57 protein-coding genes (2 of these 57 running past the window's edge) are annotated in these 56,869 nt (G+C 57.7%); 30 read left to right on the forward strand and 27 right to left on the reverse strand.

The genetic code is table 11. The annotated features are described in order from the left end of the window. On the forward strand, positions 1-831 hold the 3' portion of the coding sequence (locus tag GS636_RS10010; protein WP_171669343.1) for a LysR family transcriptional regulator. The gene continues 66 nt to the left of window position 1, outside the view; only the last 831 of its 897 coding nucleotides appear in the window; its start codon lies off the left edge, out of view; the stop codon is at positions 829-831. A gap of 4 nt (positions 832-835) precedes the next feature. On the opposite strand, the gene irrA is transcribed toward GS636_RS10010, so the two are convergent. Further along, a complete protein-coding gene (gene irrA, locus GS636_RS10015; protein ID WP_171187038.1) occupies positions 836-1,252 on the reverse strand; it encodes an iron response transcriptional regulator IrrA in 417 nt (138 codons plus the stop codon). 186 nt (positions 1,253-1,438) lie between these two features. On the opposite strand from irrA, the gene fabA reads away from it, so the two are divergent. The 4 genes from fabA to GS636_RS10035 are packed head-to-tail and all read left to right on the forward strand — an operon-like array spanning position 1,439 to position 4,261. Beyond that, on the forward strand, positions 1,439-1,948 hold the full coding sequence (gene fabA, locus GS636_RS10020; protein WP_093964585.1) for a bifunctional 3-hydroxydecanoyl-ACP dehydratase/trans-2-decenoyl-ACP isomerase: 510 nt from the start codon (positions 1,439-1,441) through the stop codon (positions 1,946-1,948). Between the two features lie 48 nt (positions 1,949-1,996). Beyond that, the gene (fabB, locus tag GS636_RS10025) at positions 1,997-3,226 is read left to right on the forward strand and encodes a beta-ketoacyl-ACP synthase I (RefSeq protein WP_171094362.1); all 1,230 of its coding nucleotides are present in this window, start codon (positions 1,997-1,999) and stop codon (positions 3,224-3,226) included. A gap of 5 nt (positions 3,227-3,231) precedes the next feature. Next, on the forward strand, positions 3,232-4,023 hold the full coding sequence (locus tag GS636_RS10030) for an enoyl-ACP reductase (protein WP_171094364.1): 792 nt from the start codon (positions 3,232-3,234) through the stop codon (positions 4,021-4,023). 58 nt (positions 4,024-4,081) lie between these two features. Then, positions 4,082-4,261 carry a hypothetical protein gene (locus tag GS636_RS10035; protein WP_171669344.1) on the forward strand — a complete coding sequence of 60 codons (180 nt, stop codon included), beginning with the start codon at positions 4,082-4,084 and terminating at the stop codon, positions 4,259-4,261. A gap of 33 nt (positions 4,262-4,294) precedes the next feature. On the opposite strand, the gene GS636_RS10040 is transcribed toward GS636_RS10035, so the two are convergent. After that, positions 4,295-4,723: a peptidylprolyl isomerase gene (locus GS636_RS10040; RefSeq protein WP_171669345.1), complete on the reverse strand. Its 429-nt coding sequence runs from the start codon at positions 4,721-4,723 to the stop codon at positions 4,295-4,297. A gap of 126 nt (positions 4,724-4,849) precedes the next feature. Between GS636_RS10040 and GS636_RS10045 the strand changes: the two genes are divergently transcribed. The 9 genes from GS636_RS10045 (at position 4,850) to GS636_RS10085 (ending at position 13,040) form a co-directional block, all read left to right on the forward strand. Beyond that, complete coding sequence (locus GS636_RS10045; RefSeq protein ID WP_171669346.1) at positions 4,850-5,536, forward strand: haloacid dehalogenase type II; 687 nt, start codon at positions 4,850-4,852, stop codon at positions 5,534-5,536. Continuing rightward, the gene (locus GS636_RS10050; RefSeq protein WP_171669347.1) at positions 5,536-6,366 is read left to right on the forward strand and encodes an alpha/beta fold hydrolase; all 831 of its coding nucleotides are present in this window, start codon (positions 5,536-5,538) and stop codon (positions 6,364-6,366) included. The genes GS636_RS10045 and GS636_RS10050 overlap by 1 nt, the downstream gene beginning before the upstream one ends. Beyond that, positions 6,363-7,337 carry a threonine/serine dehydratase gene (locus tag GS636_RS10055; protein WP_171669348.1) on the forward strand — a complete coding sequence of 325 codons (975 nt, stop codon included), beginning with the start codon at positions 6,363-6,365 and terminating at the stop codon, positions 7,335-7,337. The genes GS636_RS10050 and GS636_RS10055 overlap by 4 nt, the downstream gene beginning before the upstream one ends. Positions 7,338-7,398: 61 nt before the next feature. Next, complete coding sequence (gene pcaD / locus GS636_RS10060) at positions 7,399-8,187, forward strand: 3-oxoadipate enol-lactonase (RefSeq protein WP_171669349.1); 789 nt, start codon at positions 7,399-7,401, stop codon at positions 8,185-8,187. A 12-nt stretch (positions 8,188-8,199) separates the two neighbouring features. After that, on the forward strand, positions 8,200-8,916 hold the full coding sequence (locus GS636_RS10065) for an alpha/beta fold hydrolase (RefSeq protein WP_171669350.1): 717 nt from the start codon (positions 8,200-8,202) through the stop codon (positions 8,914-8,916). A 95-nt stretch (positions 8,917-9,011) separates the two neighbouring features. Further along, positions 9,012-10,211: a TCR/Tet family MFS transporter gene (locus tag GS636_RS10070; protein WP_171669351.1), complete on the forward strand. Its 1,200-nt coding sequence runs from the start codon at positions 9,012-9,014 to the stop codon at positions 10,209-10,211. A gap of 82 nt (positions 10,212-10,293) precedes the next feature. Further along, the gene (locus GS636_RS10075; protein ID WP_171669352.1) at positions 10,294-11,388 is read left to right on the forward strand and encodes a Zn-dependent alcohol dehydrogenase; all 1,095 of its coding nucleotides are present in this window, start codon (positions 10,294-10,296) and stop codon (positions 11,386-11,388) included. A 19-nt stretch (positions 11,389-11,407) separates the two neighbouring features. Beyond that, positions 11,408-12,640, forward strand: coding sequence for a mandelate racemase/muconate lactonizing enzyme family protein (locus tag GS636_RS10080; protein WP_171669353.1), 1,233 nt, complete (start codon positions 11,408-11,410; stop codon positions 12,638-12,640). Positions 12,641-12,752: 112 nt separating this feature from the next. Further along, the gene (locus tag GS636_RS10085; RefSeq protein WP_171187149.1) at positions 12,753-13,040 is read left to right on the forward strand and encodes a helix-turn-helix transcriptional regulator; all 288 of its coding nucleotides are present in this window, start codon (positions 12,753-12,755) and stop codon (positions 13,038-13,040) included. Positions 13,041-13,044: 4 nt separating this feature from the next. Here GS636_RS10085 and GS636_RS10090 read toward each other — a convergent pair whose 3' ends face one another. Continuing rightward, positions 13,045-16,041 carry a cyclic nucleotide-binding domain-containing protein gene (locus GS636_RS10090; protein WP_171669392.1) on the reverse strand — a complete coding sequence of 999 codons (2,997 nt, stop codon included), beginning with the start codon at positions 16,039-16,041 and terminating at the stop codon, positions 13,045-13,047. Positions 16,042-16,286: 245 nt separating this feature from the next. Between GS636_RS10090 and GS636_RS10095 the strand changes: the two genes are divergently transcribed. Continuing rightward, positions 16,287-16,649: a DUF3307 domain-containing protein gene (locus GS636_RS10095; protein WP_171669393.1), complete on the forward strand. Its 363-nt coding sequence runs from the start codon at positions 16,287-16,289 to the stop codon at positions 16,647-16,649. 6 nt (positions 16,650-16,655) lie between these two features. Here the strand turns inward: GS636_RS10095 and GS636_RS10100 are convergent, their stop codons facing one another. The 7 genes from GS636_RS10100 to GS636_RS10130 all read right to left on the reverse strand — a co-directional run bounded on the left by GS636_RS10100 (position 16,656) and on the right by GS636_RS10130 (position 24,627). After that, the gene (locus GS636_RS10100; RefSeq protein WP_171669354.1) at positions 16,656-17,387 is read right to left on the reverse strand and encodes a hypothetical protein; all 732 of its coding nucleotides are present in this window, start codon (positions 17,385-17,387) and stop codon (positions 16,656-16,658) included. Positions 17,388-17,443: 56 nt separating this feature from the next. Beyond that, positions 17,444-18,748 (reverse strand): FAD-binding oxidoreductase, encoded by a 1,305-nt coding sequence (locus GS636_RS10105; protein ID WP_171669355.1) that lies wholly within the window; start codon positions 18,746-18,748, stop codon positions 17,444-17,446. Further along, positions 18,745-19,419 (reverse strand): TetR/AcrR family transcriptional regulator, encoded by a 675-nt coding sequence (locus tag GS636_RS10110; protein ID WP_171669356.1) that lies wholly within the window; start codon positions 19,417-19,419, stop codon positions 18,745-18,747. Before GS636_RS10110 ends, GS636_RS10105 begins: the two co-directional genes overlap by 4 nt. Continuing rightward, the gene (locus GS636_RS10115) at positions 19,420-20,964 is read right to left on the reverse strand and encodes a trimethylamine methyltransferase family protein (RefSeq protein WP_171669357.1); all 1,545 of its coding nucleotides are present in this window, start codon (positions 20,962-20,964) and stop codon (positions 19,420-19,422) included. 2 nt (positions 20,965-20,966) lie between these two features. Beyond that, complete coding sequence (locus GS636_RS10120) at positions 20,967-23,369, reverse strand: FAD-dependent oxidoreductase (protein WP_171669358.1); 2,403 nt, start codon at positions 23,367-23,369, stop codon at positions 20,967-20,969. A gap of 112 nt (positions 23,370-23,481) precedes the next feature. Then, positions 23,482-24,111: a glutathione S-transferase family protein gene (locus GS636_RS10125; protein ID WP_171669359.1), complete on the reverse strand. Its 630-nt coding sequence runs from the start codon at positions 24,109-24,111 to the stop codon at positions 23,482-23,484. 18 nt (positions 24,112-24,129) lie between these two features. Further along, on the reverse strand, positions 24,130-24,627 hold the full coding sequence (locus GS636_RS10130) for a class I SAM-dependent methyltransferase (protein WP_371808717.1): 498 nt from the start codon (positions 24,625-24,627) through the stop codon (positions 24,130-24,132). A 233-nt stretch (positions 24,628-24,860) separates the two neighbouring features. Between GS636_RS10130 and GS636_RS10135 the strand changes: the two genes are divergently transcribed. From GS636_RS10135 to GS636_RS10155, 5 genes are read left to right on the forward strand one after another with little or no spacing between them, the layout of a single operon-like run. Further along, the gene (locus tag GS636_RS10135; protein ID WP_171094399.1) at positions 24,861-26,633 is read left to right on the forward strand and encodes an ABC transporter ATP-binding protein; all 1,773 of its coding nucleotides are present in this window, start codon (positions 24,861-24,863) and stop codon (positions 26,631-26,633) included. Further along, positions 26,626-28,539 carry an ABC transporter substrate-binding protein gene (locus tag GS636_RS10140; protein WP_171669360.1) on the forward strand — a complete coding sequence of 638 codons (1,914 nt, stop codon included), beginning with the start codon at positions 26,626-26,628 and terminating at the stop codon, positions 28,537-28,539. The genes GS636_RS10135 and GS636_RS10140 overlap by 8 nt, the downstream gene beginning before the upstream one ends. Before the next feature lie 14 nt (positions 28,540-28,553). After that, complete coding sequence (locus GS636_RS10145) at positions 28,554-29,582, forward strand: ABC transporter permease (protein ID WP_171094404.1); 1,029 nt, start codon at positions 28,554-28,556, stop codon at positions 29,580-29,582. Beyond that, positions 29,579-30,733 (forward strand): ABC transporter permease, encoded by a 1,155-nt coding sequence (locus tag GS636_RS10150; protein WP_171669361.1) that lies wholly within the window; start codon positions 29,579-29,581, stop codon positions 30,731-30,733. The genes GS636_RS10145 and GS636_RS10150 overlap by 4 nt, the downstream gene beginning before the upstream one ends. Further along, the gene (locus tag GS636_RS10155) at positions 30,730-32,082 is read left to right on the forward strand and encodes a CoA transferase (protein WP_171669362.1); all 1,353 of its coding nucleotides are present in this window, start codon (positions 30,730-30,732) and stop codon (positions 32,080-32,082) included. The genes GS636_RS10150 and GS636_RS10155 overlap by 4 nt, the downstream gene beginning before the upstream one ends. A gap of 85 nt (positions 32,083-32,167) precedes the next feature. Here GS636_RS10155 and GS636_RS10160 read toward each other — a convergent pair whose 3' ends face one another. After that, complete coding sequence (locus GS636_RS10160) at positions 32,168-34,549, reverse strand: mechanosensitive ion channel family protein (protein ID WP_171669363.1); 2,382 nt, start codon at positions 34,547-34,549, stop codon at positions 32,168-32,170. A gap of 391 nt (positions 34,550-34,940) precedes the next feature. Between GS636_RS10160 and GS636_RS10165 the strand changes: the two genes are divergently transcribed. The 7 genes from GS636_RS10165 to GS636_RS10195 are packed head-to-tail and all read left to right on the forward strand — an operon-like array spanning position 34,941 to position 41,434. Further along, positions 34,941-36,155: a glycosyltransferase family protein gene (locus GS636_RS10165; protein WP_171094413.1), complete on the forward strand. Its 1,215-nt coding sequence runs from the start codon at positions 34,941-34,943 to the stop codon at positions 36,153-36,155. Further along, a complete protein-coding gene (locus GS636_RS10170) occupies positions 36,152-37,399 on the forward strand; it encodes a glycosyltransferase (protein ID WP_171669364.1) in 1,248 nt (415 codons plus the stop codon). The genes GS636_RS10165 and GS636_RS10170 overlap by 4 nt, the downstream gene beginning before the upstream one ends. After that, positions 37,399-38,475, forward strand: a complete 1,077-nt coding sequence (locus GS636_RS10175; RefSeq protein ID WP_171669365.1) for a glycosyltransferase family 4 protein — start codon at positions 37,399-37,401, stop codon at positions 38,473-38,475. The genes GS636_RS10170 and GS636_RS10175 overlap by 1 nt, the downstream gene beginning before the upstream one ends. Beyond that, entirely contained in the window at positions 38,472-39,056 is a 585-nt protein-coding gene (locus GS636_RS10180) for a histidine phosphatase family protein (RefSeq protein ID WP_171669366.1), read from the forward strand. Before GS636_RS10175 ends, GS636_RS10180 begins: the two co-directional genes overlap by 4 nt. After that, complete coding sequence (locus GS636_RS10185) at positions 39,053-40,195, forward strand: glycosyltransferase family protein (protein ID WP_171669367.1); 1,143 nt, start codon at positions 39,053-39,055, stop codon at positions 40,193-40,195. The genes GS636_RS10180 and GS636_RS10185 overlap by 4 nt, the downstream gene beginning before the upstream one ends. Further along, on the forward strand, positions 40,192-40,947 hold the full coding sequence (locus GS636_RS10190) for a polysaccharide deacetylase family protein (protein WP_171669368.1): 756 nt from the start codon (positions 40,192-40,194) through the stop codon (positions 40,945-40,947). Before GS636_RS10185 ends, GS636_RS10190 begins: the two co-directional genes overlap by 4 nt. A gap of 10 nt (positions 40,948-40,957) precedes the next feature. Further along, complete coding sequence (locus tag GS636_RS10195; protein WP_171094425.1) at positions 40,958-41,434, forward strand: class I SAM-dependent methyltransferase; 477 nt, start codon at positions 40,958-40,960, stop codon at positions 41,432-41,434. Here GS636_RS10195 and GS636_RS10200 read toward each other — a convergent pair whose 3' ends face one another. Then, a complete protein-coding gene (locus tag GS636_RS10200) occupies positions 41,435-42,577 on the reverse strand; it encodes an alpha-D-ribose 1-methylphosphonate 5-triphosphate diphosphatase (protein ID WP_171669369.1) in 1,143 nt (380 codons plus the stop codon). It lies immediately after the preceding gene. Positions 42,578-42,629: 52 nt separating this feature from the next. On the opposite strand from GS636_RS10200, the gene GS636_RS10205 reads away from it, so the two are divergent. Further along, the gene (locus GS636_RS10205) at positions 42,630-43,313 is read left to right on the forward strand and encodes a DUF1045 domain-containing protein (RefSeq protein ID WP_171187092.1); all 684 of its coding nucleotides are present in this window, start codon (positions 42,630-42,632) and stop codon (positions 43,311-43,313) included. Here GS636_RS10205 and phnN read toward each other — a convergent pair. The 8 genes from phnN to phnG are packed head-to-tail and all read right to left on the reverse strand — an operon-like array spanning position 43,295 to position 48,891. Next, positions 43,295-43,843, reverse strand: coding sequence for a phosphonate metabolism protein/1,5-bisphosphokinase (PRPP-forming) PhnN (gene phnN / locus GS636_RS10210; RefSeq protein WP_171669370.1), 549 nt, complete (start codon positions 43,841-43,843; stop codon positions 43,295-43,297). The genes GS636_RS10205 and phnN overlap by 19 nt on opposite strands. Beyond that, a complete protein-coding gene (gene phnL, locus GS636_RS10215) occupies positions 43,840-44,523 on the reverse strand; it encodes a phosphonate C-P lyase system protein PhnL (protein ID WP_171669371.1) in 684 nt (227 codons plus the stop codon). The genes phnN and phnL overlap by 4 nt, the downstream gene beginning before the upstream one ends. Positions 44,524-44,545: 22 nt before the next feature. Next, entirely contained in the window at positions 44,546-45,316 is a 771-nt protein-coding gene (phnK, locus tag GS636_RS10220; protein WP_171669372.1) for a phosphonate C-P lyase system protein PhnK, read from the reverse strand. Continuing rightward, the gene (locus GS636_RS10225; protein WP_171669373.1) at positions 45,313-46,173 is read right to left on the reverse strand and encodes an alpha-D-ribose 1-methylphosphonate 5-phosphate C-P-lyase PhnJ; all 861 of its coding nucleotides are present in this window, start codon (positions 46,171-46,173) and stop codon (positions 45,313-45,315) included. The genes phnK and GS636_RS10225 overlap by 4 nt, the downstream gene beginning before the upstream one ends. After that, complete coding sequence (locus tag GS636_RS10230; protein ID WP_171669374.1) at positions 46,170-46,766, reverse strand: HAD family phosphatase; 597 nt, start codon at positions 46,764-46,766, stop codon at positions 46,170-46,172. Before GS636_RS10230 ends, GS636_RS10225 begins: the two co-directional genes overlap by 4 nt. Next, the gene (locus GS636_RS10235) at positions 46,763-47,854 is read right to left on the reverse strand and encodes a carbon-phosphorus lyase complex subunit PhnI (RefSeq protein ID WP_171669375.1); all 1,092 of its coding nucleotides are present in this window, start codon (positions 47,852-47,854) and stop codon (positions 46,763-46,765) included. Before GS636_RS10235 ends, GS636_RS10230 begins: the two co-directional genes overlap by 4 nt. A gap of 3 nt (positions 47,855-47,857) precedes the next feature. Further along, the gene (phnH, locus tag GS636_RS10240) at positions 47,858-48,433 is read right to left on the reverse strand and encodes a phosphonate C-P lyase system protein PhnH (protein ID WP_171669376.1); all 576 of its coding nucleotides are present in this window, start codon (positions 48,431-48,433) and stop codon (positions 47,858-47,860) included. After that, a complete protein-coding gene (gene phnG / locus GS636_RS10245; RefSeq protein ID WP_171669377.1) occupies positions 48,433-48,891 on the reverse strand; it encodes a phosphonate C-P lyase system protein PhnG in 459 nt (152 codons plus the stop codon). The genes phnH and phnG overlap by 1 nt, the downstream gene beginning before the upstream one ends. A gap of 103 nt (positions 48,892-48,994) precedes the next feature. Between phnG and phnF the strand changes: the two genes are divergently transcribed. Continuing rightward, positions 48,995-49,705: a phosphonate metabolism transcriptional regulator PhnF gene (phnF, locus tag GS636_RS10250; protein ID WP_171669378.1), complete on the forward strand. Its 711-nt coding sequence runs from the start codon at positions 48,995-48,997 to the stop codon at positions 49,703-49,705. A gap of 44 nt (positions 49,706-49,749) precedes the next feature. Here phnF and GS636_RS10255 read toward each other — a convergent pair whose 3' ends face one another. The 5 genes from GS636_RS10255 to phnC form a co-directional block, all read right to left on the reverse strand. Then, positions 49,750-50,364, reverse strand: a complete 615-nt coding sequence (locus GS636_RS10255) for a chloramphenicol acetyltransferase (RefSeq protein WP_171669379.1) — start codon at positions 50,362-50,364, stop codon at positions 49,750-49,752. 18 nt (positions 50,365-50,382) lie between these two features. After that, positions 50,383-51,750: a phosphonate ABC transporter, permease protein PhnE gene (gene phnE, locus GS636_RS10260; RefSeq protein WP_171669380.1), complete on the reverse strand. Its 1,368-nt coding sequence runs from the start codon at positions 51,748-51,750 to the stop codon at positions 50,383-50,385. After that, positions 51,747-52,628: a phosphonate ABC transporter, permease protein PhnE gene (gene phnE, locus GS636_RS10265; protein ID WP_171669381.1), complete on the reverse strand. Its 882-nt coding sequence runs from the start codon at positions 52,626-52,628 to the stop codon at positions 51,747-51,749. Before phnE (GS636_RS10265) ends, phnE (GS636_RS10260) begins: the two co-directional genes overlap by 4 nt. Before the next feature lie 67 nt (positions 52,629-52,695). Beyond that, positions 52,696-53,598: a phosphonate ABC transporter substrate-binding protein gene (phnD, locus tag GS636_RS10270; RefSeq protein WP_171094452.1), complete on the reverse strand. Its 903-nt coding sequence runs from the start codon at positions 53,596-53,598 to the stop codon at positions 52,696-52,698. 66 nt (positions 53,599-53,664) lie between these two features. Then, positions 53,665-54,486 (reverse strand): phosphonate ABC transporter ATP-binding protein, encoded by an 822-nt coding sequence (gene phnC, locus GS636_RS10275; RefSeq protein ID WP_171094453.1) that lies wholly within the window; start codon positions 54,484-54,486, stop codon positions 53,665-53,667. A gap of 163 nt (positions 54,487-54,649) precedes the next feature. Here phnC and rpe point away from each other — a divergent pair, with 163 nt between their 5' ends. Continuing rightward, complete coding sequence (rpe, locus tag GS636_RS10280; RefSeq protein ID WP_171094455.1) at positions 54,650-55,339, forward strand: ribulose-phosphate 3-epimerase; 690 nt, start codon at positions 54,650-54,652, stop codon at positions 55,337-55,339. Between the two features lie 86 nt (positions 55,340-55,425). Here the strand turns inward: rpe and GS636_RS22900 are convergent, their stop codons facing one another. Both GS636_RS22900 and GS636_RS10285 read right to left on the reverse strand, forming a co-directional pair. Continuing rightward, positions 55,426-55,566, reverse strand: coding sequence for a transferrin-binding protein-like solute binding protein (locus GS636_RS22900; protein WP_371808719.1), 141 nt, complete (start codon positions 55,564-55,566; stop codon positions 55,426-55,428). 238 nt (positions 55,567-55,804) lie between these two features. Next, positions 55,805-56,869: the 3' portion of an amidohydrolase gene (locus GS636_RS10285; protein ID WP_171669382.1), read on the reverse strand. 771 nt of this gene lie beyond the right edge of the window; the window shows 1,065 of its 1,836 coding nt (coding positions 772-1,836); its start codon lies off the right edge, out of view; it ends in the stop codon at positions 55,805-55,807.

Below are 56,869 nucleotides of genomic sequence, written 5' to 3' on the forward strand. Positions count from 1 at the left end.
GCAGCAGCGCAGTATTTGAATGTATCGCAACCGGCCCTGTCCACCGCACTGACACGGGTTGAAGAACATCTTGGGCACCCACTGTTCATTCGCCGCCGGGGTGCGGCCATGGCCCTGACCCCGCAGGGTCGGAGGTTTATTGAACAGGCCGAGGCTTTGCTGAACGCCGCTGCGCGAATCGAAACCTCAGAATCACCCACGCCGGGAATGACGCAATTCACATTGGGCTGCTTCACAGACCTCGCCCCGTTCCTATTGGCCCCTGCCCTGCATCATTTGCGCGTCGCTTTCCCAAATGTCGCGATTTCCTATGTCGCTGCATCCTTCGAAGGGCTTCTTAACGGCTTGATCGACGGCCAGATCGACATTGCGATCACCTACGATTTGACCATGGACGCCGGGTTTACCCGAACAAAGTTGTTTGACAGCAGGCCAAAGGCGTTGATGCCGCTAGATCATCCGCTTGCGTCAACGGATGGCGTTGCCCTGACCGACATCGCAGCGCACCCTCTGATCCTGTCGACCGAAGGGCTTTCGGCTCAGCACATCCTGGGTCTATTTCGCCGCATGGGTCTGCGCCCTACAGTCGCGCACCGGGCAGCGTCGCTGGAAATTCAACGCAGTCTTGCCGCGCATGGCGAGGGAATCGGAATCAGTTACGCCAGCCCGCCCAGCCCTGTAAGTTATGACAACCGGCGATTGGTCGGCATTCCGATCACCGACCCGGACGCCGCCGAATCCGTGGTTATGGCACGACACGGCACAGGCCCGGCTGACCCAACTGTCGATCAGGCCGAACGCGTTTTAAAGGAAGGATTGAAACAGGTTTGACGCCCTATTTCTTGCGCAGCCGGATAACAACGTCGACCGACGCAATCTCAACGCCCTCGGGCGCTTCAGGCAAGCGCTGAATCACAAGCTGGTCCGACGGAGCATCACTCAGGCGGGCTTCGTCTTCCCAATAAAAATGGGGGTGATCGTGGGTATTGGTGTCAAAATAGCTTTTCGAACCGTCCACTGTGATTTCCTGCAGAACACCCGCGTCACAAAAGGCGCGAAGGGTGTTGTAAACCGTAGCCAAAGACACAGCGTCCCCGTTTGCCTTGGCAGACTCAAACAGGCTTTCTGCGGTGACATGGCGATGGCGGCCGTCGCCAACAAGAAGCTCAGCCAGCGCCACACGCTGACGCGTAGGTCGCAAGCCGGCGTTTACCAGCCAACCCGTCGCTATTTCATGGCTCTGAGGTGTCATCGATCCGATACCCATAGTTGCTGGTTTATATATAGGGGCGCATAGTTGGCAATTTCAAATGAAATTCATTCGCAAAGTTAGGTGCGTACACAACATGATGTGGGCCACCACTCTTGCAGGACCTTGCAAACGGGTGATAGACGAGGCCAGATGTAAAGACAGACCCCCGGCAGGAAAGGCGGCAGAATGGCCCAGTTCCCTAGCAGTTTTGACAAAGATGATCTGCTCAAATGCGCCCGCGGCGAATTATTCGGCCCCGGCAACGCGCAGTTGCCTGCCCCGCCGATGCTGATGATGGACCGGATCACCGATATCTCAGGCGATGGCGGTGCGCATGGGAAAGGTCATGTTGTGGCCGAGTTCGACATCACGCCTGACCTTTGGTTCTTTGACTGCCATTTCCCGGGCAACCCGATCATGCCCGGTTGTTTGGGTCTGGACGGCCTTTGGCAGTTGACCGGCTTCAATCTGGGCTGGCGCGGCTGGCAGGGACGCGGCTATGCGCTGGGCGTGGGCGAAGTCAAACTGACCGGAATGGTCCGCCCGGATCGCAAGATGCTGACATATTACGTCGACTTCACCAAAGCTGTTCAAACCCGCCGCCTGACTATGGGTGTGGCGGATGGCCGGGTCGAAGCCGACGGCGAAGTAATTTATCAGGTAAAAGATATGAAGGTTGCACTGTCGGAAAGCTAACCCCAGCTATCGGACACGTCACTGAAAACGAAATACAGGAGTACGCTTATGCGTCGCGTCGTCGTCACCGGTCTGGGGGTCGTCTCCTCCATCGGGAACAATGCCGAAGAGGTTCTGGCCTCGCTCAAAGCAGGCAAATCCGGGATCGAGGCCAACGAGCAGATGGTCGAACATGGTTTTCGCAGCCAGATTGCCGGAACGCTCAAGATCGACGTGACCCAGCATGTGGACAAGCGTACTTTGCGCTTTATGGGCCCGGGCGCCGCTTATGCCCACATCGCCATGAGCCAGGCGATTGCAGACGCTGGCCTCACCGAAGAACAGGTTGTGAACCCACGCACCGGTCTGGTCGCTGGTTCGGGCGGCCCGTCGACCAGTGCGATGCTGACGGCACATCAAACCGTTCTGAAAACTGGTGCAACCAAGCGGATTGGGCCGTTTGCAGTGCCGAAATGCATGTGCTCGACGATTTCGGCAAACCTGGCTACTGCGTTCAAGATCAAGGGCATCAACTATTCGATCACTTCGGCCTGCTCGACGTCTCTGCACTGCATCGGCAATGCGGCGGAACAGATCATGTTGGGCAAGCAGGATGTGATGTTTGCTGGCGGCGGCGAAGAACTGGACTGGACGCTCTCGTGCCTGTTTGACGCGATGGGCGCGATGTCTTCGAAATACAACGACACTCCGGACAAAGCCTCGCGCGCGTTTGATGAAAACCGCGATGGGTTTGTGATTTCAGGCGGCGGCGGCATCGTCGTGCTGGAGGATCTAGAGCACGCGCTGGCGCGTGGCGCAAAGATCTACGCCGAGGTCACCGGATACGCGGCAACTTCGGACGGCCATGACATGGTGGCCCCGTCCGGTGAAGGCGGTGAGCGTGCAATGCGTCTGGCGCTTGGCACTCTGCCCGAAGGCCGCAAAGTGGACTACATCAATGCCCACGGCACCTCGACCCCTGTCGGCGACGTGGGTGAGGTTGAAGCCGTGCGCCGCATCTTTGGCGAAGGTAACGTGCCACCTATTTCGTCAACAAAGTCGATGACTGGCCACGCGCAAGGGGCGGCGGGCGCGCTCGAAGCGATCTTCTGCCTGCTGATGTTGGATCATGATTTCATTACGCCGTCGATCAATGTCGACACGCTTGCCGAGGGCATCCAGCCCGGTGAAATTGCGACCGAAGTGGTTGAAAACGCAGGACTGGACAGTGTCATGACCAACAGCTTCGGCTTTGGCGGCACCAACGGGTCCATGATTCTGTCAAAGTATAACGGGTGAAAGTGATGTCGGATCTTCTTAAGGGTAAACGCGGCCTGATCATGGGCGTGGCCAATGACCGCTCAATCGCGTGGGGCATTGCCAAAGCCATGCACGAGGCGGGCGCAGAACTGGCATTCACCTATCAGGGCGAGGCATTCGGCAAACGGCTCGAGCCTTTGGCCCAAAGCCTTGGCAGCGACTTCATGGTCGACGCAGATGTCACCGATGACGATTCGCTGGATCGTGCATTCGGCGAGCTGGCCCAGCGCTGGCCCACCATCGATTTTGTTGTCCATGCCATCGCATATTCGGACAAGTCCGAGCTGACAGGCCGTTTCCTGAATACCACACGGGCAAATTTCAAACATTCAATGGACGTCTCGGCCTATTCCTTCATCGAAGTGGCGCGCCGCGCCTATCCGATGATGAAGGACAATGGCGGCTCGCTGCTGACCCTAACCTATCAAGGATCAAACCGCGTTGTACCGAATTACAACGTCATGGGGGTTGCCAAGGCGGCTCTGGAATCGGCAACGCGCTATCTGGCCAACGACCTTGGCCCTGACGGGATCCGTGTGAACGCTATTTCTCCGGGACCGATGAGAACCCTTGCCGGTGCAGCCATCGGCGGTGCGCGCAAGACCTATAAGTTTTGCGACCAGAACGCTCCAATGCGTTCTAATGCAACGTTGGAGGCCGTGGGCGGAACTGCGGTTTACCTCACATCTGATGCGGGCGCATGCACGTCGGGTGAAATCATCCGCGTCGATGGTGGTTTCCACGTTCTTGGGATGCCTCAGCCCGAATCCATGTGACCATATCTTTCCCTGCCGCTGCCAAGATTTCACCATCTTTAGGCGGCAGGAATTCGATATGAGCAAGCTAGATCAAATCATTGCGAATAACGCACGTGCGACGCAAACCCGGAAGAAATCCGGTTTTCTCAGCCAACGTGCCAGAGTTCTGCTGCTATCGCTGACATGTCTTTTGGTCGCGTTTGTCTTTTTCACGCAACCGCAGGTGCGCATAGCACTTGAAACACTGATCGGATAATTGCCGGACCGGAATACCGGCCCGAACCATGCGTCAGTTGATTGACACCACCTCGATATCGAAAATCAAATCCTGACCAGCCAGCGGGTGATTGGCGTCCAAAGTTACAGTCGCTTCATTCGCACCGACCACGGTGACTGGTACAGCTTGACCATCCGGTGACTGCATCTGCAATTGCGTTCCAGGCTCAAGCGGGATGTCATCTGGAATGCCTTCGCGAGGAATTTCCTGACGCATCGCAGGGTTGATCGGACCGTATGCATCCACACAGGCAATCTCGACCCGCTTTTTGTCCCCCACGGACAGGCCGGGCATAGCACTGTCTAAGCCGGGAATAATCTGGCCAGATCCGACCACAAACTCCAAAGGATCGCGCCCCTCTGAGCTGTCAAAGGTTTGGCCGTCCAGCAGCGTCCCGGTGTAGTGGATGCGAACCGTGTCGCCTTGTTTGATTTCGGTCATCGTGGCCTCCGGCCGTTTTACAGGATTGAGCGGCCAACCCTAGAGCCTGACACAATGTTGTAAACCCTTGGCTCTTTCACCCTCCTCGTTGTTGTGCCAACCTGCGCGCGATCAGAGGAGGATCACATGCCGATCACCACCTGTGTCTTCGATGCTTACGGAACACTTTTTGACGTTGCAGCCGCTGCCCGCCAGGCTGCCGACGAACCGGGATTTGAAGCCCTCAAGGACAAATGGCCAACAGTCGCGGGGCATTGGCGCCTGAAGCAATTGCAATACACCTGGCTGCGCGCAGTGGCGGATGCCCATGCCGATTTTTGGGATGTCACTCAGGACGGGCTGGATTGGGCGCTGGACGCCGCTGGACTGCAAAGCGACCAGAAACTACGCCAACGTCTGCTTGATCTTTATTGGGAGTTGCAAGCCTACCCCGAAGTTCCCGACATGTTGAAAGCCCTCAAGGCAGGCGGGTTGCAAACGGCGATCCTGTCCAACGGTTCGCCCCCCATGCTGGACGGCGCTGTGCAGTCTGCGGGAATCGGCGATGTGCTGGACGATGTTCTGTCGGTTGAGAGTGTAGGTGTCTTCAAACCCCATGCCCGCGTGTATGATCTGGTCCAGAAACGGTTTGACTGCGCCCGTGACGAGGTGTTGTTCGTCAGCTCAAACGGTTGGGATGCGGCAGGTGCCAGCGGGTACGGTTTCGTCACTGCGTGGGTCAACCGGATCGGTGAACCGATGGACCGCCTGCCCTGGACACCAGCCCATGTGCTGTCCGATTTAACCACAATCCCAAAACTCGCAGGGCTTTGATGTCAAACTTCACAACCACGGACGGCAAGCGCATCTACTTTGAGGAAACGGGCACGGGCACGCCGCTTTTGTGTCTGGCCGGACTGACCCGAAACAGCCGCGACTTTTCGTTTTTTGCCCCTCATGCCGCTGACCTGCGCATGATTGCGATGGATTACAGAGGGCGTGGCCGGTCGGACTATGATCCTGATTTCATGAACTACAACATCTTTCGTGAATCGCATGACGCGATCGAACTGCTGGATGTACTGGGGATCGAGAGGACTTTCGTTCTGGGAACCTCGCGGGGTGGTCTGATCGCCATGGCCCTGGCCGCAAGCCATCCCGAGCGGCTGGCCGGGGTGATCCTGAACGATGTTGGACCTGTCATTGAAACTTCCGGTATTGCCAAGATCATGGCCTATGTGGGCACGCAACCGACTGCGCAAACCTATGATGAGGCCGCTCTGACACTGAAACAGGTAATGGAGCCTCAATTCCCCGGCGTTTCCCTGGAAACCTGGCGGATGCAGGCCGAAATTCAGTACGAAAAACACGAAGATGGGTTGGCGCTACGCTACGATCCGGCACTGCGAAAGGCACTGATCGAACAGGCTGCAAGCGGGGCGACACCTGATCTTTGGATGTTCTTTGAAGCCCTGCGGGACATTCCGACTGGTGTTATCCGGGGGGCGAATTCCGATGTTCTGAGTGCCGACACAGTTGCCGAAATGCACGACCGCCATCCGGGCTTGATCTCAACCGAAGTTCCCGATCGTGGGCATGTTCCGTTTCTGAACGAACCCCAGTCTTTGGATCTCATACAAAAGGTATTGAAGAACGCCGCATGAGCACAATCGAAATGATCGAAGCCGCAGCAGAACGGCTGAACGGACACATCCGAAAGACACCGATCCTGTCTTCTCCATTTCTCGACAATCTCGCCGGACGTCGGGTTTTGGTCAAACCGGAATGTCTGCAACATACCGGCAGCTTCAAGTTTCGCGGGGCCTGGTCCGCGATTTCGGCACTGGAAGAAGCCGAGCGTCAGCGCGGTGTGATTGCGTATTCCTCGGGCAACCACGCACAAGGCGTTGCAATGGCGGCATCAAAGCACGGCATTTCTTCGGTTATCGTTATGCCGTCGGACGCCCCACAGTTGAAGATCGAAAACACCCGCGCGCTTGGGGCCGAAGTTGTTCTGTATGACCGTGCGAATGAAAAGCGAGAAGAAATTGGCGAAGCCATCGCAGCCGAGCGCGGACTGACCCTGATCCGACCTTATGACGAACCGCTGGTTATTGCAGGCCAAGGCACCACCGGCCTTGAAATCGCCGGTCAGGCAGCGGATCTGGGCGTCACTCAGGCAGACGTGCTGGTCTGTTGCGGCGGGGGCGGCCTGACCTCGGGCATCGCTCTGGCCCTGGAAAAACATGCGCCGAACCTGCGCGCGCGCCCTTGTGAGCCAGAGGGGTTCGATGACGTCAAACGCTCGCTTGCCTCAGGGCAGATTGAAAACAACAACGCAGCTTCAGGCAACATCTGCGACGCCATTCTGACACCGCAACCCGGAAACATCACGTTTCCGATTCTCAACCGCCTTTGCGGTCCGGGCTTGTCTGTCACCGAAGAAGAAGCTTTGCGCGCCATGGCGCTTGCCTTCCTGCGTCTCAAGATCGTACTGGAACCCGGCGGCGCGGTTGCCCTGGCCTCGGCCCTGTTCCGGGGCGACCAGATCGAAGGAGACGACGTGATCGTTGTTGCGTCTGGCGGCAATGTTGATCCGGCAGTATTTTCAAAGGCGTTGGAATTCCTGACCTGACAGGGCTGCACAAGATGTGCATGTTGCACCCCAAAAGGTCATGGCGACAAGGAAGCCAGTCATGAAGATCGCTGATCTGGGCGACGTGAAACTGAATTACCGCATCGACGGCCCAACAGACGGTGCGCCATTGGTCTTTGCCAATTCCTTGGGAACCGACCTGCACCTGTGGGATGCGGTCTTGCCGCATTTGCCAAAAGGGCTGCGCATCATCCGATACGACAAACGTGGTCACGGGCAATCCTCGGTGCCGACCGCGCCGTATTCGATGGGCGCATTGATACGCGATGCAGAGGCGTTGTTGGATCACCTACAGGTCCGCGACTGTGTTTTCGTGGGCCTGTCCATAGGCGGGATGATTGCCCAAGGTCTTGCCGTCAAGCGCATGGATCAGGTCCGGGCATTGGTTCTTTCGAATACTGCCGCCAAAATCGCCACTCCTTCGGTGTGGCAGGATCGGATTGAAGCCGTGCGCAAGGGCGGGATCGAAGCATTGGCCGACGCAACGATGGAGCGTTGGTTTTCGCGTGATTTCCGCGCCGCACAACACCACCTTCCTTGGCGCGACATGATGGTGGGCCAGCCGACTGAAGGGTATCTGGGCTGCTGCTCGGCCATTGCAGGCACCGATTTCTATACCCCAACGAGTGGGCTGCGCCTCCCGACCTTGGGCATTGCAGGCAGCGAAGACGGATCAACACCCCCCGATCTGGTGCGAGAGACCGTCGATCTGATCCCGGGGTCCCGGTTCCGACTGATGCGCCGGGCCGGACATTTGCCCTGCGTTGAAAAACCAGCGGAATATGCAGAAATCCTGACTGGTTTTCTGACCGAAATCGGACATATCTGAAGGAGAACGGCAATGGCGTCTTTCCTGTTGGTCCACGGCTCTTGCCACGGCGCATGGTGCTGGCGCGACCTGATCCCCGCGCTTGAAGCTCTGGGGCATTCTGCCAAAGCCATCGACATGCCCAGCCATGGCGCTGACCCCACGCCCGTAGCCGAGGTCACGCTGGACAGTTGCTGCGACGCAGTGCTGCACGCCAGCACTGCCGATACAATCATCGTTGGGCATTCTTGGGGCGGCTACCCGATCAGCGCCGCCGCCGAAGCGCAACCCGATACCATGCGCGCGCTGATCTATCTGTGCGCTTATGTGCCCAAAGACGGTCTTTCTATGGCCGAGATGCGCAGGCTTGGCCCCAGGCAAACTATTGCACACGCGGTTGAGAAATCCCCGGATGGGCTGTCATACACCGTGTCTGCCGAAGCTATTCCCCAGCTATTCTACCATGACTGCCCCGACAATATCCTGCCTTATGCATACGCGCGCCTGTGCCCTCAGGCCATCCACCCACAAGAAACCCCCCTTCCGACAGGTGCGAAATTCGACACTGTGCCCAAGGCGTATATCCGCACCACGGACGATCACACGGTACCAACCGAATACCAAGCAACGATGAGCGCCCTTATCCCCGAAGAAATGCGCCGCACCATCGACAGTTCGCATTCCCCGTTCTTCTCGCACCCGCGCGAGCTTGCGCAAATCCTATCAGAACTGGCAGACAAATTGCCCTGATCTGTCGCAACGGCATTTCGTTTGGCGAAAACTCTCGCTTTCCTCAGTGATCATCTGTGCTTAGGGTGCGCTGAACAGATCTCTTGTCGGGTTCCATGCGTCTGCCGTTTTTCTTCATCCTCTGCATCGTCATGATCGACGCCATGGGCATCGGTCTGGTGATGCCGATCATGCCTGAACTGATCGTCGAGGTTCAGGGCGGCTCGCTTGCCAATGCAGCGATCTGGGGCGGTGTCCTAAGCACCGCCTTCGCCGCGATGCAGTTTATCTTTGGGCCCATACTTGGAAACCTGTCAGACGCGTACGGACGCAGAACCGTCCTATTGGTGTCCCTGTTTGTCATGGCGATGGATTATGTTGTCATGGCTGTTGCGGGCAGCATTTGGTTGTTGCTGATAGGGCGTATCGTAGGCGGTATAACCGCAGCGACCCACGCTACTGCTGCGGCCTTTATGGCAGATGTGTCCGACCCCAAAGACAAGGCCGCTAACTTTGGCCTGCTGGGGGCCGCCTTTGGCATGGGCTTCGTCCTTGGGCCTGTGATTGGTGGATTGCTCAGTGAATATGGCACGCGCGCACCGTTTTGGGCCGCTGCCGGGTTGGCAGCGCTGACCTTTTGCATCGGCTATTTCGTGATGCCAGAGACCGTGACCGACAAGAACCGCCGCGCCTTTAGCCTGAAACGCGCAAACCCTCTCAATTCGCTGAACGCCATCGCATCTTTGCCCGGTATCCGGCCGCTGCTTTGGGTGTATTTCCTGTATTCAGTGTCCATCTACGTCTACCCCGCTATCTGGTCTTATTTCACGACCGAGCGATTCGGATGGTCCCCACAGATGATTGGCCTGTCCTTGGGTGTCTACGGTATAGGCATGGCTATTGTGCAGGGTGGTTTGATCCGACCTGCTATCCGGTTTCTGGGCGAGAGGGGTACGATCATCTATGGAATGGGTTTTGAGATCATCAGCTTCGCATTTCTGGCCTTCCTCACCAACGGCCTCATCGCGCTGCTTCTCATTCCAATAACGGCCATCGGGGCGGTCATCACACCTGCTCTTCAGGCCATGATGTCCAAGGCCACGCCAGATTCGCAGCAAGGCGAATTGCAAGGTGTTCTGACCGCACTACACGCGCTGTCGATGGTGATCTCACCTTTGCTGATGACATCGATTTTTGCACAGTTCATTCGGCCCGACACGCCGCTCTACCTGCCTGGCGCTCCCTTCCTGCTGGCACTTGTGCTCATGCTGGCGGGCTTCCTTTTGTTCCGCAGATCCAGCCCTGTAGTGGCGTAACAACGACACGCAAATGGCGGTTTCTGCCTTGCGAGTCGCCGTTTCCCGGGCCACCGTGAACGCAACGGGAGAGAGAGATAACATGCAAACAATCAAAGCCGCAGTCTGCCGGGCATTTGGCGAACCTTTGTTGATCGAAGAGGTTCAACTCGCAGCCCCCAGCACGGGCGAAGTCGAGGTTACGCTGGAAGCCGTAGCTATCTGCCACTCGGACATATCATACGCCGATGGCGCGTGGGGCGGATTCCTGCCCGCAGTATACGGTCACGAGGCCGCAGGCGTGATCAGCGCCGTTGGTGATGCCGCTGGGGGCTTCAAAGTCGGCGACCCTGTGGTTGTCACGCTGATCCGTGCCTGTGGAACGTGCCCCAGCTGTGCGGGCGGAAAACCGACAATCTGCGAAACCCCATACGATACGGTCAAAGGCCCGTTGAAGACCGGCGATGGCGACCCACTCGAACAAGCCATGGCGTGCGGCGCCTTTGCTGAAAAAGTTGTGGTGAACCACCGCCAAATCGTCAAAATCCCCGAAACCCTGCCCAAGGATCTGGCCAGCCTGCTCTCATGCGGGGTGATCACCGGAGTCGGTGCTGCGGTCAATGCCGCTGGTCTACGCCCCGGCCAAGACGTTGTGGTCATTGGCGCGGGCGGCGTTGGTCTGAACGCCATTCAGGGCGCACGGATTGCCGGCGCACGTCGAATCGTGGCCGTGGACATGACCGAAGAAAAGCTTGAGATCGCCAAGGAATTCGGGGCAACCCACGGCGTGTTGGCCAGTTTGGACCAGCCCTGGAAAGCCGCTTACAAGGCGTTAGGCGGGCGTGGTGCGGATGCGGTTCTGATCACGGTCGGCGCGATCCCCGCTTACGATCAGGCACCGCGCTATCTTGGCCTTGGCGGCAAGGCGATCATGATCGGTATGCCGCATTCGGGTGACATGGCCAGTTATGAACCCGTTGTTCTGGCAGCTCTGGGTCAGGGCGTTGTTGGGTCGAAGATGGGCGATGTGGTGATTCAGCGGGACATTCCGTGGATGGTGGACCTTTATCAACAAGGGCGGCTGAAGCTTGATGAACTGATCTCGGGTCGTTGGTCCCTCGATCAGATCAACGAAGCCATCGCTGACACCAAAACCGGATCGGCCAAGCGCAATGTGATCCTGTTCGACAGGACCTGACCCTCCGAAAGGATTTGGGATGAAACTACAGGATCTCGACGTTATCGTCACCGCCCCGCCTGCGCCGGGCTGGGGTGGGCGCTATTGGATACTGGTCAAGGTGACGACAGACACCGGCATCACCGGCTGGGGCGAATGCTATGCCTCCTCCGTCGGACCAGAGGCGATGCGCCATGTCATTCAGGACGTGTTCGAGCGGCACATGCAGGGTGAAAACCCCGAAAACATCGAACTGATGTTCCGCCGCGCCTATTCCAGCGGCTTCACCCAGCGACCGGACTTGACCGTGATGGGCGCGTTTTCGGGGTTGGAGATCGCCTGCTGGGACATTCTGGGCAAGGATCGCGACCGCCCCGTCTATGCTTTGCTGGGTGGAAAAATGAACGGCCGAATCCGTGCCTATACGTATCTTTACCCCCTGCCCCAGCATAATCTGACTGATTTCTGGACTTCTCCTGAACAAGCTGGCGAAACGGCGGCTGAAATGGTGCGGCGTGGCTATACCGCCGTCAAATTCGACCCCGCAGGCCCCTACACGATCCGGGGCGGCCACATGCCCGCCATGAGCGACATTTCCATGTCAGTTGCCTTCTGCAAGGCAATCCGCGAAGCGGTGGGCGACAAGGCTGACCTGCTGTTCGGCACGCATGGTCAATTCAACACCGCCGGGGCCATTCGGCTGGGGCAAGCGTTGGAGCCTTATCAACCGCTTTGGTTCGAAGAACCCACGCCGCCAGACATGATCGAAGACATGGCCCGCGTCGCCCGTAATGTCCGCATCCCGGTCGCCACCGGCGAACGCATGACAACCAAGGCCGAATTTGGCGCCGTGTTGCGCGCCGGGGCTGCGGAAATCCTGCAACCGGCGTTGGGACGCGCGGGCGGGATCTGGGAGATGAAGAAAGTTGCAGCAATGGCTGAAGTCTTCAACGCACAGATGGCACCGCATCTTTATGCGGGTCCGGTGGAATGGGCCGCCAATGTCCATCTGGCCGCGTCGATCCCTAATTTGCTGTTGCTGGAAACCATCGAAACACCGTTTCACGATCAACTGATCAAAGGGTCTCTTCGGGTTGAGGACGGGTTCGTGACCGCGCCAACAGCGCCGGGCCTTGGAATTGATGTCGACGAAACACTGGCCCGCGCACATCCCTATGAGGGTCGCGACCTACATCTGCAAATGCAGGAAGAGCCCTGCGATTACGCCAACGGCAACGCTTTTCAAGGCGGCGCACCGGCAACCGAGGGGTGACAACACCAGCGTGTTTGAGGCATATTGTTCCGATAATAATCGGAACGACGGTCAAAACGTGGCACTCAAACAAACCGATCCTCAGGCGCGCAGCACAGACACTCTGCCGGATATGAAAGACAATGCTGCCCGCGCGGCTGCGTACCTTAAAACATTGGCCCATGAAGGGCGGTTGATGATCTTGTGCCACCTTGGTGACGGTGAAAAATCCGTGGGTGAACTTGAGAATTTGCTTGAGTTGCGACAGGCCGCTGTCAGCCAGATGTTGGCCCGCCTGCGCGAAGAAGGGCTTGTTTCGACCCGCCGGGAAGGCAAGGCGATCTACTATTCCCTGCGGGATGGGAACACGGAACAGGTGATTGGTCTGCTCTACAAACTGTTCTGCGCAGAAGACAGCTGATCGCTTAACTGGAGACGTAGCCTGCGATCACCTGAAGCAGCTTGAAGGCGGTTGCAGCGTCGTTCTCGACAACGGCAAGGAATTCCTCTTCACCGATCCGCAGGCAGGAAAGCTGAGTTTCTGCCACCATGCTCAACGCGCGCGGCTCTTTGCGGATCAATCCCAGCTCTCCGACCAAAGCACCCGGCCCTACTGTGGTAATCAGCTGATCCGGTCCTTGGTCCTGTGGCAAGTACAGACCGGCCTCACCTTCAAGCACAACATAGGCACCATCGGTTGGTTGATCGTCTTTCAGGAACACCACCTGCCCCGGCTCGGCTTCGAACCAGCGTGCACCAAAGGCCAGCAGACGCAACTGCCGCCGGTCCAGACCCGAAAACAAAGGGGTCTGTTCCAAGGCTCGCAATTTTCGCGCCAGGTCTGCTGATGCTGCGCTGTCTTCCTCCACGTCGACCGGTCCTCCGTCCGAGACCACACGACCTTGCCGGATTTCCACGTACATGTCGAATACATCGGGATTTTCGAACTGATCGTTCAGGTAGATGACAGTTGTTTCAGGCAGCAACTCTCGGAGTTTCTTGTAGACGGCCACCTGCGTTTTCATGTCATAGCTGGCCAAAGCGCTTTCCAGGATCAGGATGTCCGGTTTTTTGATCGTGGCCCGGGTAAACGCCAATGGCTCGGCAAACACTGCGGGCAGGTTCTGACCACCCAAGGCCACCGGCACGTCATAAATCAGTTCCGTCACCAATGGCCGCGCACCGTTTTCGGCCAGCACATCAACAATCAGCTTACGCGCCTCATCGGAACGGGCACCGCCAATCTGACTGACTTTTCCGAACAGCGCATTTTCCATGACTGTCAGCCCCGGCGCGTAAACTTCGGGGTCCAAAGGAACAAAGACATCCTTCAAACGCTCCATCAGCTTCTCAGAGTGGCTGTGCCGCAGTTCGAGGATACGGTTCTTCAGTTCATCAGTGAACGCAGGCCCGATCTGTTCGGCCGAAATTACAAACGGTACCGCCAGCATATTGGCCAGCTGTTCATCATCCAGCCCCGCCGAGCCTTCCTTGCGCGTGTGTTCCACCAAATCCACGGCGGCTTCATAAGTCTGTGCATCCAACCCAAGCTTGCGGAACAATGGGTGATCCGTTCCGTCAAGGCCAAAGATCTGGCGCAACATCTCGATCACGTCGCGGGTCAATGCGATCAGTGTTTCATCCAGGCCCAACTCTCGCAATTGGCCCAGAAAGACCTTCTGTTCCACCAGTAAGGCGTGGTTCACCGGCACACAGGGCGTGGCAAACAGCAGGTTCTCGGCCACAGGCAGGGCCGGGTTGTACAGGTTACGATCAAAAATCAACGCTTGTTGTTCAAGCCCCGCATCCTGAACAGCCTGACGCACAGTCGGTCGCAGCTGGACCAGTTTCTGAGCCAGTTCACAATGCTCGGCTGCGTTGAAGGTTTGTTCAGCACCGCGTTGAAACAGGGCCGCGCCCGAGCCCATGCCGTCGATCAGTTGCAACCACCAATCGCGCAGAGCTGCCGCGTCCTGAAGTCCGGCCAAAGACGGATCAAGCCAATCCGCCTTGAACGGATCGGAACTGTTCCCCGCCCGCAAGGTTTCTGCGAAATCGGGATCATCTGTACTATTTGCCAAAGGACGGAACCGCATCGGCATCATCACATTGTCACCCAGTGTGCCCTGAAACATGACGGGGCGTGAGGTGGCATACCCGATACGTGCGGCTACGACGCCTTGATGCAATTCGGCCAGATTGACCTCGCCAATCCGAACCTTGCCGCCAGTTGGCAAGATTTCACGCGTCAACAGTTCCGCAATCGCCCGTCTGTCTTCTTCGCTGGGTGCCGAAATGCCGACTGTCTTCCCGCCGGGAAAGCTGAGGTTCAGATCGTCCAACACCTGATTGCCGTCCATGTCCCGAACCGAAACATGATCCAGCACTATGTCGCCGTTCAGATGAGGGCGTGCGTCAGCTTCGCCCTCAAACAGGGCTTCGTCCTGCATCCCACCTGGCGCAAAGCGGTCAATCACCACGTCCCAACGCAAAGACATATCCTGCGTCTGGTTGTAGTAAGTCAAAAGCTCTTTCCAAGGTGAGCTCAGGTCCTTGTAGGCTGCAAGCGCTGCAACCAGCGCTCCCAACGAAACCGAGCCTTGCAGCACCAGCAGACCACCGATCAGGTAGAACATGAATGGCGTCAGTTGAGAGATGAAGTTGTTTATGAATTTCATAAAAAACTTCTTCTGGTAGATCTCGAACCGGATGCCGAACAACCGCCCCAATTGGTCGGAGATCATCGCCCGGCGATACCGCCAGCCGCCATTTGTGCGCAGCGTCGACGCCCCTGCAGCGTTCTCACCGATTTGGGCTGCAAGCACCCGGACTTCCTGAATACGCTTTTTGTTCAGCAGGTTGATCTGGCGTTGCAGTTTGGGGATCAGCCAGGCTTGCACAGGGATAAGCGCCACTGCAGCCAGGCCAAACCAAAAGCTCTGCAAAAACAGAAAGGTCAGGATCGTAATCATCTGACCGGCCTGCAACACAGGCTGGCTGATCGCGTCGCCCATCAGCCCGCCCATCGGCTCGCTTTCAGCGGTGATCATCGACACCATCTCACCCTGGCTGACCCGCTCGAAATAGGGTTGCGGAAAGCGCAATGCGCGGCTGATCAACTGATAGCGAAAGCGTCGCAGCATCCGTTCGCTCAGCACACCTTTCATAGTGTTGATGCGCATTTTCATCAGGCCATGCCCCAACACGGCCGCTAAAAACGCAAAGCACAGAATGACCAGAAAATTCGTCTGCGACATCGTATAGCCCCAGACGGTTACTTCCGGGTTGGGTGCACCAATCGCGTCGTTGATAATGCGCTTTGGCAGTTCCAGCGTCAGGTAAAGCAGCGGGAACAATGTCGCTGTCACGGCCAGCAAGATCAGCTGGTCGCGTTTGGAGTACTTCCAGATAAAGCGGAAAATCGTGCGTTCTATGGAACCTGCCCCTGCTGCTGACCGACGACGCGGTTCAGATGTTATCCACGCAAATTCAACAGCATGACTTTACTGCCATCCAGACACAATTAGCAATTTTTTTCCCGATTACGCGAATTCTTAAGCTTATGTGAACTAGTTCATTTACGTATGCCCATCTATTTGCCTAAGGTGGATAGTAGGACGATATCGGGAGGGTTCTTTTGACTGCCAGTTTTGGCGCAGTGTTCCTTATGCTTTGCTTGCTGCTTGTAAAGCATATGTTCGCTGACTTTTACCTCCAAACACCGAAGATGCTTGCTGGACGTGGTGAGTATTTTCACTTGGGACGCGCGCAACATGCTGCTGTGCATGTCGCGGGCTCTGTCATTGTGTTTGCAGTGTTTGGCGCGCCCCTGACCTTCATTTTAATCGTCGCCGCGCTGGAATGGATCATCCACTTCAATATCGATTTCGTTAAAGCCAGTTATTCCGACAAGAATCGCCTTGAACCTTCGCAAGCCGCATTTTGGCGCGCGGCCGGGTTGGATCAATTGATGCACAACCTGACATATGTGGCGATGGTCTGGGCCTGGGTAACTTTCGTGGCAACCTGAGTCAGGCTACGCCGCGTTTTCTAAGTCGCCCGCCCGATAAGCCTGCAACCACATTCTGTCCAGCGCATCGATCTTTGCCGTGTCGAACTTGTGTTCAACCTCCCAATACCGGCCCGACTCGACAGAATAACCCAAGTCTTGCTCGGCCTGCTGAGCTGCACGCATTCCGATTGTTTCGACAAGGGGCAACGCAGAAAGGTTCGATAGACCGGTTGAGGGGAATACCAAACGGCTAGGCCCACTGGACAGCCTTACAGTTCTGCACCCTTGTGCGGCTGCAAACAGCCCAAGGCGTGCGGATTTGGCTTCAAGCGAACGCAATGTCACATCATCTCGCAGTGGGTCTGCTGCTCCGGTTCCGTAGAAATGGGTCTGCCCTGAACCCGAATACACCATATCGCATCCAAAGAATGCCATTACAGCGGGGTTCAAAGCCGATAACGCCCAATACCCAGCGGTAAAGGCCATGGTTCCGCCTGCATAAACGAATCCACCATATTCGTTCTGTCGTGGGACGTAATCCTTCGCCGTGACGATACGTTGTGTGGGGCCGATATCTGTTGGGCGTCTGTCAATTGGAAAGTCTTCGGGATGGATCAGAAAGTCCCAATCCTTGCGAATGCGCCAAGCGTTGTTGATTGCGACGACATGCGTGAAAGGCTTGCGAGACCAAGCCTGTGCCTCCAACGCCGAGGGGGCACTGCCCAGAATCAAAACTTTGGTCTGTTTGTCGGTCATAGCGGGGCCACCTTCGTTGCCAGCCCCGCATGACGTAGAGCATTTGTGGCCCGCGACTAGCCCAGCACCGAGAAACTGCTTTCTTCGTTGATCGGGCGTTTGCGGGAATAGAAGCCCACATCAATGTTCCGCTTGATATAAGGCAGCTCGAACTGCAGCGGCTCTGCGTCGTGGTCGGCACCACCTTCACAATACGAGATCAGAGCCGTCATCATCTTACCCGCAATTGGCGCGTTCTTGTACTGGTTCCCGCTGGAACCGCACGCCATGTAGAACCCCGGAAGACTGGATTTGTCATAGATCGGAATCCAGTCGGTGGACGCATCATACAGGTCAACAACTCCCCGCGTTTTCGACGGGATGCCAAGACTGGGGACACGTTGCGCATAGCGCATCGCTTGCGTGGTCCATTGGTCAGTGAACTCACGGTTATAGTTCACATCGTCCTCGCACCACTGATGCGGATCACATTCCGGGTCTTCTGATCCGACAAGGATATGGTTTCCATGTTCCGGGCGACAATAACAGGCGATGTCGCTGTCCGAGACGATGGTTCCGTCATTTTCAAAGTCGAACCCTTCTGGTGCCGGGACGTGTACAACCTCCTGCCGCAAGGGCCGGGTTTTGATGGTCATGTCGTCCAGAACACCTGCCATCTCGTTGATGATCGCCGAACCCGGCCCCGCAACGTTGACCACGACCTTGGCGTGGATTTCCTCGCCCGAGGCCAGTTTGACACCGGAAACGCGCCCGCCCTCGGTCAGGATTTCAGTAACTTCAGCGCCGGTGCGCACTTCGGCCCCGTGCTGTTTCGCGGCATCCATCAGGTTCTGCGCAGACAAGGCCGGGTCGGTGACATACCCCGCTTGCGGCCAATATACACCCCCGGTCATCTTCCGCCCGTTGGACTGGCCAAACTCGGGATCATCCATACGACGCGCCGGGGCAAAGCTGTCCAGCGAATAAACCGGCAGGCGCTCGACGACTTTCTCAGCCGACCATTCCTCAAAGGGGCAGTCCAAATCCGACGAATTGCGCATGTGCTTTTCCAACATGCCGTTTGCGTCGGTCTTCATGACCAGACATCCCGTTTCACGGAACTGGGCCAGATTGGCATCTTCGGGCAGACCCAAGTAGTCGGCCCAGTCCCGCCAATAATGGTAGCCCTCCCAGGCAAAGGCCGTCCCGTCGAAGGTCGAGTAATGCATCCGGATAATGGCACAGGACCCTGCGGTAGATCCGTGACCGACCTGAGTGTTACGGTCCAGTGACAACGTTTTCCAACCTGCTTTGGACATCTCGAACGCGATTGCTGCGCCGATCACCCCGGTGCCGATAATGATAGCGTCTGGTTGACTCATGTCAGTTCTCCTTTCCAATAGCGCATTGAATATGCGCTGAATTCTTCGACTTCTTCAGGTTTCGGCTTAACGCCCGTGAAGGCATAGAGGTAATGCGGAACCATAGAAACTCGCGTCTCTATGGGTTCGTTCAACTGCGCCAGATCGTAACCAATCTGCATGTAATACAACACACGTGCGCGCGTCTCGGATTCGATGTCGGAATAGCCGTAGCGGGCGAACATAGCGTGCAGCGCCTCAAGCCTCCGTGCATCGGATTGGTCAAGCGCTCGCCGCACTTTGCCGGATTTGCGCGCCCAGTCACGAACGGCAAAGTCCAGCGCAGTATCGAACAGCTCTGTATTCACCACGCATCGATGCACATTGCAAACGGCCGCCGTGATCGTCTCGGCCGGAGCTTCGGCCTGTGCGACCAATGCTGCGGTGTTGGTCGCCTGCCAGCGGGCCAGGAGTGCATCCAACAACTCCTGCCGGGACTTGAAATACCAATAGAAAGATGATCGCGATACAGCCATCCGTTCGGCCAGGTTCAGAACCTTGATCTGGTCCACACCGTCCGAAATCAGCACATCCATCGCCACGTTCAGCCAGTCATCCCGCGTGACCTTGATGTTGCCGACCAGGGGTTCGGCCTCGGGGTCGTCTCGATGCAGGACAGGTTTGGAATTCATTCAACTCTCCGGCGGCGCACCGCCTTCAGCGGTACGGCGGTCAATAAAGTCACGCAAGGCACCCAATTTGTCACCATCAACTGTTGGAGCTTTGAAGTCATTCAGAATGCCCTTCCAAACGCCAGTCGCCCGATGGTTGGCATCTACTGCACCTCGCTCGGTCCAGGTGCCAAAGTTTGCATAGTCGTGAAGATGCGGTTGATAGAACTCTGTGTTGTAGCGTTCCATGGTCTGGCTTGAGGCAAAGAAGTGACCGCTGGGTTCTACTTCACGCAAGGCAGTATCAAATCCGATCTCGGCCGCGCCCGCTTGCGCGCCCGCGCAAAGTTCGGCCACCATGTTCAGGACCTCGGCATCGCAGACCAGTTTTTCGAAAGATACGGTCAGACCACCTTCCAGCCAGCCAGCAGAGTGGATGATCACGGTCGCCCCGGCCATCAAGCACCCCCACAAACCAAACTGGTTTTCGTTCGCGGCCTGCACATCGTTGATGTTTGACGCTGATCCTGCAGCAGACCGCCAAGGCAGTCCAAGATGCCGCGCCAGTTGCCCCGCCGCCAGGGACGCCTGGAAGTGTGACGGCGTTCCGAACGCAGGCGCACCGGATTTCATGTCTACATTGCTTGTGAACGTTCCATAACAGACCGGAGCACCGGGCTTGGCCAACTGCGTCAGGGTCAAAGCGGCAAGCGCCTCGGCATGGGACAAAGTGATCGCCCCTGCCACCGTGATCGGCGCCATCGCCCCCATCAGGGTAAACGGTGTGATGATCGACATCTGACCATGACGTGCAAAGTCGATCAGACCTTGCGCCATCGGAATGTCCAACGTGCGCGGGCTGTTGGTGTTGATGATAGTGTAGCAATGCGCATTGCCCCGGAATTCATCATCCGAAAGGCCACGGGCTGTGGACAGCATCTCAAAGCAATCCATCACCTGCGGCGTGCCACGCGAGAAAAAGAACGGGAACTTGTCCGTTAGTTCCATCTGTGCCTGTGTCGTAAAATAGTGGCGCAAATGGGTTGGAACGTCCTGCGGCTCGACCTGAGGCGAAATCATCTGGAACACATCGAAATGATGCGTAAGCTTCAGAAACTCCAGATAATCCTGCCCTGTCGCGGGGCGACGACCGCGTTCAAGATCGGTTGCGTTCGGCGCGCCCGCGCCTGGTTGAAACACCAGCGAACCCAGTTCAAGCGTGAAGTCCCTCCGCCGCGCGCCGGCTCGGCAATCAATAGATTTGGGGGCCGAGGCCACCGCGGCCTCGATCATTTCGCGCCCAATGAAGACCATTTCACTGTCTTCGTCTACGCGCGCGCCACCTTGTTTGAAAAGCTTGCGCGCCTCGGGCAGCAGTACCTTTACGCCCAATTCTTCCAACGTACGCAACGCGGTTTCATGCATGTCCGCAATTTGCTCCGCCGGAAACACCTCCATTTGCGGGAAAGGGTTCTTGAGCTGGCGATAATTCACATCGCGGCTGGGTGGCGGGGCGGCCTCAGCCCCCCGTCCACGCCGCCTGCGTCCTCGGTCCTGAGCGCTCATGATCAGCCTCGCATCGCTTTGCCTTGCGGGTCATAAGGCGACGGCGCAACCACGCGTGCCGACCGTTCCACGCCGACCACATGGACGGACAGTTCGGTGCCCGGCTCAGCCTTGTCGCGGTCAATCAGAGCCATTGCCAGCGATTTGCCGGTGTAATGCCCATAGCCACCCGAGGTCACAAAACCAACGCGTTCGCCATTGGCCCAGATCGGCTCGTACCCGCTGGCATCCGCATCAACCGCATCGATTTCCAGCGTCGCCTGCATCTGTGCCGGTCCATTACCATCACGTTCGGCCAGCGCGGCCTCTTTACCTACAAACTCTTTTTCCCAATCGATCCAGCGATCCATGCCGGTCATGCCGGGTGTATAGGCTTGCGTGAACTCCGCTGACCAAATGCCAAAGCTCTTTTCCAACCGGGTCGACCCCATGGCGTTGAAACCAACCTCGCGAATGCCTTCTACGGCACCGGCCTCCAACAAGATACGGCGCAGCTTGATGTGGTCGCCATAGCGGCAGTTGATCTCGTACCCTTTTTCGCCGGTCACCGACATACGCGCCACGCGAGCCCGAACAAGGCCGATGTCAAAATCGCCGCAGCCCATGAACTTGAGGCCCGAGATGTCCTGTTCCGCCAGCTTCTCGACGACGGCCTGCGACTTCGGGCCGACCACGGCAAAGCCGCAATACTCCTCGCCCAGATCGCGCAGTTCGACCCCTTCAATCATGTGATCGTCGAACCAGCGCATGTGCCAGGCGCGCAGATAATAGCTGCCCATGATCCACCAGGTACCGTCGCCCCAGTTCAACACGGTCAGGTCACCCTTGAGCCGCCCATCCTCGCCCAGCATTGGGGCCAGTTTCGCGCGCCCTGGGGCAGGCAGTTTCGAGGCCATCACCCTGTCGAGCCACGCTTGGGCGTTCGGCCCGGTGACTTCAAACCGCGAAAAGCCCGAGATATCCATCAGGCCCACACCCTCGCGGATGGCCTTGCACTCTTCAGCCACGATGTCATGTGCATTCGAGCGCTTGAGCGTCGGCGCTTCTTCGAACCCTTTTGGTGCAAAGTACAAAGGCACCTCCAGATCCCAACTAACGCCCCATTTGCAGCCTGCTTCTGTCATTGCGTCATGTGCCGGGGCCATTTTTAGCGGACGGCCTGCGGGCAGCTGTTCGTTCGGATAGGTCATCACAAAACGACGGGAATAGAACTGCCCTGTGGTTTCGCGGATATAGCGTTTATTCTGTGCATAATCGCCGTAACGGGCCACATCCATGGACCAGGCATCTGCCTCGGGCTCACCATGGATCATCCATTCAGCCAGAGTCTTGCCAACGCCCCCCCCTTGAAGGAAGCCCGCCATCACAGCGCAAGCCGACCAATAGCCACGCTTGCCGGGGACAGGCCCGACCAAAGGATTACCATCAGGTGAGAACGTAAAGGCCCCATTCACCCATGTCTTGATGCCAACATTTTGGATTGAGGGGTAACGCTCAAAGCCCAGGGTCAGTTCGTTCTCAATCCGGTCGAGCTGTTCCTGGAACAATTCTTCACCGTAGTTCCAGGGCGCGCCATCCATGGCCCAGTGCTCGTGATCAACCTCGTAAATGCCAACCAGAACACCTTTTTGATCCTGTCGCATATAGGTGAACCCTTCAAGATCCACGGTCATCGGCATCTCAAAATCGGCGGCAGCAACTTCTGGCACCGTGTCGGTGATCAGATAATGGTGCTTAAGCGGCGACACCGGCAGCTCTACACCAGCCATGCGCCCGACCTGCTTGGCCCAAAGACCCGCAGCGTTCACAACGTGTTCGCAAGTGATCGTGCCTTTGTCGGTCACAACCTGCCAGCCATCATCGGTCTGGATCAGTTCTTCGACCTTGGTTTCCTCGTAATACTCAGCGCCACGTTTCTTGGCTGCTGTTGCATAAGCCTGCACGGTGCCGGTTGTGTCGATATACCCTTCACGATCCGCCCACATGGCCCCGATAACGCCATCCGTCGACATGATCGGGCAGCGTTTCTGTGCCTCTTGCGGGGTCAGCAATTCACAATCATCGATGCCGATGGACTGGAAAATACGGTAATTGGCCTGCAACCACTCCCACCGTTCAGGCGTTCCGGCAAGGGTCAAACCACCTGTCATGTGCAGACCGATATTCTGGCCCGACTCCTTTTCGATCTCGCTCAGAAGGTCGATGGTATAGGCCTGCAATGTCGCCATGTTCGGGTCAGCGTTCAGTGCATGGATGCCACCTGCCGCGTGCCAAGAAGACCCGGATGCCAATCGCCGCCGTTCGAGCATAACAACATCGGACCAGCCGAACTTGGCAAGGTGATACAGAACCGAGGCACCGACAACTCCGCCCCCAATGACCACAACGCGATACTGAGATTTCATCCGAACCTCTCCCAAAACAGAATCTGCGGAGACGCTAGTGACACTGTTCACTTCTGTCTAGACATTTCTGTACAGTCTAGGTCAGCAGGAAACCGCACCCAAAAAACGTTTACTACAGGCTGGCGCTGGGGCGGGATTTTATGTTTTCAAACCATGCAGTTGTGGCGGCGTTACCCTCGGGAATTCGCATTTTGATCACCCGCGCAAAATCCACAAACACAAAGGCCGAAATATCGGCGAGCGTAAATTCATCCCCTGCTAGGAACCGGCTTTCCGTCAATCGCGCTTCCAAAAGATCGTAAAACCGCGCCACACGATCTTTTCCCCGCTGCGCCAGTTCCGGGATCTGAGCATAGTTGGACGGGCCGGGAATGGCGCGGTCTTTGAAAGCCGGATGACTGTTGCGCAGCGTGTCGGCGATGGGCAAACCACCCTGCTGCTCAACGATCGCATTCCACATCAGAACCAGACCTTTTTCATCCGGGGTTCGCCCCATCAAAGGTGGTTCGGGGCAACGCGCTTCAAGAAACGCGGCAATTCCCATGTTTTCGGTCAGAACTGTGCCTTCATCGGTGACCAGTACAGGCACTGTGGCGCGCGGATTGACGGCGCGGAACGCCTCGCTCAGTTGCTCGCCCTTGGCGATCGAGACTTCGCGGGTCTCGATCTCAAGCCCTTTTTCCGCAATGAACATGCGGGCACGCCTGGGGTTTGGGGCTGTTGAGCAGTCGTAGAAAATCATGCTGGCGCCCCTTTTTGGTCAGCGACGGTAAATGAAACAGCGCCCCTCGACAGCGCCTGCGGGCAGCGGCATTGCCGTCAACCCTTGGAAATACATACGGTCACTTGATACCATAAGGCCGCCCGGGGCTAGCAATGGCTCGATCAGCGGCGACACGAATCGTGCAAATTTATCGTTCTTTTCGCGGTTGTGCCCGCCCAGATCCGCATGGATCAAGCTTGCGGTCGCACCAAACCGGTCAACCGATGACGGCAACGTCTCGCGCACATCGCCCAGAATTACTCGATCCTCGGGTGGGGTCGAATCCGGGTGCGAGGCGACCGCGCGTTCGAAAACGTAAACTGGACGCTCATCCATATGCTGCACCAGATGGTGATAAGTGCGCCCATTGCCCAGACCCAGTTCGAACACCGGACCGGCCATGCCGTGGGTATGCGCAATGGCAAAATCCAGACAGGCACGCTGCGACACCATGCGGTCGATGAACAGATCCAGACGGCTTTGATTCTCGGACACCGGTAAATATCTCCTTGATACCAATCGAAAGCATAGATGCGTCCGATGCGGCCCTAGATGACAAATTCTCAAGACTTTGTGTAGCGATGAAGCCCAAAGTTTCACATTTCCGCGACATTTCAGCATAAGAACGGGTTTGACTAGACGGGCGGAACCGCGCGACACTGATGAAAAAATCACGGGGAGTTGAAACAACCGATGTTACCTATTGGCCAAACGGGTAGAAAACCCGCATGAGCGCGTTGTTGTCCGTCAGAAACCTGAGCATTGGCTTTGGTACGGGCAATTCCGTGGTCACGGATGTGAACTTCGACGTCGAGGCCGGCCAGACGCTTGCACTGGTGGGTGAATCTGGATCGGGCAAAACAATCACATGCCGGGCCGCTTTACGTATTCTACCCCGCTCTGCACAAATCCGCAGCGGCACAATAACCCTGAACGATTCCAAAGGGATGTCGGAACTGACATCGATCTCTGAACGCGAGATGCGCAACATTCGTGGCAATCGGGTTTCGATGATCTTTCAGGAACCCATGCGCTCGCTCTCGCCTTTGCACAAGATCGGCAATCAGGTCAGCGAAGTCCTTTGGCTGCATCGCGGGTTGTCCGAGGCTGAAGCCCGGAAACAGGTTCTGACCCAGTTTGACCGCGTGGGCTTTCCAGATCCGCAGCGTGCCTATGACTCGTACCCGTTCGAGCTGTCAGGTGGCATGCGTCAGCGCGCCATGATCGCCATGGCAATGGTATCCAAGCCCGAACTTCTGATTGCCGACGAGCCGACCACTGCGCTTGACGTAACGACACAGGCACAGGTGCTTGGCCTAATTAAAGAGTTGCAACGCGAGACCGGCATGGCGCTGATCCTTGTCACCCATGACCTCGGCGTGGTTGCCAATATGGCCGAGCAGGTGGTGGTCATGCACAAGGGCCGCATTATGGAATCTGGCCCCGCCGCACCGATCCTGACCGCTCCAGCGCATCCCTATACCAAACAGTTGTTCGACGCCGCTCCCGCAATACCGGATCAGGATGCCGTAGGGATTCCCATGCCTGACGAAGATCTGATCCTTCAAATGAAGGGTGTGTCCAAGACCTATACGATGAGGTCCAGCAAGGGGTGGCAGGCCGACAAGGCAATTTATGCCTGCCGCGGCGTGGACCTTAATCTGTCGCGCGGAAAAACGCTGGCCATTGTTGGGGAAAGCGGATCAGGCAAGACAACGGCCGCCCGCATTGCTCTGGGGGCAGAACTTCCGGACCCCGGCGGCGAAGTCCTTTTCCGCACCGCGCCTGACGCTGACCCAATCACGGTACACAGCATGACGCGTGCCCAGCGCACGGCGTTTCAGCGAAAAGCGCAGATGGTGTTTCAGGACCCTTACAGTTCGCTGAGCCCCCGCATGCGTATCCAAGACGCAATGACCGAGCCGCTTGAGATCCACAAGATCGGCACCGTGGCTGAGCAGCGCGAGAAGGCCGCCGAGATGCTGCAGCGCGTTGGCCTGACAGAAGACATGCTGAAACGCTATCCCCACGCTTTCTCCGGCGGGCAACGGCAGCGCCTTTCAGTGGCCCGCGCCATGATGCTGGACCCGCAGCTGATTGTTTGTGACGAACCTACGTCGGCACTGGACGTCTCGGTTCAGGAGCAAATCCTGACCTTATTGGAACACCTGCAAGACAGTCTGAACCTGTCTTATCTGTTTATCTCGCACGATCTGGCCGTTGTCGCCCGGATCGCTGATGAAGTTGCCGTCATGCGGCGCGGCCTGATTGTCGAACAGGCCCCGCCCGAAACGCTTTTCTACAATCCGCGTCACCCTTACACCAAGGCGCTGATTGCCGCTCAACCCGAACCCGACATCAACCGTCCGATTGACCTGCAAATGGTCTCTTTGGGCGCCGGCGCGCCGGACAGTTGGGAAGAAGCCTTCCGTTTCTCTGACACCGTGATACCTTCATTGGTGGAATTGGAACCGGGCCATAAGGTACGTTGCCATGTTTAAGACCACTCGCCCCATGATCCTGGCCGCAATGCTGGCCCTTTCGGGGATGCTGCCCGCGACGGCAGAAACACTTCCTGCTCCTCAGGAAAGCACCTTCTGGAGCTCAGAGGTTGAGGCTGGCAATCTTCCGCCTGTTGAAGAACGTCTTCCCAAGGAACCGCTGGTTGTTGATCTGGCCGCCAAAGGTCGCGAATTCGGAACGCAAGGCGGCACCCTGCGCACGATGGTGACGCGGTCGAAAGATATCCGCCAAATGGTCGTCTATGGCTATGCTCGCCTTGTCGGGTTTAACCAGGACTATGAAATTGTGCCCGACCTGCTGGCCTCGTTCGAGAACGAAGACAATCGCAAGTTCACGCTGAAACTGCGGGAAGGGCATAAATGGTCGGATGGCTCGCCCTTTACGTCAGAAGACTTCCGCTATTGGTGGGAAGAGGTCGCCAACAACGAATTGCTCAGCCCTTCGGGTCCGCTTGAGTTTCTGATCGTCGAAGGCAAGTCACCCACTGTCACCTTCCCTGATGAAACCACGGTGATCTTCGAATGGGAGGATCCAAACCCGGACTTCCTGCAAACGCTTGCCAATGCCCGGCCGCCCTTTATCTACCGACCGTCCGCCTTCCTCAAACAGTATCACGAGAAATACGCCGATCCCGAGGAACTGGCGTTTCTTGTTGAGGACGCAAGGGTCAAAAGTTGGGCCGCGTTGCACAACAAGCTGGACAACCTTTACAAGTTCGACAACCACGAACTGCCGACATTGCAACCTTGGCTGAACGCAAGTTCGGGTAAAAAGATCCGCCACAACTTCGTACGCAACCCCTATTATCACCGTATCGACAGCAACGGGGTGCAACTGCCTTATATCGATGTGGTCGAGATGGAGATTGTGGCCCCCGGCCTGGTCGCCGCCAAGACCAACGCAGGTGAAAGCGATCTGCAAGGTCGCGGGTTGGCCTTCCGGGACGCGTCGATCCTCAAAAAAGGCGAAGCTCAAGGCGGCTACAAAACGCTGCTCTGGAAAACCGGCGTAGCGTCCCAAGTCGCGATCTATCCGAACCTCAACTTTGCAGATGACGTCTGGCGCGACGTGTTGCGTGACGTTCGCGTGCGACGCGCTTTGTCGCTGGCCATAGACCGCAACACAATCAATCAGGCTCTGTATTTCAAACTGGCGCGTCCCGTGGCGATGTCCGTGCTGCCCGCATCGCCTTTCTACAGTGAAGAGAATGCCGCGGCCTGGGCGCAATACGATATTGATCAGGCCAATGCCCTGCTAGACGAAGCTGGTCTGACTCAGCGTGACAAGAATGGCATCCGCCTGTTACCCGATGGCCGCCCGATGGAGTTGATCATCGAAACCGCCGGTGAGCGGCAAGAGGTCGAGAATGCCCTGCAAATCGTCACCGACAACTGGCGCGAGATCGGGGTCAAGCTGGTGATGCGTCCTCTGGACCGCGACATTCTGCGCAACCGCGTGTTTGCGGGCAACTCGATGGCGTCAGTTTGGTTTGGATGGGATGATGGCATCCCGCAGGCACATACGTCCCCCGCCTATCTGGCGCCCACCGATCAGGTGTTTCTGGCCTGGCCCAAATGGGGTCAATATTACCAGACAAAAGGTGAAGCTGGCGAAGCCCCCGACATGCCCGAAGCCGAACGCCTGATGGAGCTGGCCCATGATTGGGAAATCGCCACAAGCGATGAAGAACGCATGGCTGCCTGGACGGAAATGCTGAATATTCATGCGGACCAACTGTATGCGATTGGTATCCTGAACGGCGCGCCCCAGCCTGTCGTTGTGTCAAACCGTCTGCGCAACGTACCGGAACAGGCTATGTGGGCATGGGAGCCCGGCGCGCATTTCGGTATCCATCGCCCGGACGAGTTCTTTTTCGCCGACTAAGCAGGAGCAGCAAAATGGTCATGCTGCGCTATGCGGTGTATCGATTCTTCACGATGCTGCTGACGCTGTTGGTGGTCTCTGTTCTGATTTTCACAATCATCAACCTGCCGCCCGGTGACTACCTGAGCAACCAGATTGCCGAGCTTCAGGCCTCGGGCCAATCTGCCGGTGTCGCCAAAGCCGAGTTTCTTCGCACGGAATACGCCCTGGATCGTCCCATCTGGGAGCAATACCTGATCTGGATGGGGTTCTGGCCCGGACCGCACGGCTTTTCTGGATTGATTCAAGGGAACTATGGCTGGTCGTTTGAATTTGACCGACCTGTTTCAGAAATTGTTGGCGATACGCTTTGGCTGACGGTCGTCGTCAATCTGGCCGCAATCCTGTTCGTCTATGCAGTTGCGCTTCCATTGGGCGTAATAGCGGCTGCACGGTCGCGGACGTGGATCGACTATACCTCGGCCTTTGTCGGATATTTGGGTCTGGCCACACCGAACTTCCTTCTGGCTCTGATCTTGTTCTACTACGGACACCAGTATTTCAACCTGCCCATCGGCGGCCTTATGGATCCCAAATTCGAAGGCGAGCCGATGAGTTGGGACAAGCTGAAATCCATCCTCATTCACTTGATCGTGCCAACCTTTGTGATCGGCACGTCGGGGGCCTCGGCCATGATGCAGCGCCTGCGGGCAAATATGCTGGATGAGCTTGGCAAGCCTTATGTCGAAACTGCGATTGCCAAAGGTATGGCCCCGTCGCGGATGCTGACCAAATACCCACTACGTGTCGCGTTCAACCCTTTCGTGGCCGATATCGGCAACCTGCTTCCGTCAATGGTGTCAGGCTCGGTTCTGGTTTCTGTTGTTCTGGGCCTGCAAACCATTGGCCCGACCCTGCTGACGGCTTTGAAGACGCAGGATCAGTTCCTGTCGGCTTTCATCCTGATGTTTGTCGCCTTGCTGACGCTGATCGGTACGATGATCTCGGACATTCTGCTGGTGATGCTCGATCCGCGCATCCGTTATGAGGGGCGCGAAGCATGACCGAACGTCCCGATGACCGCTTTGTAGATGACGCGCCTTTTGACCCGCAGGCGTCTGTTCAGCAGCTCGAACGCGCCGATCTGGACGCACCAAACTGGGTGCTGGTCTGGCGCAAATTCCGCACCCACAAGCTTGGCTTGATCTCAGGCATCTTCCTGCTGTTGTGCTATCTGATGTTACCGTTTGCCGGGTTCATCGCACCCTATGGACCCAACGACCGCAATGGCGAGCACCTCTATGCCCCGCCCCAATCGGTTCACTGGTTCCACGAAGGCGAGTTTATTGGCCCTCATGTATATCCCATCGTTGCCGAAGCGGATCTTGAGACATTCCAGTGGAAATTTGTGCCCGACACAGACGACCCACGCCCCATCAGGTTCTTTTGCGAAGCGTCAGAATACCGTCTGGCCGGGTTCATACCATCCGACACCCATCTGTTTTGCGCCCCCGAAGGCGCCACCCTGTTCCTGTGGGGGTCAGACCGACTGGGGCGCGACATCTTCAGTCGTATCCTCTATGGCGCGCAGCTTTCGTTGACGGTGGGTTTGATCGGTATCTCAGTGTCGTTCTTCCTGGGCATCTTGTTCGGCTCGATGGCGGGCTATTTCGGCGGGCGCATCGACTGGACCATCAACCGGGTCATCGAAATTCTGCGCTCGTTGCCGGAACTGCCTTTGTGGCTGGCGCTGTCCGCCGCCGTGCCATCGAACTGGAGCCCTGTTGCGGTCTTCTTCATCATCTCGATCATTCTGGGCATACTCGACTGGCCTGGCCTGGCGCGTTCTGTTCGCGCCAAGTTTCTGTCACTGCGTGAGGAAGAATATGTGCGCGCGGCTGAAATGATGGGGGCAAGTTCGGGCCGGGTGATCCGCAAGCACCTGCTGCCAAACTTCATGTCGCACCTGATCGCATCGGCCACGTTGTCTATACCGGCCATGATCTTGGGTGAAACAGCGCTCAGTTTCCTTGGGTTGGGCCTGCGGGCACCTGCCGTCAGTTGGGGCGTCATGCTGAATGATGCGCAAAACCTCGCATCGATCGAGATCTACCCGTGGACGGCCATCCCCATGCTGCCGATCATCGTAGTTGTGCTGGCTTTCAACTTCCTCGGTGACGGGCTGCGCGACAGTCTGGACCCCTATCAGCAATGAGCCTTCTCGCCACCCTTCCTGCTGCAGACAGCTATCGCAGAACGGGTGACGGCGCGCTGCCAAGTGCTTTCGCGGTATCCGAACTGGCGACAGCCAGCTTTGCGGCAGTAGGTCACGAAATGGCCCGGTTGATACAAGCACTCAACCTGTCCTCTGCTACGCCTGAAATCAAAGTCGATCACCGGCTGGCATCCATTTGGTTCGGCTATTCTTTCAAACCAGACGGTTGGGAAATGCCAAGCCTGTGGGATGCGGTCGCGGGCGACTATAAAGCCTCGGACGGATGGATACGTCTGCACACCAACTTACCTCGCCACCGGGCGGCTGCGCTGAAGGTTCTTGGTACTCCGCCTGATCGCGAGGCCGTGGCAACTGCCGTCAAGTCATGGTCCATAGCGGATCTCGAAACCGCAGTGGTGGCAGAAGGTGGCGTTGCCGCTGCCATGCGCAGTCGAACCGAGTGGCTGGAACATCCGCAAGGCCGCGCCGTGTCACGTGATCCGCTGATTGGCTGGCAAGGGCCGCGCTATGTCAAACTACGCGACAGGCCACAGGCAACTGCCGAACGGCCCCTGTCGGGACTACGCGTGCTTGACCTGACACGTGTTCTGGCCGGTCCGGTCTCGACCCGCACGCTGGCCGGTTTCGGCGCCGAGGTTCTGCGCATCGACCCACCGGATTGGGATGAACCGGGGGTGATCCCTGACATCTCGCTCGGGAAACACTGCGCTTATCTTGACCTCAAATCAGACGATGGGCTGAAACGGCTGCAAGAATTGCTGTCTCAGGCGGACGTATTTGTGCACGGGTATCGACCGGGCGCATTGGATGCTTTGGGTCTGACACGCGCCAAGCGTGATGAGCTTGCCCCGAACCGGATCGAGGTTACGTTGGACGCCTATGGCTGGCAGGGGCCATGGTCTACCCGGCGTGGCTTTGACAGCCTTGTGCAGATGAGCGCGGGCATTGCCCATACCGGCATGGGCTGGGCGCAGGCGGACAAGCCGACTCCTCTGCCGGTTCAGGCTTTGGATCACGCGACAGGGTATTTGATGGCAGCCGCTGTTTTGTCTGCCCTGTCAGAGGCCGCGGCAGGAAATTCGATTATGCACGCCCACCTGTCCCTTGCACGCACTGCTGAGCTTTTGGCCGTGCTCGGCAAGGACAATGCCAAAGCTGCACCCATCAACCCAACAACCGCAGACTACAACACAGAACCCGAACCCTCCGGCTGGGGGCCCGGCCAGCGGCTCAAACCTGCGCTCCAAGTCGGTGGGGCATCTATGCGATGGGATCTGCCAGCATCAAAACTGGGCACATCCAAACCTGTTTGGCCCTTTATCGCATAGTCACCCAACCGCTGCGCGGAAGGCGCGGCCCAACGCTTTGTGTCGCGTCTTGCCATAGACGCAATCCAAAGCGGCGGGAGAGCCCCTAACGGTCGTCGCCACCCGGCCCGATGTCGTCCAGATAATCCTCATCGATTGCAGTCTGTACTGCTCCAGTCACGGCCTCTCGCTGCTTAGGCGTCAGGTCTTCGGCTTCTTTGCCGTCCGCCAATCTCACAGTGACTTCACGATGTGCAAACTTGATTCCCTCACGAGCAAACAATTCACGAATGTCCTGATAGACCTTTTTACGAACCAACCACTGATCGCCCGGTTTGGTCATGAACTTTACCCGGATAATCATGGCAGAATCCTGCATCTCAATCACACCCTGCGATTTCAGCGGTTGGATAAAGTTCTCTCCAATCACAGGATCGCTCAGCAGTTGCTGACCCAGTTTCTTGATCAGCTTGCGCACCTTCTCGACATCCGTGTCATAGGTGACGCGCAAGGGCAGTTTCATGATGACCCAATCGCGCGAATAGTTCGTCAGCACCTTGATCTCACCAAAAGGAATGGTGTTCAGCGCACCCAGATGGTGCCGCAGTTGCATGGACCGGACCGAGATCTTCTCGACCGTGCCTTTGACATCGCCGATGTCGATATATTCGCCTTTGCGGAACGCATCATCCAGCAGGAAGAACGCACCAGAAAAGATATCACGCACCAACGTCTGCGAGCCAAAGCCAACGGCCAAACCCACCACACCGGCGCCGGCAAACAGTGGGCTGACATTGATGCCCAGCTCCATCAGAGCAATCAGCACAATCGTCACAACAACAACGGCCAGAATCGCGCCTCGGAATAGGGGCAGCAACGTTGCCAGACGACTTTGTCCGCCCTCACCACCTTCATCACCCAGTTCGGCTTCACTCCCGTCATCGACCTCTTCCGCGATTTTACTGTCGATCCAGATGCGGAAGAAGTGAAACAGGATGTAGCCGATGAAGATGATGACCATCACATCCAGCGCGCGCTCGACCGGCAGATCCTGACTCCAGTCCGCATCCGGGTACCAGATGACGACAAGCGCATAAGCCCCGATCACAAAGGCCAGAATGCCGGCCACCCGGCGCGCCAGATCTTCGTAGGTCAGGAGATATTGCTTGCGCTGCTCGGCCTCGGGCGTTTCCACCGGGGCGGTATCGTCATCCTCTGCAGCCGCTTCTTCGTTGATTTCGTCAATCATACGGGACCGGTCGAAATACCGTTCCAGCAGATAATTCATCGCGCCATAGGCGATGACGACGGACATGAAGATCAGATAGCTGCTGGCAATGAGGGGAATTGGCGTTGGATTCTCCAGCGCCAGATCAACGGCCAAACGGAACCAGCTAAACACGACGTAGACGATCAGGACCGGCGCCCAACCATAGGACACAACCCGCAACAACCAGGATACCTGATCCCCAGCCCGTCCGCCGCGGATCGCGTTCGAGATGGCCCGTGCGTTGAACAGGATCATCAGAACGTTGCCCAACGCGCCAATCATCGTCAACCCACCGTAAACCATGGCATAAACGTTGTAGTTCAGGCCAAAATCCGCGACCCAGGTCGCAAATAAAACAACCGAGATGTCATAGGTCGCCAAGGCAGATGCCCAGATGTAAAGCCTGCGGGCGTTTTTGTCCGAGAAAGGTGGCAGTCTGTATTGGCTCAGATAGGGCGACAGAACCATCCGCCACAGATCGGACACAGTACGCGCGAGGAAGAACGCCGTGAAAATAGCCGTGACTGTAAACTGGATCGAGATGTCCTCGGCCTCGCCGAAGAACAGATACCCAACAATCAGCGCCATCAGCATGGCAAAGATCGTGCCTCCAATCCCCATCACAAAGCGGAAGACAAGGAACGGCATCTTTTCGCGGTATCCAACAGGGTCGTCTTTGACCCGGGCCACAACCCAACGCCGAGCAAAGCGTTTGCCGTAAATCTCGATCGACAGCCAACGCCCCAACAGCAAGAACAGGACGTTCCAGCCCAAGACCTCGACATAAGTCTGGATGCGCCCGTCAGGGCTGGTCTGACGCAGAATATACTGCACTTCGAACACTGAATAAGGCAGCGCCTCGAGCCTCGATTGCATCGAATCGCGGAATTTCGAGAACCGCTCCTGCGCCTTCATCAGCTGCGATCCGTCGCTCATGGGGTTGTTTACCCCACTGCCGCCTTCGGCTGAGCCTGCTTCTGCTCCGCCCGCCGTTGTCACAACCTGACCGGCGCTGTCTATGACAATCACACTTGCACCGGCTTCGCTGGCAGCGCGGATCGCGGCGGCAAGATCGTTTTCGGGCACCGTATCGGATGTGCTGCTCGATCCCGAGCCGTAACCGGGAATCAACGATGTCTGCGCCGAAACACTGACCGGAAAAGCCAGAACGAAAGCCCACAAAGCCAGGAAAATTGCGGCCAGAAAGGTATGTTTCATAGGGTCTTGCATCCAGTTTTTCCGATGCAGGTCAGAATAAACAAGCGTTGAAGGCAGTTCAAACACTCGCACGTCTCTGTCTCAATATCGTGTAGAGGCGTGGTATTGGCGCACAGGCGTGTTGCAGCTATTTTCAATCTGGCAAAAATTGAATATGACACTGCACAGGTTGCGGGCGCCCTTATGCCAGCGATTTCTTTGATGCTTTTGCAATCCTGTCCAAGCTTTGGTGCGATATGTCGCTAACTCGTCAATATGCTGTTGCCAAATCGCAATGCTTGGAACATTTGCAGGGGCGCATTTCCGCCTTTGGCAAGCACGACAAAAAAATATACGATAACGCTTGCGAACGCGCGGATTTCGCATCGAGATCAAGAAGACGGGCAACTCTATGAGCCTTGGCACCACCACCTCAAAACCGGACCGCGCGCCGCGTATCCTGTTTTACAGCCACGACACGTTTGGCCTTGGCCACTTGCGCCGGTCGCGGGCTTTGGCCGCTGCAATCACGCAGGCCGACCCCAGCGCTTCTGCGCTTATCCTGACCGGTTCTCCGGTGGCAGGACGGTTTACCTTTCCCCGCCGCGTCGATCACGTGAGATTGCCTGGTGTGACCAAGCGCGCCGATGGCTCTTACGCGGCACGTACGATCGGAATGGGCATCGATGAAGTGACCGAGCTTCGCTCGGGCCTGATCCAGACGGCCGTTCAGCAATTCGACCCCGACGTACTGATCGTCGACAAAGAACCAACCGGGTTTCGCGGTGAACTGCTGCCAACGCTGAATTATCTGGAGCGGAACTGCGGCACAAAACTGGTGCTGGGGTTACGGGATGTTCTGGATGAACCCGAAGTTCTGGCCGCCGAATGGGCACGCAAAGAAGCTGTTGAGGCGACCGAGCGGTTTTATCACGAAATCTGGGTCTATGGTTTGAAGTCGATCTATGACCCAACTCAAGGCTTGCCGCTGAGCCCCGCCGCGCAATCCCGTATTCATTGGACAGGTTATCTGCGGCGGGATCTTGGCCCGGTGGGTGAGCCGCCTGAGCAGCCCTATATCCTGATCACCCCTGGCGGGGGCGGAGATGGCAAAGCGATGGTGAACCTGGTTCTTTCTGCTTACGAGAAAGACCCGGACCTGTCTCCACGTGCAATGCTGGTCTATGGCCCCTTCCTGTCGGGCGAACTGCGCGAGGAATTCGAAACACGTGTTGCCGCCTTGAACGGGCGCGTGACAGCAGTTGGCTTTGAATCTCAGATCGAAACGCTGTTTGCGGGGGCCGAGGGCGTTGTTTGCATGGGCGGTTACAACACTTTTTGCGAGGTTCTGTCCTTCGACAAGCGCGCCGTCATCGTTCCGCGCACCACGCCCCGGCTGGAACAATGGATTCGCGCCTCACGCGCGGAAGAGCTGGGCTTGGTCAAAATGCTGGACGAACACCGTGACGGCCTGACCCCCGAGGCGATGATCGCAGCGATCCGTAACCTGCCCAATCAAACCCTGCCATCGCAGGCCATCCAGACCGGTTTGCTCGACGGGCTGGACTACGTCACCGACCGCATCGACGACCTGCTGACCTGGGAACAGGAACGAGCCACCGGATGACCTCAGAAATACCTACGCTGGCGGTTGTGGTCAAAGGCTGGCCGCGACTGTCTGAAACGTTTATTGCGCAGGAGCTTGTCGCCTTGCAGGACGCGGGCCATCGGTTCGACATCTGGTCGCTGCGTCACCCGACCGACACCAAGCGTCATCCCTTGCACGACCGTTTCATCGGGCAGGTGCATTATTTGCCCGAATACCTGTATCAGGAGCCGCAGCGAGTCTGGGCCGCGCGTGCGATTGCGCAAACCCTGCCCGGCTATGCCGAAGCTTACCGGATCTGGCGGCAGGACTTGCGTCGCGATCCAACACCAAATCGCATTCGGCGCTTTGGCCAAGCTTGTGTTCTGGCTGCAGAACTACCCCCCGAAGTTCTGGGGCTTTACGCGCATTTCATGCACACACCGTCGTCTGTTGCCCGCTATGCGGCCATCATGCGCGGCTTGCCATGGAGCTTTTCGGCCCACGCCAAGGACATCTGGACGTCGCCCGAATGGGAAAAGCGCGAAAAGCTGCATGCCGCAACACATGGCGCCACGTTCGGTGCCACCTGTACAGCAATTGGGGCCGAGCATTTGCGGGGTCTGGCGGATGATCCAAATCGTATTGACCTGATCTATCACGGGCTCGACTTATCGCGGTTTCCGAACCCGCCGACCCGAATTTTGCGCTCAATTGAAAGCCCATTTCATATGATCTCAGTTGGGCGACTGGTTGAGAAAAAGGGATTCGACCGGCTGATCGCGGCTTTTGCCTTATTGCCCGATAATCTGGACTGGCATTGGACCCATATTGGCGGCGGCGCTCTAGGCGATACGTTGCGGGCAAAGGCGAACGCAGCTGGCATTGGGGATCGCATCGCGTGGAGAGGTGCCTGCGATCAGCCCGAGGTGATCGATGCGATGCGAAAGGCCGATCTCTTTGTTTTGCCCAGCCGTATTGCGGCAGATGGCGACCGTGACGGGCTGCCGAATGTGTTGATGGAAGCTGCGTCTCAGCTGTTGCCCATCCTGTCGACCCCGGTGTCAGCAATCCCGGAGTTCATCGAAACCGGGACACATGGCATCTTGTCCGAGGACGATCCGGCCGCATTGGCAGCTGCCATCGACGCATTGGCCAAGGATCCGCAACAGGCGTCTCAGATGGCGCGCGCCGCCTATAATCGGCTGATCGCCGAGTTTAGGATGGACCCAGGGATCGCTCAACTCTCCAAACGCCTAAGCGCCATGTGCATGGAAATCGCATGATGGCGCGGGTCGCATTTTATGCACCAATGAAATCCCCCGACAGCCCGACCCCATCGGGCGACCGCGAAATGGCGCGGAACCTGATCAAGGCGCTGGCCGCTGAAGGCGACAGGGTTGATCTGGTGTCGGACCTTAGAATCTATGACAAGAGCGGCGATTCCGACCTGCAACGCACCCTGCGCGGCGCGGCAGAAGAAGAAGCACAGAGGTTAATTTCCGACCTGCCTTCGGACACGGCTGTGTGGGTGACATATCACAACTACTACAAAGCCCCCGATTTGTTGGGGCCGCAAGTCTGCAAGGCGCGCGGCATTCCTTATGTTCAGTTGGAAAGCACCCGTGCATCCAGTCGGTTGACCGGGCCTTGGGCCGATTTTGCAGCTGATGCACATCGAGCCTGCGACGCCGCCGATGTCATATTTTATCACACCGCTAACGACCTGATCACATTGGAACGGGATCGCTTTGGCGATCAGGCTTTGGTCGAGCTGCCGCCATTTCTGCCGCAATCCCAACTCCCCGCTGCAACCAGCGGGGAAGGTCCGATGCTGACCGTTGGCATGATGCGCCACGGGGACAAACTGGCCTCTTACCAGATCCTGGCCGAAGCGCTTTCGCAGCTGGCAGGTGAGTGGCATCTGAACATTGCTGGCGATGGACCCGCTCGATCAGAAGTCGAGGCCATTATGGCCCCGTTCGGAGAAAAGGTCAGCTTTCTGGGTCAACTCGACCGCGATGCGCTGCAAGCGGCCTATGAACACGCCTCTCTGCTAGTTTGGCCCGGTGTGAACGAAGCTTATGGTATGATCTACCTCGAGGCACAGGCTGCGGGCGTACCGGTGCTTGCACAAGATCGACCGGGCGTGCGGGATGTGCTGGCCCCCGCAATTTACCCTTCGATCGACGCCGGGGCGCAAGGCTTTGCAGACCGCCTACAAACCCTGCTGGCGGACGCATCGCTGCGTCGCACCCTTGGTGCGGCTGCTCGTGAGTATGTGGCTGACCGTCATCTTGTGCCACAAGCCACTGCCCGCCTTTGGGCAACTCTCCGCCCGTTACTGAAGGATTTGCCATGACCAAGCTTGCGCTGCTTCGCCACGGGCACACACATTGGAACCGCGCCGGTCAGATACAGGGCCGAAGCGACATTCCCCTGGACGATGACGCACGAACGGAATTGGCTGGCTATCGCTTGCCGGACAACTGGGCACAAGCTGACATCTGGTCCAGCCCGTTGCAACGCGCCTATGAGACGGCCCAAATCGTCTCGGGTCGCAGCCCGCAGACGTCAGACGCGCTGACCGAGATGAACTGGGGCGATTGGGAGGGTCAGCGCGGCGTCGATCTGATCGCGGACACAACAAGCGGCTATAAGCACATCGAGGAGTGGGGTTGGGATTTCCGCCCGCCAAATGGTGAAAGCCCGGAAGATGTGCGGGTACGGCTGCGCCCGTGGTTGTCCACGCTGCAAAACGATACGGTGGCTGTCTGCCATATCGGCATCATGCGGGTCATTCTGGCCCAAGCTTGGGGTTGGAATTTCGAAGGGCCTCCCCCCTTCAAGATCAAACGCAATCGGCTGTATATCGTCGATATGAACACCATGACCGCCGACCCCGATCCCATACGCTTGTCAAAACGCGAGACCTTGCCATGAAGGTGATGATCATTGTCACTCACCTGTTGGGAACAGGGCATCTCAGCCGAGCCCTTACCCTTGGGCGCGCGTTTCGAGATGACGGGCACGAGGTCATGGTTGTGACGGGTGGAATGCCTGCACCTCAGTTGGACAGCAGTGGAATGACGTTGTTTGGCCTGCCCCCTTTAAGGTCGGACGGCACCAACTTCACCCGCTTGCTAACCGAAACCGGCAAAGAGGCCGACACCGCCTATCATGAGGCGCGTGTGACGGCTCTGGTACAGGCTGTAAAGACGTTCCAGCCGCATGTGCTGATCACCGAGCTCTATCCCTTTGGCCGCCGATCGTTGGCCGCCGAGTTCGACGCAGCGTTGAGCACAGCAACCAAGCTGCCGGTACGTCCGGTTATTCTGGGGTCGATCCGAGACATTCTGGCCCCGCCTTCGAAACCTGCCAAAGCAGAGCGCGCGGACGACCTCGTGAACCAGTATTATGACGGCGTACTGGTTCATTCGACCGAAAGCGTGACGCCTCTGTCGGTCAGTTGGCCCGTGTCAGATCAACTGGCGGGCCGGTTGCACTATACCGGCTTTGTTGCGCCTGAATTGCCCCAACCTCACCCGGATTTGGTGGGTGAAGGTGAAATTCTGGTCAGCGCCGGTGGCGGGTCCGTGGGGCAGCCGATCTTTCGTGCGGCCATCGAGGCCGCCCGCCAGATGCCCAACAGGCGCTGGCGTCTGTTGGTCGGCGGGACGGATGCCAAGGCGCGGATTGCCGAACTGTCGGAACAGGCCAAAGGAACCTCGGTCATTCTTGAACCAGTGCGGCCCGATTTTCGTCAGATGTTGCCGCTTGCGGCAGCGTCGGTCAGTATGTGCGGCTACAACACCGCGATGGATATTCTGCAAAGCGGAACACCTGCGGTTTTTGTCCCATTCGATGACGGCAAAGAGGTTGAACAAGGTCTGCGCGGGCAGAGCTTGTCCGGCCTGTCCGCTATTGAAGTTCTGGAAAGTCAATCGCTGAGCGGGGCCGCACTTGCCCAAGCGGTTGAACGCATCATTGCCGATGGTCCCCGCGCAAAACAGGATTTCGGATTTGACGGCGCTGCCCAAAGCGTACGCATCGCTAAACGCCTGTTGGAGCTGCGTGCATGACCCCCGACTGGCACCCTCTGGACGCCGAGCTGGATCACTGGCGTGCATCGGGTATGTCATTTCCGCTCTGGTGGCGTGACGATGACGCCGTCGCTCCGACGCCACCGTTGGATCAATTGGCTGATCTGTCTGCGGAATTGGGCCTGCCTGTCCATCTGGCTGTCATTCCCCACGGCGCGACCCCGGCGTTGGCCGAGTATGTCGCGGATCGACCCTGTTTGATCCCTGTGGTGCATGGCTGGGCGCACAATAACCACGCGCCTGCGGGAGAGAAGAAGGCCGAGTTCCGACTCAATCGATCGCTGGACCAGATGGTTGATGATGCAAAGGCAGGGATGGCCCGTCTTGGTGATCTGTTCGGTGGTAACGTGCGACCCATGTTTGTTCCCCCGTGGAACCGCATCGCGCCGGAGCTGGTCGCGCAACTTCCCCGCCTGGGCTTTCGTGTCCTGTCCACTGCGACGCCGCGCAAAACTCCTTTTGCCGCACCGGGGCTGGAACAAATCAACACCCATCTTGACCCGATTGACTGGCGCGGCACACGCAGTCTGATCAACCCCGACATCCTGATCGCGCAGACAGTTGATCTGTTGCGCGACCGGCGCGAAGGACGCGCAGACAACGCTGAACCATTTGGCATATTGACCCATCATCTTGTCCATGATCAGGATATTTGGTCCTTTACCGAGGCCCTGCTGCGCAAAGTGTTGAACGGCCCGGCCACGATCTGGGTCGCGCCTAAGAACAAATAAGGACACCACCATGAGCCGACTGGATTCTATGCTGCGCCGACTGACGGCTCAACGCGACGGGTTGAACTGGGCCGCCCAGCGCATCAGCGGCCAGCCAGGCGATGTGCTGGACATGGGTCTGGGCAATGGCCGCACCTATGATCACCTGCGCGAAATCCTACCGGAACGCCGAATCTGGGTGATGGACCGGGTCCTGCAATGCCACCCGGACAGCACCCCTCCGGCCGAAGATTTCCTGCAAGGCGAGGCCGAGCCGATGCTGAAGAAACTGGCGGCAGACGGGCATAAGATCGCGTTGGCACATTACGATTTCGGACGCGGGATCAAACAGGAAGATGTGGCTGAAGCCGCGCGGCTCAGCCCATTGATCGCGCAGGTCATGCAGCCCGGCGGTTTGCTGATTTCCGGCCAGCCCCTTGTCGGCTTTAACCAGATCAAAGGGCCCGAGACGATCGCCCCGGACCGATACCTGTTCTACACCGCCTGATCAGGCGACACGCCGACCACGCGCCCAGACCGAATTAAGCGCAGGAACCCCGGCCCGCATCCGGAAACGGATGGCATCGGCTCGGGCGCCGGCGCGTAACTCCCCCCGATCTTCCAGTCCCGCGGCCAGCGCAGGGGCCAAAGTGACCGTTTTCATACCGCGCGCTATATCATCCCATATCTCGCCCAGCATGGCCGCCGACAACAGCAGGGCCGACGGCACATAATCCGATGACATGATGTCCAGATGCCCAAGCTCGGCCAGCTCGCGCGCCGCGACGTTTCCTGAGTGCGAGCCACCGCGAATGATGTTGGGTGCCCCCATCATGACCTTGATATCGTGATCGTGACAGGCACGCGCTGCCTCGACCGTGGTCGGAAACTCAGCCAGTCGGATACCGTGACCTGCCGAGACTTTCACCTGATCTTCCGTCGTATCGTCATGACTGGCCAAAACCGCCCCAAAACGACGCGCGGCTTTGACGGTCTCAACCTCATGCACATCGCCATTACGGTCGCGAAGACCCTTTAACTGGGCCACATGCTGCAGGAATGTGTCATCGTCCATCGCATGTTTGCCCTTCATATATGCCTCAAGTTTGGTCATGTCGCGGAACTGCCGCTGTCCGGGTGTGTGATCCATGATGGACACAAGACCAACCCGATCCTCTGGCCCGAACTCATCCAGCTCTTCGACCAAAGTTTCAGAACACACCTCGGCCCGCAAATGCAGGAAATGGCTGATCTTCAACGCATCCTGTTCGCGCAGATCCCACAATTCCTGCGACAGGCCACGCGCGTATTTTCCATAACGCGCTGCTCCTGACGGGATCGATCCGACCCGCATGGCATCAAACACGGTCGTGATCCCGGTGCTGGCCAATTCCGCGTCATGTGCAAGGATCGCAGCTGCATGAGGCCAGTCTACCCGTGGCCTGGGTTGAATGTGGCGTTCAAGGTTGTCTGTGTGCAATTCAACCAGACCAGGGCTGACATAATCGCCTTCGCAATCGATTGCACCAGACGGAACCGCGTTTCCGGTATCAATCTCGGCGATGGTCTCGCCCACAATCCGGACGCTGCCGGTTACGGTTTCATTCGGCAACACAAGCGTGGCATTGGCAAGGATCAAGTCTTCTGTCATCTGAACTTCACGCAGTTTGAGGTAGTGGAAGGCCACGCAATAGGAGGCCAATGTGACATTCACGCGATACGCGATCTATTTTGCGCCACCCGCTAAGGCGGAGTGGACGAAATTTGCAACCAGCTGGCTGGGTTGGGACATGGAAACCGGATCTTTGGTCGCGCATCCGGTAGTCGGAGACATCGACGTTGCCGCAGTCACGGAAGTGCCACGTAAATACGGGCTGCACGCGACGATGAAACCCCCCTTCCGACTGCGCGCAGTCCAGACCTTCGACGCCTTGCACGCAGCTTGCGGCTCGTTCGCCTCCAACCAACCTCCTGTCACGCTGGATGGCCTCGAGATCGCGCGGCTTGGCCGCTTTCTGGCCCTGCGCCCCATGGGTGAGACGCAAGCATTGAACACCCTGGCCGCCGCTTGTGTTCAGCAATTGGACAATTTTCGCGAAGCCGCAACCGAGGCTGAACTGGCCCGCCGCCGCGCCGCTGGCCTGACACCGGAACAGGAGGCCAATCTGGTTCAATGGGGCTATCCTTATGTGCTGGACGGTTTTCGCTTTCACATCACGCTCAGCGGCAAGCTGGACAAACCGACCCTTCGGGCCACCCAAGAGGCGCTGCAAGCCCATCTGGCCCCGTTGCTGCCGCAGCCCTTCCAGATCACCGATCTGGCGCTGATGGGCGAGGCTGAGGATGGTCGGTTTCACCTGATCCATCGCTACGCGCTTTCCGGTTGAAGTCGCGCAAGGATCTCGGCGACGGTGTCTTCCAGCGCACCGGAGTTGTCGACTTCGATGACCCGTTTCAAACCATCAGGCAAAGGCGCTTTGGCACGACCCAGCCGCCGCGCCTGTTCTGCTGCGCTTTCCCGCCCTCTTGCGGAGAGGCGCTGCGCCAAAACATCAGCTTCGGCCGTCAGGGAAATCACGATCAGGTCCCCAAACACCTCCTGCGCCTGCACCAACACGGCACGAGACAGGTTGACCAGAACAGCGTCAGCTATCTGCCGCTGCTGTGTGATCTTGTTCGGCACACCGTAAAACAGCCCATGTGCAGGCCAGCTCAGCGCAAAAGCCCCGGCCTGCTCCATCTGTTGAAACGTCGCGACGGAAACCCGGTCGAAATTCTCACCCTCTTCCCCTTCGGGACGGGTAATCACTCGGCGCAAGCGCTGGATACCGGGCGCATGGGCCACCAACGCCCCCATGACGCTGTCTTTGCCGACCCCCGAAGGTCCGACAACGGCTATGACCGGGGCAAGCGTCATGCAGCCAGCCCCGGTGTAAAGTCCGAGACATTGACTTCACGATCACAGACTCGCTCGCGGGCTTCAAGATCGTGGAAAATCCCAACAATCGCCGCACCACGGTGCTTTGCCTCTTCAATCAGAGACAAAACGGTTTCCCGGTTCTGCGCATCCAGGCTCGCCGTCGGCTCATCCAGTAACATCGCCGGATATTCGTGCGCAAAGCCACGCGCAATGTTCACCCGCTGCTGCTCTCCGCCAGAGAATGTCGTTGGACTCAGGGTCCACAAACGCTCGGGAATATTCAGCCGTTTCAGCAACCCAGCTGCCTTATCCAGCGCAACTTGTTTGTCCGTGCCTATGGCCAGCATCGGCTCTGCCACAACCTCCAGCGTCGGCACCCGAGGCACAACCCGCAGGAACTGGCTGACATAGCCCAACGTATCGCGACGCAATGACAGGATCTGGCGCGGCTCGGCTTTCGCGACGTCCAGCCCCCCAACCAGCACCTGACCAGTAGCGGCTAGGTAGTTTCCATAGATCACCCTCATGAGCGTGGACTTACCTGCACCGGACGCCCCCGTCAGAGCAACACATTCCCCAGGTTCAACCTTCAACTTCGCGCCTTCCATAACCGGGATCACGGCGCTGCCCTGATTATGAAGGGTGAAGCTCTTGCTCACATCGATCAATTCAATCATCGCTTCATCTTTTCCCAAATACTCAAACCTGCAGGACGCTGGACACAAGCAACTGCGTGTAGGCATGCTGCGGGTCGTCCAGCACCTGATCGGTCAGCCCAGCTTCGACCACATGACCGCTTTTCATCACCATCAGCCGATCCGCCAGCAAGCGCACCACGGCCAGATCATGCGTCACGATGATGGCGCTCAGCCCCATTTCACGCACAAGTCCGCGCAGCAAATCCAGCAAGCGCGCCTGCACGGACACGTCCAGCCCTCCAGTCGGTTCGTCCATGAACACCAGCCGAGGGCCCGTCACCAGATTGCGCGCGATTTGCAGGCGCTGCTGCATCCCGCCAGAAAACGCGCTGGGGCGATCATCCACACGGGCTGCTTCAATCTCGACCCGGCCCAGCCAGTCGACGGCCTTGTCCCGAATCTCGCCATAGTGCCGGTCGCCAACGGCCATCAGCCGCTCACCAATATTGCCGCCCGCGCTGACAGACATCCGCAGCCCGTCGCATGCGTGCTGATGCACAAAGGCCCAGTCAGTGCGACCGAGCATTCGACGTTCCGGCTCGGACATGGTCACGGTGTCTACCGGTCCGTCCACTCGGGTATCAAAGATCACTTGCCCGGCGTCCGGCTCAAGATGACCTGCCAGACAGTTGAGCAAGGTCGATTTGCCGGACCCACTTTCACCAACGATCCCCATCACTTCTCCGGGGTAGAGATCGAAGTTCACATCCGTGCATCCGATCCGCGCGCCATAGCGTTTTTCGATGCCCTTGACTTGCAACAGGGGTGTCATGCCGCGTTCTCCTTAGCCAGTCGGCCCACGTGACCTGTTTCGCGGCGCGACCGACAATAATCGGTGTCGGAACAGACAAACATCCGGTTGCCTGCATCATCCATGATAACCTCGTCCAGATAGCTGTCATCGGCCCCACACAGATCGCAGGGATGGTTGGCTTTGGTGGCCTCAAACGGGTAGTCCTCGAAATCGAGGCTCACGACCTTGGTGTGCGGGGGCACCGCATAGATACGCTGTTCTCGCCCTGCACCAAAAAGCTGGATCGCGTCCATCTCAAGCTTTGGGTTGTCGAATTTCGGGATCGGAGACGGGTCCATCACATACCGGCCTGATACTTTGACCGGATAGGCATAAGCGGTTGAGATCGCGCCGTGCTGACTGATGTCCTCATACAGCTTGACATGCATCAGCCCGTATTCTTCAAGGCTGTGCATCTTGCGCGTCTCGGTCTCGCGCGGTTCCAAAAAGCGCAGAGGTTCCGGGATCGGCACCTGATAGACGATGATCTGGTCTTCGCGCAGTTTCGCCTCGGGGATGCGGTGGCGAGTCTGGATGACAGTTGCTTTTTCCGTCTCCTCTGTGGTGGCAACTCCAGCGGTGTTCTCAAAGAACTTGCGGATCGACACGGCGTTGGTGGTGTCGTCTGCACCCTGATCGATCACCTTGAACGTATCCTCGGGCGTCAGTGCCGCCGCCGAGACCTGAACGCCACCTGTCCCCCAGCCATAGGGCATGGGCATCTCACGGCTGGCAAAGGGCACCTGATACCCAGGCACAGCCAGACCTTTCAGGATCGCCCGGCGGATCATCCGCTTGGTTTGTTCGTCCAGATAGGCGAAGTTATACTCGCTCATAGGAGACCTCTTTCAATCAACGCGCCTTCCAGCGCTTGAGGCGTCGTAAAGTGGATGCCATCCATGCCAACGGCGCGCGCGCCGTCGACGTTGTGCCGCCCGTCGTCGATGAATATGCAGTTTTCAGGCGCAAGCCCGGCCCGCTCACACAAGCGATGGAAAATCTCAGGCTGCGGTTTCAACAGCTTTTCCTGACCGGACACGATGGTCACATCGAAGACGTCGCCCAACTCGGGATGCGCGCCAACACCAACCGGCCATGTTTCCGCCGACCAATTTGTAATTGCGTGAACCTGCGTGCCTTGCTCCTTCAATCGATAGAGCAGTTGCCAGGTTCCTTCGATCTTTTGCGGAACGGTCATCGCATAACGCTCAACATACACACTCATGCGTTGCCGGTCTTCGGCGTCATCCAGTTCTGACGCCAGATCGGCGAAGTTCTCGCCGCCATCCGCCCTCAGATTGCGATCCTGAAAATCGATGCGGGTCAGGAACTCGGCCACGGCCTCGCGGCTGCCCATCTCGTGCAACCATGCCAGATGCGGATCCCATCGGATCAGCACATTTCCGATGTCAAAAACGACGGCCTTCATTCTGCGGCCTCCTTTGGCATAATGCGTTCTTCAGCCTCGCGACGCAGTTTGCGGACCAGCTCCTGCTCAGACTGGAAGTCGACGTAATGCGGCAGTTTGATATGTTCGAGGAAACCTGTGGCCTGAATGTTATCCGCATGGCTCAGGACAAATTCTTCGTCCTGCGCCGGTGCACCCAGATTGTCTTCGCCCAGTTCTTCCCAACGCAGCGCGCGATCGACCAGAGCCATCGCGATGGATTTTCTTTCGGACTGACCAAAGACCAGACCATAGCCACGTGTGAACTGTGGCGGTTCTGTCTTCGAGCCCGTGAACTGGTTGACCGTCTCACATTCAGTCAGCTCGACTTCACCAATATCAATGGCGAAACCCAGCTCGGGGATCTCCATTTCCACAGCGACCTTGCCGATCCGAAGCTCTCCGACAAACGCATGGTTGCGGGCGTAGCCGCGCTGGGTGGAATAGGCCATGCCCAGTACAAAGCCCTCGTCCCCGCGGGTCAGCGACTGTAAGCGCAAGGGACGGTTTGACGGAAACTCCATCGGCTCGCGGGTCAGGTCCCCCGGGGTGTCATCGCTGGCGGGTTCATCCTGAATGATGTCCTCTCCCCTCAGGAATTCGGTGATGTGCGGCGTGGGCTCCTGACGTGCCGCGCCTTCGGGTGCCTTGGGGGCTTCACCATCAGCAGCCAGTTTGAAGTCCAGCAAACGGTGGGTGTAGTCGAAAGTCGGCCCCAGAACCTGTCCGCCGGGCGCATCCTTGAACGTGGCCGAGATTCGGCGGTCACACGCCATCTGAGAGGTCTCGACCGGGTTGGAATAGCCAAAGCGCGGCAGAGTCGTACGGTAAGCACGGACCAGAAAGATCGCTTCGATCAGATCGCCACGCGCCTGTTTGATCGCCAGCGCTGCAAGGTTGGGGTCGAATAATGACCCCTCGGCCATCACCCGGTTCACGGCAAGGCTCAGTTGTTCGCGGATCTGTTCTAGGCTCAGCTCCGCTACATCCGTTGCGCCCCGGCGTTCTTCGGCCAACCACGTATGGGCGTTCTCGATGGCTTTTTCGCCCCCTTTGACAGCTACATACATCGCTTAGCCCTCTGTCCTGATCTGCGTGCTGCGCGGCAAGGCCGCGATCTTGTCACCGCAGGTAAAGAAGAAATCGCACCCTAGCGGATACAGCATCGCATTGCCCTGAAGCGCCGGAATATCCGGCAGAGACAACCGCGCGGTGTCCTTGATCCCAGGGCCGCTCAGAATGGTACCGCTTTGCTCAAGCTGGTCGCATTCTACAATTAGGGTCGCAGACCGGTCCGGGTATTCCGGCGTCCCGATACGATAGGCGTTCAAAGGACCTAGCGCGCCCCACGTACCAACGGCGAAATCAGCGTTGCCCGCAGACACAATCGGCGCGCCCGTGTGGAAGGTCAGCCATTTGCGAACCGCATCGGTATCAGCGTCACCGGCCAGATGCACCATCGTTTCGGGGTCGCACAGCGTCAGCAACAGCGTGCCTGCTGCCACGGACAAAGGCGCAGGGGGTTCACTGCCCATGAGGGTGCGAATATCACCCGGGCGCGCCATGACGGTCATGGCAGCGCGGAACGCGTGGGCGGCCTGGACAGGTGCGTTTTGAAAGCCCCCGGAAAACTGTGTTTGCGCGGCCATCAGTCTTCCCCCCGGACCAGCGTAAAAAACTCGACCTTCGTCGCGGCTGCCTTGGCCGCGCGTGCGGTCTTTGTCTTCTGCATTTGCGCCTGCAGCGGGTTAATCAGCTTTGCCTTCAACTCATCCGCGGAAGACGTCTGCATCATGGCATCAATCAACGCTGCGGCTTCGGCTTTCGGCTTGGATCTGCCCTGCACATATCCGTGACCAACCGTGCCATCCTGCAGCACGACCGAACAGCGCGTGACGGTCATTTCACCCAGATTGAAGGGGGCTCCGGTAGCTCCGGTGCGACCTCTCACCATGACGCCGCCCACTTCGGGGCTGCGCAGCCATTCAAAGCTTGGGCGGTCCTGAATGCCATCCCATAGCGTCATCAAAGCATCGTCCGGCGCGCGGGCCAGCAGACCCATCCATTCCTTCCGAGCCTGCGTCGCGATTTCTGTCTGATTTGTCATCAAAGCCTCTTGGCCGGGTTGTCTACATGAACTATACAACTAGACAAATATTACCCCTTAGGCATCCGAGTCGCAATCCGCGATGGTGTGAAGATTTGATGACATGAGCAAAACGCCGATCTGGAAAAGCATCGCCCTGCGCCTGACCTCGGACATCGCCGAAGGGCGCTATCAAACCGGAGATCGCCTGCCGACCGAAGCACAATTGGCTGCCACTCATGGCGTCAATCGCCACACTGTGCGGCGCGCGCTGGCAGACATGTCAGAACAAGGTCTGGTCCACGCCAGGCGCGGCGCAGGCGTGTTCGTGGCGGCGCGACCCACGGATTATCCAATCGGCAAAAGGGTGCGATACCACAAAAACATCTCGGCCAGCGGTAAGATGCCGGGCAAAAAAATCCTCGCGCTGACCACACGCGCGGCAGATGAAGCCGAAGCAGAAGCCTTGGGTTTGGACAAAGGTGATCCAGTGCATGTCTATGACGGTCTGTCATTGGCGGACGGGCAGCCTGTGGCCGTGTTTCAAAGCGTTTTTCCAGCCGCGCGATTCCCCGACCTGTTGCAGACACTGACTGAAACGCAATCGGTTACAAAAGCTCTGCAAGCCAGCGGCATCGCGGATTACACACGCATCTCGACCCGTTTGACAGCACGCGGGGCAACGGCAACACAAGCCCTGCAGCTTCAACTGTCCGAGGGGGCTCCGGTTCTGTTCTCGGTCGGCGTGAACGCCGATCCAGATGGCCAGCCGGTTGAATATGGGCGAACCGTTTTCGCGGGTGAGCGGGTCACGCTGACCCTGAACGAAGAATAGACCCCCAAAAGGGGTTTTCGGCTCTTGGATCTGCGAGAACAGAGTTACGCGTGCTTTTCCAAAAACGCTTCGGCACTTAGGGTGCGAAAATCCGGCAAAGCCGCGCGAAGCTTGGCGTTTTCCCAATCCCACCACGCAAGTTGTTCCATCCTGTCCGCGACGCCCTCGGGGAACCTGTTGCGCAGCACCTGAGCCGTGACACCTGCAACAATCGTGTAAGGCGGTACGTCTTTGGTAACCACCGCACCTGAGGCGACCACGGCACCATTACCGATCGTGACCTCGGGCTTGATAATCGCAGCGTGTCCGATCCAGGTGTCATGCCCGATCCGGGCGGTGCGACTGGCGCGATGAGCGAACCAATCCGCGTCATCTTCAGCATCGTCCCAATAGTCGGCTGAACGATAATGAAAATGATGCAGCGAAGCCTTGTCCATCGGGTGATCTGTCGCTCCGATACGAGTGAAGCTTGCTATATTTGCGAACTTTCCAATTTCGGCATTGGCAATATCGCAGGTCCGGTCGCAATAGGAATAGTCGCCCCAAACCGAGTTTGCCACTCGGCTGCCAGCACCAATCTCGACATATGCGCCAAAGCTGCTGTTGGTGATCTGACAATTTGTGTGAATAAACGGATGATCTGCGCGCAGTCGTGCCATTGTGTGTCCCAACTCGGCTCAGGGTAGCAAGAATGCTTTGCGCGCAGCGTCACGCGGTTTGCGTTTTTTGCCCGTTTCGCCCTGGATCAACCGTTTGCGCAGCCAGCCCGAGAACCAGTCCATCAACATGACCATCAGGATGATCAGGATGATGTAGTATGCGACCTCTTCCCAATCCTTTTGCGTGATGATCGCCTGCGTCAGCAGAAGGCCAATGCCACCGCCTGTGATTGCGCCAATCACCGTCGCGCTGCGGGTGTTGGATTCCAGAAAATACAACAGCTGGCTCAGCAACACTGGTGTGACCTGCGGAATGACCCCAAAACGATATCTCTGCGGCGCATTTGCGCCAGTGGACTGAACGCCTTCGATTTGCTTCTGGTCCACATTCTCCAACGCTTCCGAGAAGATCTTGCCGAAGGTCCCGGTGTCGGTCACCAGAATGGCAAGTGCGCCTGTCAAAGGTCCGGGACCAAAGGCGCGGGCCAGCACCACGGTCCAGATCAAAGCATCCACACCGCGCACAAAGTCGAACACGCGACGCGTTGCAAAGCGGATGGATTTCATCGGGTTGAAGTTGCGCGTTGCAAGGAAGGCCAGTGGCAACGCGACCATGGCCGCGCCCAGCGTGCCCAAAAACGCCATCAGGATCGTCTCGAAGATCGCCCAGGCCACATCCTGATGCCGCCACATCTTGTTGGTCCAGAAGTCATTAAAAATTGCACCCGCCTCACCCGACGCCGCCCGCCCGGCCAGTTCGGGGAAGGACTTGCCGTAATAGGGGCTGTCGAGCGTGAACCAGAACAGCTCCCACCCGGTGAAGTAGCGAAACACTTCCGACCGATTGCGTGTGACGGTCAGACGGCCAGCATCCGTCTTGATTGCCAAGCGGTTCTTCGAAACGTTGACCCACTCTGGCACGTCACCCGCAGGCAACTCTGCCTGTACGCCAGCCGACCGGCTGGGTGTTGCCCGAACAGTTCCATAACCGGGGATGTCATACTCGACCGTTTCCGGCCCGAACCGCACGACATGACCGTCTTCCAGATCGATCACGGTTGTCTCGCCCAGCGTCACCCAGTCCGGGGCCTGACCTTCAGGATACGCGCCCTTGCGTTCGCCTTCGATCGCGGCCGAGACTTCGCCGGTTCGATTGTCACGCTCGACATGCGTCTTGTAGCTGTAGCTGTCCGATACCAGTGTCTTACCGTTTTCCCAATTCGCGCGCGCTGCAAGGCCCGGAACGTCAAACGCGAAGAAGACGTAGACCAGATAGACAAGCACCAGCGCGGGCAGTCCGAAGTTCTTCAGTCTTTTTCGACTGAACAGACGGTCTGCTTCGGCTTTGAGCTCATCGACGGTCAGATTGGTTGCGAAGGTGCTCATACCGAGGTTCCTTTTTCCGACCCATGAGTCAGACGGTCGCGCAGGACACCAGACAGCTGGTCTACGACGACGATTGTTACGAAAAGTAGAAGGAAAATGGCCGCGGCCTCATCGTACCGCCCCTGCCCCCAGGACATGGCGTTGCGCAGCTCATAACCCAGACCGCCAGCGCCAACAAAACCCAGGATGGCCGAGGCGCGAATATTGATTTCGAACCGCAGCAGCGCATAGCTGACATAGTTGGGACCGACCTGTGGGATCACGCCCAGATACATGCGTTGCGACCAGTTCGCACCCACCGAATGCAGGCCCTCGACCGGCTTGAGCGAAGCGTTTTCGTTGACTTCGGAGAACAGCTTGCCCAGCGCACCTGCTGTGTGAATAGCAATGGCGATCATTGCCGGCACCGGACCACCGCCCAAGATGAAAATCAGTACAAGTGCGATCACAATCTCGGGGACGGCACGGCACACATCTGCAATTCGGCGAAACAAAGGGATCAAGGCGGGCCAAAGTGCCATGCCGCGCGTCGACATCAAGGCCAGAAACGTACCTGCAATCGCACCGATCAAGGTCGAAGCGGCAGCGATATTCAGTGTTTCGATCAGTGCGGGGAAAAACTTGGCCAGGTTTTCCGGCAGCGCGCCGATTTTTTCCCACGCCTCGGCCAAAACCTCAGCGGGGTAGTCGAAAATACGCGTCCAGCCATCGCGGAAACTGCCAGCGTTGCGGTCGTCAGCAACACGAAAGCCCGAGGCCATAACGGCAACGAACAGGATCAGGAGGATACCACCATAGACCCGTTTGCGGCGCGTCATCGCCGTATAGTCATCGCGGATCTGGTCGACGGTCGGGGACCCAGCGGTCAGGTCTGTCATGGAATGCTCCTGGGTGGAAAAACGGGGCCCGGATTTTCACCGGACCCCGATCATTGGGTATGCAGGCTTAGTTGGACTTCAGCTTGCGTGCTTCGATGATGACTTCGTAGGCATCATGCGTGATCGGCTCGAACGCTTTCGCCTCACCTGCGGCAACGCCGTAGAAGCAATCACGGTCTTTCTCGTGCAGGCCAGCCATCAGGGCTGTCATCTTCTCTTTGACATCCGCAGGCAGCGCTGTACGCAGAACAACCGGACCTTCCGGGATCGGCTTGGATTTCCAGATTTCAACCATGTCGTTCATGTCGACCAGACCGGCATCAACTGCACGGCGCAGCGCGCCCGAGTTGTATCCGTCTTCCCAGTTGCCAAGACCATCGGCCCAGGTAACACCACCATCAACGTCACCATTGTTGACCGCGACGATGGTCTGCTCGTGACCGCCGGTGAACTTCACTTCACCAAAGTAGTCGCCTGAGTCCATGGTGGCACCGGTGGCCTGCGGGATTTCTATGGACGGGATCAGGTAACCCGAGGTCGAGTTCGGATCGCCAAAACCAAAGGTCTTGCCTTTCATGTCTTCCAACGAGGTGATGCCGCTGTCCTTGCGGGCAAAGCCAACCGAATAATACCCGTAACCGCCGTCGACGTTTACCTTAACCAGAACCGGCTCAACCGCTTCGGGATCGCTCAGATAAGTTTTGGCGTAACCCGACGCGCCCAACCATGCCATGTCGATGGTGCCGCCCAGCAGACCCTGGATCACACCGTTATAATCGGCAGGCGCAAACAGCTTGGTCTCAACACCCAGCGTTTCTTCGGTGTATTCGCGCAGGCATTCGTTGTTGTTCAGACGGTCCTGAGCGTTCTCACCGCCCAGAATGCCTATGCGGAATTCGCTGATGTCCTGTGCCATGGCCGGTGCAGCCAACGCAGTTGTCGCCGCAAAGGCAGCAATCAGTTTTTTCATCTGTCTCTCTCCAGTTTGATTGCCCCGGCCTTTCATCGGGCCGGGCGATGAAAGGGGGTTGGTGGCTCAGATGGTCGCTTCCGCTTCCATCAGGGCCTTCTGGGTGGCGTCCAGAGTTTCGATCTCGGTCGATGTCGCCTCTTCCGAGAAGCTGGCATCGGCACCATAAATTTCACGGGCAACACCGGTCGTCAGTTGTTCAGGCAGCCCGTCAAAGACGATGCGTCCGTCACGCATACCGACAACGCGGTCGCAATAGCGGCGCGCGGTGTCCAGCGTGTGCAGGTTGGCGATGACGGTGCGACCGTCCTCTTCGTGGATACGGCGCAGCGCCTGCATCACCACCTGAGCGTTCATTGGGTCCAGCGAGGCGATGGGCTCGTCCGCCAAAATGATCTTGGGGTCCTGCATCAGGGCGCGTGCGATAGCGACGCGCTGTTGCTGGCCGCCCGACAGGGCCTCCGCGCGCTTCGGTGCGTGCTCGGCAATACCAAGACGATCAAGTATGTCGATAGCGCGATGGATGTCTTCCATCGGGAACAGGTTGAACATGGTGGCCAGGGTCGAATGGCGGTTCAGCGTGCCATGCAAAACGTTCGAAACAACATCCATACGTGGCACCAGATTGAACTGCTGAAAGATCATGGCGCAGTCAGCTTGCCAGGCGCGCTTTTCGCGGCCCTTCAGTTGGGTCACGTCACGACCTTCGAACAGGATCTGACCATCGCTGGAGTCCGTCAGTCGGTTGATCATCCGCAGCAGGGTCGACTTGCCTGCACCAGACCGCCCGATAATCCCGATCATGCAAGGCTTGTCCACATCCAGCGTCGCAGCATCCACAGCAACGTTGTCGCCAAAGCGTTTGGTCAGTTTCTTGATATGCAGCACGTGCCACCCCCAAATGATGTTGGCGGTCAGCTACAGATGCCATTCAACGGATATGTGTCAGCGTGGTGAAAGTTTTGTAACGGACCAGCCGTTGCGGGGGCTATCCATCCCCCTGCCCCACAGGTATACGCTTCGGCGACTCTTTTTCTGATACGAGGCCATCATGAGCTTTGACCGCACCATCAAGATTGCTCCATCGATCCTGTCTGCCGACTTCGCCAACTTCGGAGCAGAGATTCAGGCCATCGAGGCACAAGGCGCGGATTGGGTCCACGTGGATGTCATGGATGGTCATTTCGTTCCGAACCTGACCTTTGGCCCACCCGCCGTCAAAGCCTTCCGCCCGCACGTGAAAACCGTGATGGATGTACACCTGATGATCACCCCTGTTGATCCTTACATCCAGGCGTATGCCGATGCCGGAGCGGACATTCTGACCGCACATGTCGAGGCGGGGCCGCATACACATCGCACCCTGCAAGCGATCCGCGCGGCAGGTATGAAAGCAGGCGTCGCCCTGAACCCCGGAACGCCGGCAGAAGCGGTCGAGCACCTGCTGGATCTTACCGATCTGGTTTGTGTAATGACGGTGAACCCCGGATTCGGAGGTCAGAAATTCATCGATATGACCGGCAAGGTGCGCAAGCTGCGCGAAATGATTGGTGACCGTCCGGTACATATCGAAATCGATGGTGGCGTGGATCCAAAAACTGCCCCGTTGGTCGCAGCTGCAGGTGCCGACGTACTGGTGGCCGGTTCGGCTGTTTTCAAAGGTGGATCGGTGGACCAGCCGGACGTGTACGGTGAGAACATCCGTGCTGTACGCGCAGCAGCACAATCAGCGTTGTCCTAGTTTCGAGACTGACATTACCGGCCAGTAGCTCAGCCCTTTACCGACGGTGAAAGGAGCCCTTCACAAAAAGGGCTCCTTTCCGTCTATCAATCCGCGCCGAACGACCCGATATGCGATACGCCGTTGGCGCCGGACGCTTGGAATATCCCACCAACGTCTTGGGCGTTCGGGCCAAAAAACACTCCGTAAACTTCGCCATTTGTCTCTGCCCCATAAGTCGTCGCGATAACACCAAACGAAACCTCTTAGGGATCGCGTTTACGGATTGAAAAGAACGACCTGTTCATTGGAAACGGGTTTTCCCCGTTTGGTTTGATTGAGTACAGCCGAACGGAGTCCGACATCCCGGCCTGTAGTTTTACTGAGACCAATTTCGAGCTTGGGCTGGAACGACGCTTTTGACAAAGCGACATCGGTTTGTTCGTTTTTTTACTGGTGCCCGCACCTCTGGTTTCGTCGGGCCGTTCACTCAAGCTCCTTTCCTACAAGCCATGGGTCTTCAACTTTCATGCCCTGATAAACCGCATGCAGAAAAAGATGGGCAATCACAGGGTCGTTTGAAAATGGCGAGAACTGCAAGTTACCCTCTCGGACGCCTTCATCTGCTTCATAGACGACCTCGTCGCCCTTTACAGTTACAAGCACTTCAAGCTCTGCCAGCGTTTCGGGGTCGACCGCTGTGGGGTCATCCGACAGGATCACAAAATCCGCAACTTTGCCAACTTCGATAGAGCCCTTTTCATCTTCTTCGAAATGCTGCCAGGCAGGCCAAATTGTCATGGCTTTCAGGGCAGTCATGACGTCGACCCTCTGATGCGGTCCCAAAATGTCGCCCGACCGTGTGCGACGCGTAACGGTCGCGGCAAGTACACGCATGCTGTCGGGAAATGCGACCGGGGCATCGTGATGTGTCCCGAACATCATGTCACGTTCTCGCAGCCATCCCGTGGGTGAGATGTTGTCAGCGTTGACCGGCCCCACAGTATGATCCCGGTGCCAATCACCCCAATAGAATGTATGCATCGGGAACAGCGATGGAAACACGCCCAGCCGTTTAAAACTGGCGACCTGATCCTCTCTTAGAAATTGGCCGTGGATCAAAACAGGGCGATTGCCCGGGTCACCATATTTGATCTGCGCCTCTTCAAGGGCCGCGATCAACATGTCAGATGCCCCTTCGCCGTTGGAATGCACGAGGATCTGGAAGCCACTCTCGTAACACCAGTTCACCGCATCCTGAAGCTGCTCCATCGTTATTGCGGCATAACCGGCATACCCGGCGGCATAGTTTCCAACTGGGTTGTAGTAGGGTCGGTCCCGCAACGCCGTGAAACCTTGCGGCGAGCCGTCGATTGTAAGCTTGCAGCCGCCGACCCGGACGCGGTTACCGTAATCAGCCGAGGTGTTCTCTCCGATATAGTCCCTCGACTCCAGCACATCTGGAAAAGCGACCACGTCGATTGGCAGACCATCTTCAGCTGCAACTTTCTTGAGCACCTCGACAATCTCACCCGAAGATCTGCCTTCTTG

The sequence above is a fragment of the Ruegeria sp. HKCCD4884 genome, from assembly GCF_013110855.1.
Lineage (GTDB): Bacteria > Pseudomonadota > Alphaproteobacteria > Rhodobacterales > Rhodobacteraceae > Ruegeria.

Coding starts and splice junctions, on each gene's coding strand:
- phnE (WP_171669380.1), bottom strand. CDS start 51,750: ATGAGCACCTTCGCAACCAATCTGACCGTCGATGAGCTCAAAGCCGAA.
- GS636_RS10050 (WP_171669347.1), top strand. CDS start 5,536: ATGTCAAACTTCACAACCACGGACGGCAAGCGCATCTACTTTGAGGAA.
- GS636_RS10075 (WP_171669352.1), top strand. CDS start 10,294: ATGCAAACAATCAAAGCCGCAGTCTGCCGGGCATTTGGCGAACCTTTG.
- phnN (WP_171669370.1), bottom strand. CDS start 43,843: ATGACGCTTGCCCCGGTCATAGCCGTTGTCGGACCTTCGGGGGTCGGC.
- GS636_RS10230 (WP_171669374.1), bottom strand. CDS start 46,766: ATGAAGGCCGTCGTTTTTGACATCGGAAATGTGCTGATCCGATGGGAT.
- GS636_RS10135 (WP_171094399.1), top strand. CDS start 24,861: ATGAGCGCGTTGTTGTCCGTCAGAAACCTGAGCATTGGCTTTGGTACG.
- GS636_RS10175 (WP_171669365.1), top strand. CDS start 37,399: ATGGCGCGGGTCGCATTTTATGCACCAATGAAATCCCCCGACAGCCCG.
- GS636_RS10190 (WP_171669368.1), top strand. CDS start 40,192: ATGACCCCCGACTGGCACCCTCTGGACGCCGAGCTGGATCACTGGCGT.
- GS636_RS10155 (WP_171669362.1), top strand. CDS start 30,730: ATGAGCCTTCTCGCCACCCTTCCTGCTGCAGACAGCTATCGCAGAACG.
- GS636_RS10125 (WP_171669359.1), bottom strand. CDS start 24,111: ATGATTTTCTACGACTGCTCAACAGCCCCAAACCCCAGGCGTGCCCGC.
- phnD (WP_171094452.1), bottom strand. CDS start 53,598: ATGAAAAAACTGATTGCTGCCTTTGCGGCGACAACTGCGTTGGCTGCA.
- rpe (WP_171094455.1), top strand. CDS start 54,650: ATGAGCTTTGACCGCACCATCAAGATTGCTCCATCGATCCTGTCTGCC.
- pcaD (WP_171669349.1), top strand. CDS start 7,399: ATGAAGATCGCTGATCTGGGCGACGTGAAACTGAATTACCGCATCGAC.
- GS636_RS10200 (WP_171669369.1), bottom strand. CDS start 42,577: ATGACAGAAGACTTGATCCTTGCCAATGCCACGCTTGTGTTGCCGAAT.
- fabB (WP_171094362.1), top strand. CDS start 1,997: ATGCGTCGCGTCGTCGTCACCGGTCTGGGGGTCGTCTCCTCCATCGGG.
- GS636_RS10225 (WP_171669373.1), bottom strand. CDS start 46,173: ATGAGCGAGTATAACTTCGCCTATCTGGACGAACAAACCAAGCGGATG.
- GS636_RS10150 (WP_171669361.1), top strand. CDS start 29,579: ATGACCGAACGTCCCGATGACCGCTTTGTAGATGACGCGCCTTTTGAC.
- GS636_RS10095 (WP_171669393.1), top strand. CDS start 16,287: ATGCTTTGCTTGCTGCTTGTAAAGCATATGTTCGCTGACTTTTACCTC.
- phnE (WP_171669381.1), bottom strand. CDS start 52,628: ATGACAGACCTGACCGCTGGGTCCCCGACCGTCGACCAGATCCGCGAT.
- GS636_RS10140 (WP_171669360.1), top strand. CDS start 26,626: ATGTTTAAGACCACTCGCCCCATGATCCTGGCCGCAATGCTGGCCCTT.
- GS636_RS10115 (WP_171669357.1), bottom strand. CDS start 20,964: ATGAGCGCTCAGGACCGAGGACGCAGGCGGCGTGGACGGGGGGCTGAG.
- phnK (WP_171669372.1), bottom strand. CDS start 45,316: ATGACACCCCTGTTGCAAGTCAAGGGCATCGAAAAACGCTATGGCGCG.
- GS636_RS10180 (WP_171669366.1), top strand. CDS start 38,472: ATGACCAAGCTTGCGCTGCTTCGCCACGGGCACACACATTGGAACCGC.
- GS636_RS10145 (WP_171094404.1), top strand. CDS start 28,554: ATGGTCATGCTGCGCTATGCGGTGTATCGATTCTTCACGATGCTGCTG.
- GS636_RS10120 (WP_171669358.1), bottom strand. CDS start 23,369: ATGAAATCTCAGTATCGCGTTGTGGTCATTGGGGGCGGAGTTGTCGGT.
- GS636_RS10165 (WP_171094413.1), top strand. CDS start 34,941: ATGAGCCTTGGCACCACCACCTCAAAACCGGACCGCGCGCCGCGTATC.
- GS636_RS10160 (WP_171669363.1), bottom strand. CDS start 34,549: ATGAAACATACCTTTCTGGCCGCAATTTTCCTGGCTTTGTGGGCTTTC.
- GS636_RS10235 (WP_171669375.1), bottom strand. CDS start 47,854: ATGTATGTAGCTGTCAAAGGGGGCGAAAAAGCCATCGAGAACGCCCAT.
- fabA (WP_093964585.1), top strand. CDS start 1,439: ATGGCCCAGTTCCCTAGCAGTTTTGACAAAGATGATCTGCTCAAATGC.
- GS636_RS10085 (WP_171187149.1), top strand. CDS start 12,753: ATGAAAGACAATGCTGCCCGCGCGGCTGCGTACCTTAAAACATTGGCC.
- GS636_RS10100 (WP_171669354.1), bottom strand. CDS start 17,387: ATGACCGACAAACAGACCAAAGTTTTGATTCTGGGCAGTGCCCCCTCG.
- phnG (WP_171669377.1), bottom strand. CDS start 48,891: ATGACAAATCAGACAGAAATCGCGACGCAGGCTCGGAAGGAATGGATG.
- irrA (WP_171187038.1), bottom strand. CDS start 1,252: ATGACACCTCAGAGCCATGAAATAGCGACGGGTTGGCTGGTAAACGCC.
- GS636_RS10105 (WP_171669355.1), bottom strand. CDS start 18,748: ATGAGTCAACCAGACGCTATCATTATCGGCACCGGGGTGATCGGCGCA.
- GS636_RS10080 (WP_171669353.1), top strand. CDS start 11,408: ATGAAACTACAGGATCTCGACGTTATCGTCACCGCCCCGCCTGCGCCG.
- phnH (WP_171669376.1), bottom strand. CDS start 48,433: ATGGCCGCGCAAACACAGTTTTCCGGGGGCTTTCAAAACGCACCTGTC.
- GS636_RS10110 (WP_171669356.1), bottom strand. CDS start 19,419: ATGAATTCCAAACCTGTCCTGCATCGAGACGACCCCGAGGCCGAACCC.
- GS636_RS10170 (WP_171669364.1), top strand. CDS start 36,152: ATGACCTCAGAAATACCTACGCTGGCGGTTGTGGTCAAAGGCTGGCCG.
- GS636_RS10035 (WP_171669344.1), top strand. CDS start 4,082: ATGAGCAAGCTAGATCAAATCATTGCGAATAACGCACGTGCGACGCAA.
- GS636_RS10065 (WP_171669350.1), top strand. CDS start 8,200: ATGGCGTCTTTCCTGTTGGTCCACGGCTCTTGCCACGGCGCATGGTGC.
- GS636_RS10040 (WP_171669345.1), bottom strand. CDS start 4,723: ATGACCGAAATCAAACAAGGCGACACGGTTCGCATCCACTACACCGGG.
- GS636_RS10185 (WP_171669367.1), top strand. CDS start 39,053: ATGAAGGTGATGATCATTGTCACTCACCTGTTGGGAACAGGGCATCTC.
- phnF (WP_171669378.1), top strand. CDS start 48,995: ATGAGCAAAACGCCGATCTGGAAAAGCATCGCCCTGCGCCTGACCTCG.
- GS636_RS10195 (WP_171094425.1), top strand. CDS start 40,958: ATGAGCCGACTGGATTCTATGCTGCGCCGACTGACGGCTCAACGCGAC.
- GS636_RS10070 (WP_171669351.1), top strand. CDS start 9,012: ATGCGTCTGCCGTTTTTCTTCATCCTCTGCATCGTCATGATCGACGCC.
- GS636_RS10255 (WP_171669379.1), bottom strand. CDS start 50,364: ATGGCACGACTGCGCGCAGATCATCCGTTTATTCACACAAATTGTCAG.
- GS636_RS10055 (WP_171669348.1), top strand. CDS start 6,363: ATGAGCACAATCGAAATGATCGAAGCCGCAGCAGAACGGCTGAACGGA.
- GS636_RS10030 (WP_171094364.1), top strand. CDS start 3,232: ATGTCGGATCTTCTTAAGGGTAAACGCGGCCTGATCATGGGCGTGGCC.
- GS636_RS10045 (WP_171669346.1), top strand. CDS start 4,850: ATGCCGATCACCACCTGTGTCTTCGATGCTTACGGAACACTTTTTGAC.
- phnL (WP_171669371.1), bottom strand. CDS start 44,523: ATGATTGAATTGATCGATGTGAGCAAGAGCTTCACCCTTCATAATCAG.